This is a genomic window from Streptomyces sp. NPDC001920, from assembly GCF_053594495.1.
On record NZ_JBSFEP010000007.1, the window covers coordinates 166,894 to 222,175 of the forward strand.

Here is a 55,282-nt window from a genome sequence, read left to right on the forward strand (position 1 = left end):
CCATCGTCCTGGCCCTCGCCAAGCACCCGCTGGTCGCGCAGTACGACCTGTCGTCCCTGAAGTACGTCGTCAGCGCCGCCGCACCCCTGGACGCGGGGCTCGCGGCCGCCTGCTCCCAGCGCCTCGGCCTGCCACCGGTCGGACAGGCGTACGGCATGACGGAGCTGTCCCCCGGCACCCACGTCGTCCCGCTGGACGCCATGCGCGAAGCACCCGCGGGAACCGTCGGCAGGCTCATCGCCGGCACCGAGATGCGGATCGTCTCCCTGGACGACCCCGGCAAGGATCTCGGCGTCGGCGAGTCCGGTGAGATCCTCATCCGCGGCCCGCAGGTCATGAAGGGCTACCTCGGCCGACCCGACGCCACCGCCGCGATGATCGACGCCGACGGCTGGCTGCACACCGGCGACGTGGGGTACGTGGACGCGGACGGCTGGCTGTTCGTCGTGGACCGGGTGAAGGAGCTCATCAAGTACAAGGGCTTCCAGGTGGCCCCGGCCGAACTGGAGGCCCTCCTGCTCACCCACCCCGACATCGCGGACGCGGCGGTGGTCGGCACCTACGACGACGACGGCAACGAGGTCCCGCACGCCCACGTGGTGCGCCGGCCCACCGCGACCGGCCTGTCCGAAGGCGAGGTCAGGATGTATGTCGCCGAGCGCGTCGCCCCTTACAAGCGGGTCCGCCAGGTCACCTTCATCGACGCGGTCCCGCGGGCCGCGTCCGGCAAGATACTGCGCCGCGAACTGCGGGCGCTCAAGGAGAGCCCATGACGCTGATCGGCCGTACCCGCGCGCGTGCGGTGGAGACCCTCACCCTGGACTCCCCGCGCAACCGCAACGCTCTGTCGGCGGCCCTGGTGGACGAACTCGCCGGGGCGCTGGCGGACTGTGCCGAGGACGCCGAGGTACGCGCGATCGTCCTCACCCACACCGGCAGCACGTTCTGCGCGGGTGCCGACCTGCGCGACCCGCCGCCTGCGGAGGCGCTGGTGGCCCTGCTGCGGCAGATCGTGGCACTGCCCAAACCGGTCGTGGCCCGGGTCACCGGCCACGTACGCGCGGGCGGCCTCGGCCTGCTGGCCGCCTGCGACATATCGGCGGCGTCCGCCGAGGCCACCTTCGCCTTCACGGAGGTCCGCATCGGGGTCGCCCCCGCGGTGATCTCGCTGCCCCTGCTGCCCCGTACGGACGCCCGCGCCCTGGCCCGCTACTACCTCACCGGCGAACGCCTCGACGCGCGGGAAGCGGCCCGCATCGGCCTGCTGACCGCGGCGGGCGACGACGTCGACGCGACGCTCGCTCCCGTCCTGGACGGCCTGCGCCGGGCCGCGCCCCGGGCCCTGGCCGAGACGAAGGCGCTGCTCACGGCTAAGGTGCTGGAAACCTTCGACCGGGACGCGGCCGACCTGAGCGCGCTCTCGGCCCGGTTGTTCTCCTCAGCGCAGGCCCGCGAGGGGATGACGGCCTTCCTCGAAAGACGGGATCCGGAATGGGTGGTGTGAACACGGTCGGCGACCGCGCGGAGCGTACGGACCGCGTGCCCAAGCAGGACCGCAGCCGGGCCACCCGGCAACGGCTCCTGGAAGCCGCCGTGGCCTGCCTCGCCGAGCACGGCTGGGCGGGCTCCACGGTGTCCGTCGTCGCCGAACGCGCCGGTGTCTCCCGCGGCGCGGCGCAGCACCACTTCCCGACCCGCGAGGACCTCTTCACGGCGGCGGTCGAGTACGTGGCCGAGGAGCGCTCGACGGCCCTGCGCGCCCTGTTCCCCGAGGGCGTGGCCGAAGACCGCCGGGCGGTGGTGTCGGCGCTGGTCGACCTCTACACCGGCCCGCTGTTCCGCGCAGCCCTGCACCTGTGGGTGGCCGCCTCGAACGAGGAGCAGCTGGGGCCGAGGGTCACCGAGCTGGAGGCCCGCGTGGGCCGCGAGACCCACCGCATCGCCGTCGACCTCCTCGGCGCGGACGAGTCCCGGCCCGGCGTACGGGAGACGGTCCAGGGCCTGCTGGACATGGCCCGCGGCCTCGGCCTGGCCAACCTCCTCACCGACGACACGGCCCGCCGTGAGCGGGTGGTGACGCAGTGGGCGGTGCTGCTGGAGGAGGCGCTGGGCTGAGCCCGGTGTCGACGCGAGCGCGCAGGAAGGCACCGCGCCTCGCGGAGCGTGTCGTGGCCCGGCTGGTCGCGGAGGGCATCGTGCGCGCCGAGCTCCTGGACGGTCACCGCACGGTCTGCATGGGCGGCAAGCTCTGAAGCTCCGACCCGCGCACGGCCGACGGTCAGTCGTCCTCTTCGCCGTCGTCGTCCCGCCAGGTCTCGCGCTGCCGCTCCTGCTCCCGCAGCCGTTCGCGGTCCCGCTCCCCGGACCGCTGGTCGTCCTGCGGGGTGCTCGTCGCGGCGGCCGGGACCGGGGGCGTCGTCGGGGGCGGACCGGACGGCCGTGCGGAGGCGGAGGCGCTCGGACCGGGCGGGGCCTCGGACTTCGTGCCCTGTGACCCGGAGGTGTCGGGGGTGAACCACAGCATGCCGAGGATCATCGCGCTCACGAAGAGCAGCGCTCCGGCGGCCGTGACGAGGGTGCGCCGGGCCACGGGTACGGACCGGCCGCGGGATCGGGACCGGGCCCGGCCGGTGGCGGTCGCGCCCCGGCCGGACGGCAGCATGTAGGTGGTCGGGTTGCTGGTCTCCCCGACCTGCCGCGACCCGGGCGCGGACGCCATGGCGGCCGTTCTCCGCGGGGCCGTCGCGTTCGCGTCCGGCAGCGGCTCGGGACGGCCCCGCCAGGCGCCGCCGGCGAACCAGTCGGCCGCCTGCTGGGCGCCGGGCCTGTGCTCGGGCTCCTTGGCGAGCAGGCCGAGCAGGTAGTTCTCGAAGGCGGGCGGCAAGCCGGGCACGCCCAGCTCGCGGGGCGGCACGGGTACGGCGTCCAGGTGCTGGTGCAGGATGGCGACCGCGCTGTCGGCCTGGAACGGCGGGCGGCCCGTCAGCAGCTGGTAGAGGACGCAGCCCAGGGCGTACACGTCGGAGGCCGGGCCCGCCTGCTTGCCCAGCGCACGCTCGGGGGCCAGATACAGGCTGGTGCCGACGATCTGTCCGGTCGCGGTCAGCGCGGCACCGGGATCGTCCAGGAAGCGGGCGATCCCGAAGTCACCGATCTTGAGGGTGCCGTCCGCGTCCAGCAGCAGGTTCCCGGGCTTGATGTCCCGGTGGACGATCCCCTCCCGGTGCGCGGCGGCCAGTCCCGCGGCGGCCTGCGCGGCGACACGGGCCACGCGCTCCGCGGGCAGTGCCCCCGACTGCGCCAGCACCCGGGCGAGGCTGTCGCCGTCGACCAGCTCCATCACCAGAAACAGCCGGTTGTCGAACTCACCGAAGTCCCGGACGCCGACCACGTTCGGATGGTCGATGCGCGCCGCGGTCTGCGCCTCCATCCGGAACCGGGACGTGGCGGTGGGGTCGGAGTCCTGGGGCAGCAGGAGCTTGACGGCCACCTGCCGCGCGAGCGTCTCGTCGTACGCCCGCCAGACCTCCCCCATCCCACCGCGCCCGATCGACTCGTGCAGCCGGTAGCGACCCGCTATCAGCACCTGTTCTCATCCTCATGCCGTGGGACGTGACGATCGCCGCAGGCCGTAACTCGCCCCGTGGGCACGGGTGATGGCGGGATGCCGCAGCCGCCCCAGCATACGTGCGGAGCGGATCAGTCACGTTCCGTGTGCCGCTTCCGCGCGGTCACGGGCACCGGCTGGAGCTTGCGGCCGGGAACGGTGGCGGCCCGGCCGCCGCGGGGCGGCATCACGCGGAGCCGGTCGGCCCCGCGTGATGACCGGCCCGCCACAGCGCCGGGGGTCAGCGCGCGATGTCGGCGTAGCCCTCGACCTCGCGCGGGTCGCGCGGGCCGGGACCGATGTAGCGCGCGGACGGGCGGACGAGGCGGCCGGTGCGCTTCTGCTCCAGGACGTGGGCCGACCAGCCCGCCGTACGGGCACAGGTGAACATGGACGTGAACATGTGCGCCGGGACCTCGGCGAAGTCCAGGACGATGGCCGCCCAGAACTCCACGTTCGTGGCCAGGACCCGGTCGGGGCGGCGGGCGTGCAGCTCCGCCAGGGCGGCCTTCTCCAGGGCCTCGGCGACCTCGAAGCGCGGGGCGCCGAGCTCGCGGGCGGTGCGCCGCAGGACGCGGGCGCGCGGGTCCTCGGCGCGGTAGACGCGGTGTCCGAAGCCCATCAGGCGCTCGCCCTTGTCGAGGGTCCGCTTCACGTACGCCTCGGCGTCGCCGGTGCGTTCGATCTCCTCGATCATGTGCAGGACGCGGGACGGGGCGCCGCCGTGCAGCGGGCCGGACATGGCCCCCACGGCGCCGGAGAGGGCGGCGGCCACGTCGGCGCCGGTGGAGGCTATGACGCGGGCGGTGAAGGTGGAGGCGTTCATGCCGTGCTCGGCGGCGGACGTCCAGTAGGCGTCGACCGCGGCCACGTGCTTGGGGTCGGGCTCGCCGCGCCAGCGGATCATGAACCGCTCGACGACGGACTGGGCCTTGTCGATCTCGCGCTGCGGAACCATGGGCAGACCCTGGCCGCGCGCGGACTGGGCGACGTAGGACAGGGCCATCACCGCGGCGCGGGCGAGGTCCTCGCGGGCCTGCTCCTCGTCGATGTCCAGGAGCGGTTTCAGACCCCACACCGGTGCCAGCATGGCGAGGGCGGACTGCACGTCCACGCGGATGTCACCGGAGTGCACGGGGATCGGGAACGGCTCGGCGGGCGGCAGACCGGGACGGAAGGCCCCGTCGACGAGCAGCCCCCAGACGTTGCCGAACGAGACGTGACCGACCAGGTCCTCGATGTCGACGCCTCGGTACCGGAGCGCGCCGCCCTCCTTGTCCGGTTCGGCGATCTCCGTCTCGAACGCGACGACTCCTTCGAGTCCGGGTACGAAGTCGGACATCAGGCGGCTCCTCGTGAGGTGGGCGACAGATGGTCGTGGGGTGTGACGACCACATGTCGGTCGGCGGAGATGGCACGTGCCCCTGGTGGATCCACGGTCACGGACTCGGCGTCCGGGCTGGTCGGACACCGGGCCTCGACGGACTCGCGGTCCGGGGCGTATCCCTGTGATGCCCCGTGCGGCTGGCGGTCATCCAACCGCACCGGCACCAGCACGATAACCCCGAGTGTCATATTTGGGGAGACCTTGCGGCACTCAGTGCCAGCCAGTGACGAAGGACACCGCTCCGTGCGACGCCGGCCGCATACGGCAAGATGACCGGGTGACCGACCGAGACGCCGTCCCCCTCGACCCCGCCGCGATGCGCAAGCAGTACCGGGCCGAGGGCCTCGCCGAGAACGACCTCGCCGCCACCCCGGTGCAGCAGTTCGCGCGCTGGTTCAAGCAGGCCGCCTCGGAGGCGCACCTCTTCGAGCCGAACGCGATGATCGTCTCCACTGCCGACGCCGAGGGGCGTCCGAGCTCGCGCACGGTGCTGCTGAAGCAGTTCGACGAGCAGGGCTTCGTCTTCTACACCAACTACGACTCCCGCAAGGCCCGCGACCTCGCCGAGAACCCGTACGTCTCCCTGCTCTTCCCCTGGCACCCCATGGCCCGCCAGGTCATCGTCACGGGCGTGGCGCGGCGGACCGGCCGTGACGAGACGGCCGCCTACTTCCGCACCCGCCCGCACGGCTCCCAGCTCGGCGCCTGGGCCAGTCCGCAGTCCACCGTCATCCCGTCCCGGGCCGAACTGGACGCCTCCTACGCGGAGTTGGCCGCCCGCTATCCCGAGGGCGAGCAGGTGCCGGTGCCGCCGCACTGGGGCGGTTTCCGGGTGGCACCCCAGGAGGTGGAGTTCTGGCAGGGCCGCGAGAACCGGCTGCACGACCGGCTTCGGTACGTGGCGGAGCAGGACGGGAGCTGGCGGGTGGAGCGGCTCAGCCCCTGAGGCGCTCGGTCCTGGGGCGCTCAGCCCCTGGGGCGCTCGGTCCCTGAGGGGGCGTGCACGCAGACGACCCGCGAGCTCGGGTCCCTCCGTCGGTGACGGGGGAGCCGGCCGGACGTGCCGGCGAACTCGCGGGTCGGGTGACTGCTTGGGATTGGGCCGGCTGCACGTATCTGTCACGTGCTGGTCCGGCACCGCACTGGGTGGGGTGACGGGCCGCTAGCCCGCAGCCACCTCACGCGTCCGGTTTTCATACATCTGCCGAACCACCTCCCTTCTCGTGTGCTCCACACACTAGGAAGCGGTCGGCCCCCGATCAACCACTTTTTTTCCCCGCACCTGTCCGCGCAGGTCACCCGGCGTCCCGGGGAGGGCGGCGCGAGGTGTACACCCGCGCGGGACGTGGTACGTGGCGGGCGGTACAACGATTCCTTCAATCTTGGGGAACTTGGTGTGCGCTGCGTCACGTTCCAGTTAGATGATTGCTGGTGGGCGAACGGACGCGTCGTACGTGCGGACGCAGCTGGCAGGGGGTCCAGGTGAGTGCTTCCCGGCGTAGTGGGACCACCGACGAGCTGGGACCGGACGAACCCGAACGGGACGGTCCGGACGGTTCGGCGGCTGATACGGAGGGTTCGGCAGGCGGTTCGGATCTGCTGGCCGCGCTGCTGGACGGCATGGACGCGGCCTTGTGCGCCTTCGACGCGGACGGCGTCGTCACGCACTGGAACCGCGAGGCGGAGCGGATCCTCGGCTGGAGCGCGGCCGAGGCCGTGGGCCGGCACGGGTTCGCCGGGTGGGCGGTGCGCGAGGCCGACGCCGAGGAGGTCGAGGCCCGGCTGATGTCCGCCATGCAGGCCCCCGGGCGGCAGGTGCACGAGTTCGCCCTGCTGACCAAGGACGGCGGGCGGGTGCTCGTACGGACGCAGTCGGCGGCGGTACGGGGGCCGGAGGGCAAGCCCGCCGGGGTGTACTGCGCCTTCAGCGAGGTGCACGCGCAGATCGACCTGGAGCGGTCCATCGCGCTGAGCGAGGCGTTGTTCGAGGACGCGTCGTGGGCCGTGGTGCTCGTCGACGCTGACCTGCGGCCCGCCGTGGTGAACGCCCATGCGGCCCGGGCCCTGGGCATCGGGCGTACCTCCGTGCTCGGGCGGCCCCTCGGGGATCTGCTCGCCCAGGGGGTCGAGGAGCTGGAGAGCGCGCTCACGCACGTCCTCGCCGAGGGCGCCCCGCCCGCGCCCGCCGAGATCTGGGTCAGCGTGCGGACGCCGGAGGGCGAGCGGCGCCGGTGCTGGCGCTGCGGATTCGTACGGCTGGCCTCGCCGCTCGCGGAGGAGCCGGTACCGCTGGGGGTCGGCTGGCTCTTCCAGGACGTGACGGCGGCCAAGCAGGGCGAGCAGGAGGCGGCGCTGCTGCGGTTCCGGTCCAATCAGCTGCACCGGGCCGCGCGGGCCGCCGCCGAGTGCGAGGACCCCACGGAGGCGGCGACCGTCCATCTCGACTTCGCGCTGGCCGGGTTCGCCGATCACGCCCTCATCGACCGGGTCGTGGGGGGTGCCGTGACGGACCCGGACGCCGGCTCGGGTCCGGTACGGCTGGTGCGTGTCGCCGGGACGCCCTCCGGGGCACCCGGGCCGAGCCTCCCCGGCGGGGAGTCCGGGCTCCCGGTGCGGTACGCCGAGGGGCACCCGGCGCTGCAGTGCGTGACCCGGAGCGGGTCGGTACGGGCCGACGCGGGGGACGTTCCCGCGGAGCTGGCCCGCGAGTGGGCGGTGAGCCGGCAGTGGCCCGCGGACACGGTCCACGCGCTGTGCGCGGTGCTGCGCAGCCGGGGCCGGACGCTGGGGGTCGTCACGTTTCTGCGGGGGGCCGGACGGAGCGCGTTCGAGCGGGCCGACGCGGTGTACGCGGAGGACGTGGCGGTACGGATCGCCTCAGCACTGGATCTGGCGGGGACGCTGGGCGCGCAGTAGCGCATCGGGCAGCCGCGCCGTCGCCCCGCCGCCCGTGGTCACTGCCGGTAGTAGATGCGGTCGCCGTACTGCTCGAACACCCGGCGGTTCCAGTCGTGGCCGCCGTCGACGTTGCCCGAGCGCAGCAGCGGTGGCTCGATGCCGCGCCCGGCGAGGGAGCTCGCCGCCGTGGCCATCACCGCCTGGAGCAGGGCCGTGGTGACGACCGTGGACGCCGGGGCGAAGGGGGCGGGGATCGTGTCGAGGGTGAGTTCCGCGTCGCCGATCGCGATCTTCGAGTCGAGGACGACGTCGCAGTGGTCCTTGAGGTAGGTGCCCGAGACATGGCGGGAGGACGTCTCGGCGGCGTACGCCACCGAGGTCACGCCGATGACCCTGACGCCGAGGGCACGGGCGCGCATGGCCATCTCCACGGGGAGGGCGTTGCGGCCCGACAGGGAGATGACCACGAGGGCGTCGCCGTCCCGCAGGGGTGAGGTGTCCAGCACCGCGCTCGCGAGGCCGTCCACGCGTTCGAGGGCGGAGCCGAGGGTGGCGGGCATGACGTCGACGCCCACGACACCGGGGACGGCGAGCAGGTTCATCAGGGCGAGGCCGCCGGCCCGGTAGACGATGTCCTGGGCGGCGAGGGAGGAGTGACCGGCGCCGAAGGCGAAGAGCCGGCCTCCGGCGGCCACGGTGTCGGCGAGCAGGGTGCCGGCCGCCTCGATGTTCTCGGCCTCGTCGGCTCGGACCCGCTGGAGGAGGTCGATCGCGGCGTCGAAGAACTGGTCGGCCGGCGTGCTGTCGCTCATGCGGTGTCCTCCGGGGTGGCGGCGGTCGGTGGAGGTGCGTCGTGGATCACCGTGCGGTCTGGACCAGTGCGGTGTCAATACGGCCGGTACCGCGCCCCGGCGTGCCCTCCCGGACGATCCGCGGACCCCCGTACAACCCGCTGGTTGCGACGGCACGGCACGGTTGTCAGTGGTATCCGGCAGAATTGGGTCCAGGGCCAGCGCACGCGCCGTGGAGCTGTCTCGCTTCCGGCTGAGCTAATCGCAGAGCTAATCGAGGGGCACGTATGTCCGGACTGATCGACACCACGGAGATGTATCTCCGCACCATCCTCGAGCTTGAGGAGGAAGGTGTGGTCCCCATGCGCGCCCGGATCGCCGAGCGACTGGACCAGAGCGGGCCGACCGTGAGCCAGACGGTGGCGCGGATGGAGCGTGACGGGCTGGTCTCGGTGGCGTCCGACCGGCATCTGGAGCTCACCGACGAGGGACGGCGCCTGGCCACCCGCGTCATGCGCAAGCACCGCCTCGCCGAATGCCTGCTCGTCGATGTGATCGGGCTGGAGTGGGAGCAGGTCCACGCCGAGGCGTGCCGCTGGGAGCACGTGATGAGCGAGGCCGTGGAGCGGCGCGTGCTGGAGCTGCTGCGGCACCCGACCGAGTCGCCGTACGGCAACCCCATCCCCGGTCTTGAGGAGCTCGGTGAGAAGGACGGCGCCGACCCGTTCCTCGACGAGGGCATGGTCTCGCTGGCCGACCTGGACCCGGGTACCGAGGGCAAGACCGTCGTGGTGCGTCGTATCGGCGAGCCGATCCAGACCGACGCGCAACTGATGTACACGCTGCGCCGGGCGGGCGTGCAGCCGGGCTCGGTGGTGAGTGTCACCGAGTCGGCGGGCGGTGTCCTGGTGGGCAGCGGCGGCGAGGCGGCCGAGCTGGAGGCGGACGTCGCCTCCCATGTGTTCGTCGCCAAGCGCTGAGCCCACTGCCCCAACCGTGCCCCTGCTCCGCCCCCGCTGTCTCCTCGGCCGGCCCCTCTCGCTGGTAACTCCCGGTGGCGGAAAGGGAGTTGTGGCGCTGCGTCGAAGGCGTCGAATCCAAGATCCAGTGTGGTAAATCGCAGCGCTCGGACACTTCGCGTGCGAGGCTGTCGCGTGAGGCATATGACCTGAGGGCTCTTGGCGTGGTCGACGGTGATCGACCGGCCGGTGAGGGGGCGGGCGGATGTGCCGCGATCGTGGAGAGGGCCCCGGCGCCGTGTGGCGCCGGGGCCTGTCCTCCCCTGTGCTGACCCGGAGCCCCGAGCTCCCAGGGTCATTCCCCTCGGACCGTTTTCCCCGAGCGGTCCGCCTCCCGCTGAAGATCTCCCCTCGGCTGCGCCGATCAATCCTTGAGTGGGGTCACTCGAATGAGGGGTGTTGTCCGCCGAGACCCGATATTCGAATGAGAGTTCGATAGTCTGCGGGGGTGACGGGTCAGGCGGAACATGCGCTTCTGGAATGTGCGCATAAGATCACGTCGGACACACAGGACATGCACATCGCACGCGAGGGCATCCACAAGGCGAGCCGTGCAGGCGGCGCGCGGTGCCCCCGCGGGCGACGGCGGATATGGCAGGCAAGGCAGGCAGGACGCTGTCCACGGGACCGGCCGGCTCGATCCGGAGCGGTCGGTCCGAGCGGAGCTAGGGGGGTGCCAGGACGAATGGCGCGACGCATCGACGTGACGGGCACAGGCGGCGTACGTCTCGCGGCCTGGGAGTTCGGCGACCCTCCCAAGACGGACCCGGCCAAGGAGCCCCAAGGCACGCCGGGTGTCCTGTTACTGCACGGCTTGATGGGCCGCGCCTCGCACTGGACCTCCACCGCCCGCTGGCTCTCCGAGCGGCACCGTGCCGTGGCGCTCGACCAGCGGGGCCACGGCCGCAGCGACAAGCCGCCGCAGGCCGCCTTCACACGTGAGGCGTACGTCGAGGACGCCGAAGCCGCCCTGGAACAGCTCGGCCTCGCCCCGGCCGTGCTCATCGGCCACGCCATGGGCGCGCTGACCGCATGGCAGCTCGCCGCCAAGCGCCCCGACCTGGTGCGCGGCTTGATCATCTGCGACATGCGGGCCTCCGCGCTCGGTTCGGCCTCGCAGCGGGAGTGGGAGGACTGGTTCAAGGCCTGGCCGGTCCCCTTCGCCACGCTGGCCGACGTACGCAAGTGGTTCGGTGAGGACGACCCGTGGGTCGAGCGGCCGAATCCCGCGCGCGGTGAGTTCTACGCCGAGGTGATGCACGGGTGCGAGGACGGGTGGCGGCCGGTTTTCGAACCGGAGCAGATGCTCGCCTCCCGTGAGACATGGGTGTATGACGCGCACTGGGACGACCTGACGCAGGTCCAGTGCCCCGCACTCGTGGTGCGAGGACTGGACGGGGAGCTGGGGCGGGCCGAAGCCCAGGAGATGGTGCGGGTGCTGCCTCGGGGGGAGTACGCGGAGGTGGCCGACGCCGGTCATCTGGTGCACTACGACCAGCCGGAGAGGTGGCGGGCGGCGATCGAGCCGTTCCTGGACGCGGTACTGGGCGATCCCGCGCAGCTGTGAGCCGGGGCGCCGCCTGCCTGACGGCGCCGCCGGGACGCGCACCGCCTATCCCTTGCTCACCGCCGTCAGGATCTCCGGCAGCCGGGCCGCCGTCCGCGGAGCCGCCAGCCGGAGCCCCAGGACGGTGAGCGCCGCCCCGTACCCCGTTCCGCCCGGCAGCAGCAGCCATGTCCAGGCGTCCCCGCCGTCGCTGACGTGCAGCCAGATCGTCACCGCGATGACAGGGGCGCACAGCAGCGCGGCCGCGATCATGCCGCCGAAGATGGAGAGCCAGGCCAGCCCGGTCTGGCCGGGCGCGACGTTCTTGTAGCCCTCCTGCGGGATGGAGTACGGGAACCGGGCCGACGTCCAGGCGCCGGTCGCCAGCATCGCGCCGAGCAGGGCGAAGGACAGGCCCAGTGCCTCGGGGAGCGCGCCCCAGTCGTCGAGGAACGCCGTCGTCAGGACGGTGACCAGGGTGGCGTAGGGGAGGGTGAGCAGCAGCAGCGCCAGCGCCCGCCCGCGCAGCTCGACGTAGGCGTCCCGGCGGGACGAGATGGTCATCGCGACCATCCAGAACGCGGAGGTGTCCTGCCCGAACTGGTTGTACATCAGGATGCCGAGCATCCCGGCGGCGAAACAGGCGAAGTAGACCGAGCCGGTTCCCTGCAGGGCGTTGAACAGCGGCACGATCAGGCCGATCGCGAGCGAGGTCACCCAGGCCGCCTTGGTCTTCGGGTCGCGCCAGACGTAGCGCAGGCTGCGCTCCATGACGGTTCCCGTGCGGCCGGCCGGCAGGAAACGGGCCGGCCCCGTCGAGGTCCGCTCCCGTACGGCGGATTCGGTGACCACCTGGAGCGTGGAGCCGTCGGGCGAGGTCATCAGCCGGGTCAGGTGCCGCGACCACACGGCGATCAGCGCGGCCAACGCCACTGCGGTCAAGCCTAGTTGGAGGGCACCTGCGCCGTACGCGCCCTGGCTCACCGACTCCACCGCCGCGATCGCGGACGCGGGTGGCACCCAGCGCAGCACGTCCGCCGCCGGGTCGAGCTGGGCCAGCCCCGACGAACCGAGCCGCTGGGCACCGAAGTTGACGACCTGCGCCCCGATCGCGATGACCAGCCCGCTCAGCACCGCCAGGTCGCGCCCCTTCCGGCTGGTCAGTAACCGGAGGTTGGCCGCGGCGACGGCCCGCGCGAGCGCCACGCACACCAGCAGCGCCAGGGCCACACCGAGGACGGCGGTGACGTAGGCCGGACCACCGTGTGCGAGCGCGATCACCGAGCCCGCGAGCAGGCAGAGCGTGAACAGCGGGCCGATGCCCACCAGCGAGGCCACGAGCAGGGCACGCACCAGGGGCCGCGGCCGCAGCGGCAGCATCACCAGCCGCGTCGGATCGAGGGTCTCGTCCCCGCCGGGGAAGAACAGGGGCATCACGGCCCAGCCGAGTGCGAGCACCGCCACCAGCAGGACGACCAGCGAGTCGGCGTGCGCGGTGCCGCGCAGCATGATCAGCCCGAGGAGCTGGAGCGCGGCGAAGAGCAGGACGACGACGGCCGAGGCGACGTAGGCGGCCCGCCGGCCCGCGGACTGCCGCAGCCCGTTCCGGAGCAGCGACAGCTTCAGCCGTACGACGACCGCGGTGATGTCGGTGCTCATCGCGCCCCGCCGCCCAGCCAGTCGAGGTCGGTTCCGGCGACGCGTCCGTTCGCGCCGACCAGGGCGAGAAAGGCCTCCTGCAGGGTGGCCGCGTCACCACGCACCTCGGCGAGCGGCCCGTGGGCGCGGATGCGTCCGGCGGCCATCACGGCGACCCAGTCGCACAGCGACTCCACCAGTTCCATGACGTGGGAGGAGAAGACGACGGTCGCGCCCGAGGCCGTGTAGCGCTCCAGGACGCCCCGGATGGTCTGGGCGGAGACCGGGTCGACGCCCTCGAACGGCTCGTCCAGGAACAGCACTTCTGGATTGTGCAGCAGCGCGGACGCGAGCCCGATCTTCTTGCGCATACCGGTCGAGTAGTCGACGACGAGCTTGTGCTGGGCCCCCGCCAGGTCGAGCACGTCGAGCAGCTGGGTGGCCCGTTTGTCGACCTCGGCACCGGGAAGCCCGCGCAGTCGTCCCGAGTACGCGAGCAGTTCCCGCCCGGAGAGCCGCTCGAAGAGCCGAAGCCCCTCGGGCAGCACCCCGATGCGTGCCTTGACTTCGACGGGGTCCCGCCAGACGTCGTGCCCGACGACTTCGACGGTTCCCTGATCGGGCCGCAACAGCCCGGTCACCATGGAGAGAGTGGTGGTCTTCCCGGCTCCGTTGGGTCCTACGAGCCCGATGAACTTCCCGGCGGGCAGCTCCAGATCGATCCCGGCGACAGCAACCTGCTGCCCGAACCGCTTCCAGAGCCCACGCACGCTTACGGCCGACGTCATGGATGCCAACCTAGAGGGGCGGGGAACCGCCCGACCAGCCGCATGCGGCCCGCGGCCGCCGCCGATGATCAGCCGGGCGGGGAAGAGAACACGTTCGGCGAGGCGTTCCTAACGGTCCCTGCCGCAGGCGTACGCCAACGGCGAGATCAGCTCCTCCGCGTCCGGCAGCCACCGATTCGCCGGCGTCGGCCGACAGGCCCACTGCACGGCCCCCCGCGATCCGAACCGCGTGGGCGGCGCGGCCACATACGTCCCCTCGCCCAGGGTGACCAGGTCCAGCGAGGTCACCGACCAGCCGAGCTTGCGCACCAGTTCCGGCACCTTCACCGAGGCCCCCGGCAACACGAAGAAGTGCATCCGGCCGTCCGGCGTCAGCGTCACCGGCCCCAGCGTCAGCTCCATCCGCTCCATCCGGGCCAGGGCGAGGAACCCGGCCGTCTCCGGCACGGAGATCGCGTCGAAGGTCCGTCCCGTCGGCAGCAGGATCGAGGCGTTCGGCTGCTTCTGCCACATCCGCCGTGCGACCGTCGCGCTCCCCGTCGCCTGGGTCGCCCAGTCGGGGCGCGTGGGGTGCGCACCGGGCGCGGGGCACGTGATGTCGCCGCAGGAGCAGTGCTGCACCCCGTCGACGGCTTCCAGCCAGGTACCCGGGAACACGTCCCAGTGGCGCTCCTCGGCATAGCGAACGGCGGTCTCCAGCAGCGTTTCCCCGCGCTGCTTCGGAATCTGTGCGGCTTCGGTGGCCGGGATCGTCTCTTCCACGCTCAACACAACTCCCGCGCCCACCTGGAGTTACGGGCCCGTCGCGCGCGGGGGAGGAGCATGGGTTCCTCTCCTGGGGCGCATGGGTGCATGTGTGGGGGCGCGCGGGAGGATCCCCGGCCGCGGCTGGGTAACCCCATGTGGGGTCGGCTTCCGCCGTTACCCCGGCAATCCTCGCAAGCCTCGCATTTTCGGTATGCCGACGGGGCATTGATCTTCACGGCCGGTTCCTTTCGGTGCACCGCCGGTGCCCCGTTCTCGAATCCGGCACGTGGAAGAGACGACAACTCGGTGCGTGGGCAGGCACCGCAGCCACAGGGGGTACGCCATGGCCGCAAGGCCTCTCGTCGCGCGACAGCCGAACGAACGGCTGCAGGCGCTCATTCAGGAAGCGGGCTGCTCCAACGCAGGACTGGCCCGCCGGGTCAACATGTGCGGCGCGGAGCACGGCCTCGATCTGCGCTACGACAAGACCTCGGTCGCCCGTTGGCTGCGCGGACAGCAGCCGCGGGGGCGGGCGCCCGCGATCATCGCGGAGGCGCTCGGCCGCAAGCTCGGCCGTACGGTCACGATCGACGAGATCGGCATGGCCAACGGCAAGAACCTCGCGTCCGGCGTCGGTCTCCAGTTCTCGCCGACGGTACTGGGGGCCATCGAGCAGGTCTGCGAGCTGTGGCGCAGCGACGTCGGGCGCCGGGACTTCCTGTCCGGCTCGTCCGTCGCCGCGTCCGCGCTGGTGGAGCCGAGCCGCGACTGGCTGATCTCGTCGCCCGACTCGCAGGTGGCGCGCTCGGCGGGGCCGCGGGTGGGGCAGTCCGACGTGGCGGCGGTGCGGGCGATGACCCAGGCGCTCGTGGACCTGGACCACCAGTACGGCAGCGGGCATGTGCGGCCGGTCGTCGTGCACTACCTCAACAGTGTCGTCTCCGGGCTGCTGGCCGGGTCGTACCGGGAGGCGGTCGGCCGGGAACTCTTCGCCGCCGTGGCGCGGTTGACCGAACTCGCCGGGTACATGGCCGTCGACACCGGGCAGCCGGGTCTCGCGCAGCGGTACTACATCCAGGCGCTGCGGCTGGCGCAGGCGGCGGGCGACCGCGGATACGGCGGGTACGTGCTGGCCGCGTCCATGAGCCATCTCGCCGCGCAGCTCGGAAACCCGCGTGAGATCGCGCAGTTGGCAAGGGCGGCGCAGGAGGGGGCGCGGGGGCGCGTGACCCCGCGCGCGGAGTCGATGTTCCATGCGGCCGAGGCCCGCGGTCATGCCTTGATGGGCGACGTGCGGGCCACTCAGGTGGCGTCCGGGCGTGCGGTGAGTGCCCTGGAGGCGGCCGAGCCGGAGTCCGGGGACGACCCGGCGTGGATCGGGCACTTCGACGAGGCGTATCTCGCGGACGAGTTGGCGCACTGCCACCGCGATCTCGGCCAGGCCGAGGCGGCGGCGCGGTGCGCGCAGGAGTCGCTGGCCGGGCTTCCGCGGACGAAGGCACGACGCCGGGCCATCGGGTATGTGCTGCTCGCCACGGCGCAGGTGCAGCAGCGTGACATCGAACAGGCCTGCCACACCGGGTTGCAGGCCGTGGAGCTGCTGGAGACGCTGCGTTCCAATCGGGGCGCCGAGTACCTGGAGGACTTCCAGCAGCGGCTGGAGCCGTACCGGGACGAGCCGGTGGTAAGGGAGTTCGGGGCGCGCCTGGACCTCCAGGCCGCCGCGTGAAATCAGGGGGCACGGGGGCGTGAACGACAGGAAAACGAAGGCTCCGGCGTGAGGGGAGGGCGCACATAGCGAGTGGGGGACCTGGCTGTTACGCAGGTCACAGGGGCGCGGGTCAGGTCATCGGTCGCGTGGCACCCGGAACTCAGGACCCGGTAGCGTGAGCCGACGATTCCGAAGGTCCCCCATTCGTAGGAGTCCCGGTGACGCAGAGTGGACAGGGCGAGGAGCCCTCGGCGCGACCCGCGCGCGAAGGCATCGTGCTGCCCTCCGACGGTGGTGAGCCGCTGCTCCCGGGCGTGACGGGCGGGCAGCCCGGCCGGCCCGCACCGGGACAGGCCGCGCCGCCGACGGCGCCTCAGCCGGCGGCACCGCCCGGCGGCCAGGCCTGGGGCACCCCGTGGGGACCCGACCAGAACCAGAACCCGCCCGCCCCCGGCCAGGCCTGGGGGACGCCGCCCGGCCACGGCTGGGGCGGGCAGGAACAGCCTCACCAGCCGCAGTCGCAGCAGCAGGCCCCGTGGAACGCGGCGCCGGAGGCCCACACGGGCGCACCGGCGCATCCGCTGCCCTCTCAAAGCCCGTCGTACGGCGGGGGTCCGCAGGGTGCGCCGCCCAGCGCGCCTTCGTACGGCGCGGGTCCGCAGGGTGCGCCGTCGTACGGGCAGGGTGCCCCGGCCGGTTCGCCGATGCCCGCGCCGCAGCCGCCGTACGGGCAGGGCGGCCCGTCGGCGCCGTTGCCGCCCGCGGGTGGGCAGGGCTCCGGCGCTCCCGGCTACGGTGGCGCCAGCGCTCCGCTGCCGCCCGCCGCGGGAGGTTTCGACGAGGGCGCGACCCAGTACATACCGCCGGTCGGCGCCGCCCCCGCGGGTACGGACGACCAGGTCACGCGCTACATACCGCCCGTCGCCGCGTCCCCCGCGCCCGCCGCGGACGAGGGCGCCACGCAGTACCTCCCGCCGGTGGGGCCGGGGGCGCTGCCGCCCGAGGCGTCCGCGGAGAGCACGCAGGTCCTGCGGCGCGCCCGGCAAGGCGGCGGTGCCGCACCGCAGGGCGCTGCCGGGCCGATGCCGCCCGCGGGGTCCGACGCGGAGGCCACGCAGTACATCCCGCCCGTCCCCGGCGGGCCCGCGGGCGTCTCGCAGCGGCAGCCGCTCTCCGACTTCGACGGTCTCTTCCGCAGCGAGCCGGGCGGTGAGCCCCCGGCCGCGGCCACCCAGCAGCTGCCGAGCATCCAGCAGCCACCGCCGCACCGGCAGGGCCCGCCCGGCGCGGGGTACTTCCCGCCCGGCGCGCAGGGCGGGTACGGCCACGACGACGACCATGACGGCCGGGCCGGCCGCGGCGGCGGTCGCAAGGGATCCAAGGTGCCGCTCCTCGCCGGCGTCGGTGTGGGCATCGTGGCCCTCGGCATCGGCGCGGGCGCGCTGCTCGCAGGTGGGGACGGGGACGGCGGCAAGAGCGACAACCAACCCGTCTCCGCCACGGCGCCGACGACCGGCAGCGGCTCCTCCTCGCCGTCCGCCGACCCGGCCGAGGAGCAGGCGGTCGCCCTGGACAAGCTGCTGGCGGTCAGCGGCGACAGCCGTACCACGGTGATCAACGCGGTGGCCGCCGTGAAGTCCTGCCAGAACCTCCCGAAGGCCGCCAAGGACCTGCGGGACGCGGCCGGGCAGCGCAACAAGCTGGTCACCGACCTGGCCGCGCTCAAGGTCGACCAGCTCCCCGGCCACACCGAGCTGACCACCGCGCTGAACAAGGCGTGGCGGGCGTCGGCGTCCGCCGACAACCACTACGCGGCCTGGGCCGACCAGGTCGCCGGCAACAAGAAGCTGTGCCGCAGGGGCCAGGCCCGGGCCACCGACCAGACCCAGGCCGGCAACCGCGACAGCGGCACGGCCAGCCGGGAGAAGAAGACGGCCGCGCAGCTGTGGAACACGATCGCGAAGAAGTACGGCCTGACGGAGCGCCAGCCGACCCAGCTGTGAGCCCCGGCCGGGCGGTCAGCCCAGGTCGGCGTTCTGCAGGGTCTTCGTGACGTCGATGAAGTTCTTGCGGGCCGCCACCAGCCGGCCGTCCCGTACGACCTGGAGGGTCACCTCGCGGTTGACCAGACGGGGGTAGCCGACCGCGGCCAGGACGTCCTGGAACTTCCACTGCAGGGTCGGGGTGAGGCCTCCCGTGGAGACCTTCAGGCCGCCGTCCAGCGACCTTCGTACGGCGTCCGCGGTCACCTCGCCGTCGCCCAGCGACTCGACCGCCTTGCGGAACACGGTGTACGCGATCCACGTGGTCTGCACCCCGGCGTCCGCGGGGTCGATGCGGTTGTCGCCGAATGCCTCCCGGCTGATCACCTTCTTCATGGCGTCCCAGCGCGGGTCGCTCGCGACCGGGTACCAGCCGGTGATGTACGACCCCTCGTACGGGCCGGTCGCGCCGCCGTTGGCGTTGATCACGGTCTGGTCGACGCTGCCGAGGACGGTGGCGGTGCGCACGTCGGGGTGGTCCGCGCGGGCGCGCCGGAAGGAGTCCATGAAGGTGGTGGTGCGGTCGCCGAGGGCGGGCACCACGCAGCCCCGCCTGGTCGCGTCGGTGGCGGAGAAGTTCAGCGCCCGCGCCGCCTGGCTGCCGTACTCCGTGGCGTCCTCGTCGGCCAGCTGGTCGCTCGACCTGGTGTGGCCGCCCGCCCGCAGACCCGAGTCGAGCAGGGGCGGCAGCTCGTCGCCCGCGATGGTGTCGGGGCGCACCAGCATGACCGGGCCGCAGCTGCGGGCCAGTTCCCGGCCGAGGCCCGCCAGGAGGCTGGGCTGGCCGCCGTTGACGGGATAGGAGAGCGGGCTGGTGAACTCGGCGTTGGTGATGCCGTAGCCGCCTATGTAGGGGATGCCGGCGCCCTCCAGGGAGGGCAGGAAGGTGTCGGCGTACTGGCTGTAGGAGCCGACGACCGCGACGACGTTCTCCTTGACCGCGCGGTCCGCGCACTTCGCCGCGCCCAAGCTGTCGTTGTGCTCGTTGCAGGTGAGGACCCTCAGCTTGCGGCCGCCGATGCCGCCTCGGGCGTTGACCCAGCGGGCGTACGCCTGGGCGAAGGCGGGCATGCCGGGCTTGTTGGTGGCCTTGGTCTCCTGCGGGGCCCAGGTCATAACGGTGATCGGAGTGTCCCCGGCGCCCCCCGTGGCACCGGGGACGACCCCGCATCCGACCGTCAGCGACGCACAGGCCACCAGTGTCGCCGCCGAGCGGGTCACCGCTCTGCGGGTCTTGGTGATCACGGGAAGGTAGGGGCTGCGGGTGCGTCGCCTGCCGGTCATGGACACGCACGATTCCGCCACACAACGAACCCTGGCGTGACCCATGGTGAGCGGACGGTGACCGGAAGGTGAATTGCGGGGGCCGGTGACGGTCGTGTGAAGAGGATCGTACGATCGATGACTGTGCAAGGTTCGGATAGCTCTTCCCGTCGCAGCCGTCGCTCATCCACCATGGGCGGCATGCCACTCAACGACATGCCGTGGTGGCGCTGGCGCAGCAATGTGCGCTCCGCGCTGCACATGCTCTCCGACCCGATGTTCCAGCGGGACGTCTGGCTGGCCGGTGTCGACGGGTACGGCGACGTCACCGACGCCGTGTACCGCCTGGTCGAGGACACCTGGCTGGACAACTGGTCCGCCGAGAAGTACGTCGGCACGATCTTCCGGGACTCGCAGGAGGCGGCGCTCGTGGACACGGCCGTGCTGCGGGTGCTGCGGATCATGCACCAGGTCGGCCCGGACGCGCCGGTCTCGGCGTACCTGGAGCACCAGGGGTGGCCGGAGGCGGTGCGGGCGGCACGGGACGCGCATGTCCGGATGGCCATGGCCGACGGCGAGGACCCGGAGGCCCCGCCGCGCACCCTTGAGGTGCTGCGGATCATGACGCGGTCCGCGTAGCGGCTCCGGAGGTCCGGATCGCGCGGTCCGCGTGCCGGGACGCCTGCCCACCGGGGGCCTCGGATATGGGACCCTGTGCTGCATGAACGAGCAGTCCACCCGAGCCGCGGTCCCCGCCGACCAGTACGTCCTCACCCTGTCCTGCCCCGACAAGCAGGGCATCGTGCACGCCGTGTCGAGCTACCTCTTCATGACCGGCTGCAACATCGAGGACAGTCAGCAGTTCGGCGACCACGACACGGGACTGTTCTTCATGCGCGTCCACTTCTCGGCGGATGCGCCGGTGACGGTGGACAAGCTGCGGGCGAGCTTCACGGCGATCGGTGACTCCTTCCACATGGACTGGCAGATCAACCGGGCCGAGGACAAGATGCGGGTCCTGCTGATGGTCAGCAGGTTCGGGCACTGCCTGAACGACCTGCTGTTCCGCGCGCGGATCGGCGCGCTGCCGGTGGAGATCGCCGCCGTGGTGTCCAACCACACCGACTTCGCCGAGCTCGTGGGGTCGTACGACATCCCCTTCCACCACATTCCGGTGACCAAGGACAACAAGCCCGAGGCCGAGGCGCAGCTGCTGGAGATCGTGCGCGAGGAGGGCGTGGAGCTGGTCGTGCTGGCCCGCTACATGCAGGTCCTCTCGGACGACCTGTGCAAGCAGCTGAGCGGGCGGATCATCAACATCCACCACTCCTTCCTGCCGAGCTTCAAGGGCGCGAAGCCGTATCACCAGGCGCATGCGCGGGGTGTGAAGCTGATCGGGGCGACCGCGCACTATGTGACGGCCGACCTCGACGAGGGCCCGATCATCGAGCAGGAGGTCGAGCGGGTCGGGCACGGCGTCACACCGGACCAACTGGTCGCGATCGGGCGCGACGTGGAGTGCCAGGCGCTGGCGCGGGCGGTGAAGTGGCATGCCGAGCGGAGGATCCTGCTGAACGGCCGGCGGACGGTCGTCTTCGCCTGAGGCTCGGGTCCACCTGGCGTCGGGCGGCTGCGGGTACCGGGGCGCGGGAATCCCGCGACCGGCCACCACCCCCTCAGCCGCCCACGAACCCGCCGGCCCGTCTACATCCGGCTCAGGCTCGCCGCGGCGAGCAGCACATCCCGGATGGCCTCACGATCCCCCACCTGCCCGGCCGCGGCCTCCGCGGGAGACACATGGCCCGCGGCCAGGCGGCAGAACTCACCGCCGTCCAGGGCGATATGGGCCACCTCGTGCTCCGCTGAGCCGACCGCCGCCGGGGAGTCCAGGGGGATCAGCCACTCTCCGCCGCCCGAGCCCTCGATCTCCAGGCGCAGGCTGCGGCCCGGTTCGCCGGCCGGCACGAGACGGCGGTGCGGGCCGGGCGGCGGCGGTGCCGCGAGGCCCGCGCGGCGGCGGGCCGCGAGCACCGTGGGGAGCATGCGGGCCGCCAGGTCCACCAGGGAGTGCAGGTCGCGGCCGGACGGCGGCTCGTACGGGTAGTCCACCGCCTCGGCGATGTCCTCCGCGTGCACCCAGCACTCGAAGGCCCGGTCCAGCATCGCGTCCCGCAGCGGCAGTTCGAAGTCGCCGTAGGACACGGACAGTCCGCCCGCGCCGCCGCCCGTGAAGGACGCCGTGCGGACCAGGGCGTGGGACTGCTCGCGCCACGGCGCCCGGACGGCGCGGGTCGGCGGGTAGTGCGAGGCCCGCCAGTACGCCTCCGTGCGCCCGGCCGGCGTCGGCCGGTCGGCGGCCAGTTCACCCAGCGGGTCGTCCAGGCCCAGCGCGACCGCCACCAGCCCGTCGACCGTCAGCAGATGCGCGATGACGCCGGCGACGGTCGTACGACGGCTCGTCGGCTCGTCACCCCGGAACCACCGCAGCCGCACCGGCGCGTGCCACTCGGCGTCCCCGAAGTCCTGCAGCAGGGCGTCGAGGCGGGCCGTCTCGGCGTCGTACGGCGTCGCCCACTCCGGCACCGGGATGCGGGGCGGGCGCCGCTCCAGGCAGCCCTGCAGGACGCGGGTGCGCAAGGCGGGGTCCAGGTCGAGGCTCTCGGCGGGGTGCAGCAGCCCGACGGCCTCGCGCAGCCGACGCGCCTCGTCGGCGCAGAGACCGCAGGTGCCGAGGTGCTCTTCCACGGCCGCCGTCTCCTGCGGTGAGCAGGCGGCCAGCGCCCACGCGCCGAGCAGCGACTTCAGGACCCGGTGCTCCAGGACGGGCGGCGTCGGTCCGCCGACGCCGGCCGGGTCGGTCAGGGGGTGCCCGGTGTCCTCGACGGAGGCCCGCGGGAGCGGTGTGCGGGGCGGCCGCTCCGGGTCCGGCCCGGGAGCGGGGTGCCGGTCGTCGCCGTCGCCGCTGTTCGTGCCGTCCGTTCCCGCGGCGTCCGCGCAGCCCTGCTCCTCCTCGTCCTCGGCCGGGGAGGAGCAGGTCGGTGACGGGCCGGGGAAGGAGTCCTCGCGCGGCTGGGGGCCGGCCTCCTCCTCCGGGCCCTCGTGCTCGTCGTACGCCTCGAAGCGCCTCGCCTCGTTCACACCGCACCCCCGTATCCCGGCGGTACCCCGGGTGGCGCCCCGGCGTCGTGGGCCGTGGAGAGCAGTTGCAGGCCCAGGCGCAGACGCCGGCGGGCCTCGTCCTCGGTGACGCCGAGGTCGGCCGCGGTCTGGCGGTAGTCACGGCGCTGGAAGTAGGCCAGCTCCAGGGCGGCGCGCAGCGGGACGGGCATGGACTGGACGATGTAGTCGGCGCGGGCGGCCACCGAGGCGTGCCGCACCTTGCGCTCCAGTTCCTCGGGGGAGCCGTGGCCGGCCCTGGCCAGGGCGGCGGTCTCGGTGGCGCGCAGCCGCTGCACGGCGAGGCGGTGGGTCAGCGCCGCGACCCAGCTGCGCAGCGGGCCCTGCTTGGGGTCGTAGCTGTCCGGGTGCTCCCAGACATGGGCGAAGACGTCGCGGGTGAGGTGGTCGGCGGCACGCTCGTCGCCCAGCACGGTGTGGGCGAGGCCGTGGACGAGGGAGGCGAACCGGTCGTACAGCTCGCCGAGGGCGGCCGCCTCGCCGCGGGCGAGTCGCTGCTGCATCTTGCGGTCCCAGCGGGGCGGTGCGTCCTTCTTCGCCATACGGCCCCCCTCCAGAGCCTGGGAACAGGCTCTCACCGGTCCGTTCCTGTCCAGCGTGCGTCCACCGTCTTCCCGAATGTAGTCGGCACGTCCGACAGCGCACGCCCCTTTGTGGCAATGTGCGCCCCTTGAAGGCTCATCGCTGGTGACGCACCTCGCACTCGTGATAGAGGGGCCCGCGCAGGCGTGAGGCAAGACCTCGCACCTCGCCCGGTTACCCGTGCACCGTCCGATCAGACTCGATCGAACAGGATCGAATGCGATTGAAACAAGCCTCTTCTGATCGGTGACCGTTTTCTGGGTGGTGTTTCAGGGAACAGCCGCTGGGCAGCCGCGCTGCAAGGAAGCGTAGGAGTCGCTTCCGGTTCGGCGGGTCCGGCGAGCGAGGGGCGTGGTGGTGACGGTGAAAGTGACCGGCGGTGAGCGGGGCGACTGGGCCGTGCTCCAGGTGTCGGGCGAGCTGGACCTGGTGACGTCACCGGCGTTGCGTCAGCACATCCATGACGCGGTGGCCGAGGGACGGCACAGCCTCGTCCTCGACCTGTCCGAGGTCATGTTCTGCGACTCCAGCGGCGTCGGCGTGCTGATCGCCGCCCGCCGCCTCATCCGCTCCTGTCAGGGCAGCCTGCGGCTGATACTCCCGGCGCAGGGCGCGGTGGACGGGTCGCACGTCAACCGGGTGCTGGGGGCGCTGGGAGTACGCCGGCTGTTCGACGTGTACCCGGACGTCACGGCGGCGGTCGCGGACGACGCCGGGCCGCTGTCGGCCTGAACAGCCGGGACTTCCCCCGAAGTACCACATCGTTGTCGCAAAATTCCCTCGGTCTTGGCACAACCGTCGCTTTCCCGCGCCCGGACGGCTCCCGGCGTCGTACGCTCCGTGCCGGAAGCACCCCACGTGACGTAAGGCGGCCCGATAAGACATGGTCAGCAGCGAGTACGAGCGCAGGATCGCCGCCCGGTTCGCCACCTTCGACCAGGACGGCAACGGTTCCATCGACCGGGAGGACTTCAGTGCGGCGGCCAAGGCGCTGCTCGCGGAGTTCGGCATCGCCGCCCGGTCCGACAAGGGTCAGGCGCTGTACGGCGGCGCCGAGGCGTTCTGGCAGGGCATGGCCGGGATCGCGGACCGCGACGGCGATCAGCGCATCACCCGCGAGGAGTTCGTCAACAGCGCGGTCAAGCGGCTGCGTGACAACCCCGACCGGTTCGCCGAGATCGCCCGCCCCTTCCTGCACGCCGCCCTCGACCTGGCCGACTCCGATGGCGACGGGGCCGCCACCGTGACCGACACCGCGCGCGTGCTCGTCTGCCTCGGCGTGCCGCGGGAGGCCGCCGAGGCGGCCGCCGCCACGCTCGACGCGGACGGCGACGGCAGGGTGGCCGAGAGCGAGATCGTGACCGCGTTCGCCCGCTACTTCACGGTCCCCGAGTAGCGTTCCCTGAGCTGGTACTTGAGGACCTTGCGCAGGGTCTCGTTGCGCGGAAGGGCGTCCACCACCTCCAGCTGTTCCGGCAGCTTGTGCGTGGACAGCCCTTCCGCGCGCAGATACGACGTCAGCGCCTGCAGGGTCAGCTGCGGAGCGCCCGCCGGCTGCTCCACGACCGCGCAGACCCGCTCCCCGCGCTCCGCGTCCGGCAGCCCGACGACGGCGACGTCCCCCACCGCGGGATGCCGGTGCAGCAGGTCCTCGATCTCCTTGGCCGAGATGTTCTCGCCCTTGCGGATGATCACGTCCTTGAGCCGTCCGGTCAGCACCAGATGCCCATCGTCCGTGAGGTGGCCGAGGTCGCCGGTGCGCAGGAACCCCTCCTCGTCGAAGGCGGCCGCCGTCTGCGCCGGGTCCAGATAGCCCTGGCACACCGCCTCCCCGCGCAGCCGCACCTCCCCGTCCACGATCCGGATCTCCATCTTCGGCGGCGGCCGTCCCTCGGTCGTCGCCAGGTTCTCCGCCGTGTCGTCCGGGTCCCCCATCGTGATCATGGGCACCTCGGTCATGCCGTACCCGTGGGTGAGCCGCACCCCCATCTCGCGGACCACGGCATGGTAGAGCTCCGGCGGCTTGGGCGCGCCGCCGCCCGCCAGCAGCCGCAGCGACGGGACGACCTTGCCGCCCGACGGCTGCCTGCGCTGCTCGTTCAGGAACATCGAGTAGAACGCCGTCGACCCGCCGGCGATCGTCACGCCGTGCCTGCGGTACTCCACGAGCGCCTCCGGCAGCGCGAACTGCTCGAACATCACCGCCGGGAAGCCGTACAGCAGGAGCATCACCATGTAGTCCGGGCCGCCTATGTGCGCGTAGGGGAAGGCGATCGACCCGATGTCGTCGGCCGTGGGACGCAGGGCGTGCGCCAGGCAGGAGCCGCCCGCGATCAGGGACCGGTCGGTGTGCAGCACGCCCTTGGGGTCGGACGTCGTCCCCGAGGTCCAGTAGATCCAGCGGACGCAGGTGCCGTCGGCGGGTGGCGCGGGCAGGGCGGACGGGTCGCCGTCGGGCAGGGCGTCGTATGCCTCGAAGATCCCCTTGGCGCCCAGCCGCCGCGCCATCTCCACGTGGTCGAAGCCCCGCCACTCGCCGGGTACCGCGAAGAACTCCGCCTTCGACTCGCGCAGTGCGAAGCCGACTTCGCGGTCCCGGTAGAACGGGATGACCGGTGACTGCACGGCGCCCAGGCGGGCGAGTGCGAAGGAGAGCAGGGCCGTCTCGATGCGGGTGGGCAGCTGCCAGGCGACCACCGTGCCGGGGCGTACGCCCATGTCGTACAGGCCGGCCGCCACGCGCTCGGCACGCGCGCGCAGCTCGCCGAACGACAGCGAGCGGGTGTCCTGGAGGAGGACCGGGCGGTCGGGGGTGCGGTCGGCGCGGCGGACCAGAAGCTCCCAGAGGGTGCGCGAGGAACTCAGTGCGTGAGCGGTGTCGTTCATGACGGCCCCCTGGCTCAGCTGACGGTCAGTCAGATCGTGGGCAGAGCGTAGGGCTCGCCGCCTTGCCGGTCCAGGGGTACGGGACTTAGCCTTCCCGCAGGAGTCAGACCTGACGGTCCATCAGATAGGGGGGTCGTGTGGACCTCGCCTGCACCTCGGAGGAGGAGGAGTTCCGGGCCCGGCTGCGGGAGTGGCTGAGCCGGGTCCTGCCCACCCTCCCGCCGAAGCCCTCCCCGGACGACTGGCCGGGGCGCCGCGCCTACGACCTCGGCTGGCAGCGCAGGCTGTACGACGCCGGGTACGCCGACGTCCACTGGGACGCCTCCCCGACCGTGCGGCTGATCTTCCTGGAGGAGACCGAGAAGGCGGGCGCGCCCTATGTGGGGGCGGGCTTCGTCGGGCTGCTGCACGCGGGGCCGACCATCGCCGCCGAGGGCACCGCGCAGCAGCGGGCGCGCTGGCTGCCGCCGATCCTGCGCGGGGACGAGGTCTGGTGCCAGGGCTTCAGCGAACCGGACGCCGGAAGCGACCTGGCGGCGCTGCGCACACGCGCGCGCAGGGACGGCGACCACTATGTGGTCAGCGGATCCAAGATCTGGACCTCGCACGCCGAAGTGGCCGACTGGTGCGAGCTGCTGGTGCGTACCGACCCCGACGCGCCCAAGCACCGCGGGATCAGCTGGCTGGCCATGCCCATGGACGCGCCGGGCGTCACCGTACGGCCGCTGCGGACCCTCGCCGGGTCCGCCGAGTTCGCCGAGGTGTTCCTCGACGAGGTGCGGGTGCCGGTCGCCAACCGGGTCGGGGACGAGAACGACGGCTGGCGCGTGACGATGGTGACCCTGTCCTTCGAGCGTGGCACGGCCTTCGTGGGCGAGGTCGTCGCCTGCCGCCGGGTGCTGCGCGAACTCGCCGTCGAGGCGCGCAAGAGCGGGCGCTGGGACGATCCCGGGCTGCGCTTGAGGCTCGGACGGTTGAACGCCGAGTTCCGGGCGCTGTGGCGGCTGACGCAGTGGAACGTGAGCGAGGCCGAGCTGACGGGCGGAGTGCCGGGCGTCGGGGGTTCGGTTTTCAAACTGAGGTATTCGCACGCCCGCCAGGAGCTCTACGACGCCGCGGCCGACGTTCTGGGACCGGACTGCCTGGACCTCGACCGGCCGTGGACGCTCGACCGGCTGTCCTCGCTCTCGTACACCATCGCCGCCGGGACCTCGCAGATCCAGCGGAACATCGTGGCCGAGCGGATCCTCAAGCTGCCGAAAGGAAGGTGACGCATGCGTTTCCAGCCGACCGACGACCAGCGGGCTCTGCGGGACGCGGTCCGGGGGCTGCTGGCGCGGCGCTTCGGCGGGGAGGCGCTGCGGGCCGCCGTCGACGAGCCCGGCCGCCTGGACCGGGCGCTGTGGCGGGAGCTCGGCGCCGCGGGCTTCTTCGCGCTGCGGCGGCCCGAGTCCGAGGGCGGGGTGGGACTCGGGCTGCCCGAGGCCGTGTTGGTGTTCGAGGAGGCGGGGCGGACACTGCTGCCCGGCCCCCTGGTGGCCACGCACCTCGCCGCGGGCGAGGTGCCCGGGGCGGCCCGCGGGGAGGCGGTCGTGACGGCGGCCGGCGGCGGTCTGGTGGAGTGGCTCGCCGAGGCGGACGTCGTGCGCGGGGACGTGAGGGGAGCCGTACCGCTGCGGTCGGTCGACCCGCTGACCCCCCTGCATCGCGTTCCCGCGGCCTGCGGCGTGGATCCCTTGGCCGTCCTGCTCACCGCGGCCGAACAACTGGGCAGCGCCACACGCGCGTGCGAGCTGGCCGTGCAACACGCCCGGGTGCGTGAGCAGTTCGGGCGGCCGATCGGCGCCTTCCAGGCGGTGCAGCACCTGTGCGCCGAGATGCTCGTGCGGACGGAGACGGCCCGCGCGGCCGTCTACGCGGCGGCGGTCACCGCCCACCCGGCCGACATCGACACCGCCCGGCTGCTCGCCGACGAGGCCGCCGTGCGCGGCGCCCGCGACTGCCTCCAGGTCCACGGCGGCATGGGATTCACCTGGGAGTTCGAGGTCCATCTGCATCTCAAGCGGGCATGGGTGCGCACCCGTCGTGCGGGGAGTGTCACGGAGAGTGAGGAGCGGCTGGCCGCTGAACTTCTCGCCGAATCGCCCTGACGCTTCCTGGTCTGCGCTCTCGCCGGTCCCGCCGATGTGGATGTCGCGGATTGTGGCATACCGGAATTACAGAGCGTTGATATCGGGTTGTGTCCTACGCGTGACTCGTCACGGCCTGGAGTCGGCCGTCCGCTCCGGTACCTTGTGTGAGATGCGAGTGGTTCCGAGCGCGAGCCGTGCCGGTGTCGCCCTTGAGGTGGCTCCGGATCCGGCGGTGCGCGCCGTCACTCACGGGGCGAGAGGGCTTTCTGTCTCCGCCTGTTCGACTCCCCGCAGCGAGCGTCGCACAGTATGGCGCACGGGTAATCCTTCGCGCTGGAATATGCCCGAAGCGCTTGTTGGGGTGACTGTACGTCAACCATGCTGTCAGCCAAGGGATTCACTTTCCGTGACCCTGGCTTTGGCCATTGTTCTGGCCATGAAAAGAATGGCTAGGATCGTGGCCCTCGTGAGGCGCGGGGCTATGTGTCCGCCGGTTCGGATGGTGTGAGCGGTGCAGGTGCTTCAAGTGCAGCTGGAGATCCGGCCCGACCCCGCTGAGGTCGGGCGAGCCCGGCGGTGGGCCCGCTCGCGGCTCGCCGGGTCCGGGATAGGGGTCGACGAGCCGCTCGCCGAGACCCTCATCCTGCTCGTCTCCGAACTCGTCACCAACGCCGTGGTGCACACCGGTTGCCCGGCCGTGCTGCGGCTGTCCCTGTCGGGCGCCACCCAGGAGTCGGCCACCGTACGGCTTGAGGTCGCCGACCGCAGCGACCGTGCGCCGGTGCCCCGGTGTGTCGACAGCGACGCGACGGGCGGCCGGGGCCTCGCGCTCGTCGACGGCCTCGCGGACCGGTGGGGCTGGTGCACCGAGGGTGCCGGCAAGCGGATCTGGTGCGAACTGGACCGGGCCGCCGAGGTGAACGGCTCCGCCTGCGGCGGCGGCGTGTCCGCCTGTGAGGGGCTCGCGTACGAGGCGGTCTGACGGGCGCACGGGCGTGCGGAATCCGTCGGGCCCGGATGCACGGATGCAGAAGGCGTTGCCCTGTCAGCTCGGGCTGGCATGGGTGCGCCCGGGCATGCTTCCGTGCGCGGCGAGGGAAACCGGGACGTAAGCGGCAAATCCCCGAGTGGGTGTTGACGTCGAGTGTCCGGTTGATCACGCTTGTGGTCAGCGATTCGCCGCGAGGGGACGACGAGGGCTTCGGTGACGGAGGCCCTTGTCGAGTGTGGGTCGTGATTCGGCGTCGGTCTTCTGGGGGGCAGAGGGGCCGGGGCGGGTACGCCGGAGTCGGATGGCGGCGCGCGGTGCCGTGCTCGGGGCGGATGGGGCACCTCCCGGCTCGGGTGAAGCCGAGTGGGAAGCCGCGCCGCCAGCCGACCTCTTCATGACGTCATGGTGCGCCCCTGGGCGCGAGACCGGGTGCGCCGGGATCGGATGCGCGTCAGAGCACGGCCACGGGGGCCACGGGGGTCCCGGTCGCGCCGACGAACGGTTCGGGCATCGCCGACAGCAGGAACGTGTAGCGACCCTCTTGTCCACAGGCTGTGGACAACTCTTCGAGGTTCCAGTTCTGGCCCTGGAGCATTCCCATCTCCACCAGGTCGAGGGCGTGCACGGCAAGCCACAGATCCTCGGTCTCGGGCGGAAAGATCTCGAACGTGAGCGTGTCGTTCGCCACCGCCGCCACGTCGCGCGCGTGGAACCACTCCGGCGTACGGACCGACAGTCCGGGTGAGGGGTAGCCGTACGCGTGCCGGTCGCCGGCGAGGTAGACCTGGATCTGCCCCGTCCGCACGAGCACGATGTCACCGGCTCGCACACGCGTCCCCGCGAGTTCCTCGGCCGCCTCCAGGTCCTGCGGTGTGACCGCGTACCCCCCGTCGAGACGCGGGACGCCGCGCGCGCGTGCCACGTCCAGCAGTACCCCGCGCGAGACGATGTGCCGTGCCTTGTCGATGCCGCTGAACTCGGCGCCGCCGTGCGCCGTGACGGTGTTCGCGGGGCGGCCGTTGTAGAGCCGGCCCGAGTGCGAGACATGGGTGAGCGCGTCCCAGTGGGTGGCGGCCTGCAGCCCCATGGTCACGATGTCGTCGCTGCACGCGACGGTCCCCGGACCGAAGAGCTCCTGGTTGATCTGCACCATGGAGTGCAGCGGGTTGACGCGCCCCGGGATCACACCGGTCTGGACGCCGTCCTGGCGCAGGGGGAGGGCGAGGGGGACGCGGCGGCCGGTGCGGACGCAGGCCGCCGCCTCGCGGACGACCTCCTCGGTGATCAGGTTGAGCGTGCCGATCTCGTCGTCCGCCCCCCAACGGCCCCAGTTGTTCACGCGCTTGGCGATCTCGTGGAACGCGTCCGGCAGTGACATGAGTCCTCCCCGGGGCTTGTCTCCGCGTATCTGACGGGTCGTAGAATCGAATCGAATCTAACGGACCGTCAGAAACCGCGGGAAGGGGCCGGAGCGTGGGGAACCTCTTGGCAGGCAAGGTCGTCGCCGTGACCGGCGCCGGGCGGGGGATCGGACGGGCGGTGGCGCTGGCGGCCGCCGCCGCGGGAGCGCGCGTCGTCGTCAACGACTACGGAGTGTCCGTGGACGGGGCCGCGCCCACCAGCGAGGTCGCCCAAGGCGTGGCCAAGGAGATCGAGGCCGCGGGCGGGGAGGCGGTCGCCGTGGCCGACGACGTGTCCACGATGGCGGGCGGGCAGCGGGTCGTGGACGCGGCACTGACGTCGTACGGGCGGATCGACGGGGTCGTGTGCGTCGCCGGGATCCTGCGCGAGCGGATGCTGTTCAACATGACCGAGGAGGAATGGGACCCGGTCGTGGCCACCCATCTGAAAGGCACCTTCACGGTCTTCAGGGCCGCCTCCTCGGTGATGCGTGAGCAGCGGGCCGGGACGTTGATCGGATTCACCAGCGGCAACCACCAGGGGTCGGTGTCGCAGGCCAACTACAGCGCGGCGAAGGGCGGGGTCATCTCGCTGGTGCGCAGCGCCGCGCTGGGCCTGAACAAGTACGGGGTGACCGCGAACGCGGTCGCGCCGGTGGCCCGTACGCGGATGTCGGCGAACGTGCCGATGGAGCTGACCGAGATGGGCGAGCCGGAGGACGTGGCCGCCCTCGTGGTCTACCTGCTCTCGGACGCCGCTCGGGAGCACGGCGTGACGGGCCAGGTGTACACGGTCGCCGGACCGAAGATCGCGGTGTGGGCGCAACCGAGGGAGCTGCGGGCCGCCTACGCCTTCGGCGGGTGGACCCCGCAGAAGGTCGCGGAGTTGCTGCCGGGGTCCGTGGGCGTGGACCCGATGCCGATGCTGGAGCGGGTGGAGGCGATGGAGAAGGCGGCGCGGGAGGGGGCGCGGCCCAACGCCTGAGATTCCGGGGGGTGTCCGGCGGCCGCGGAGGCGCCCGCCCACGCGGTGGAGCCGCACCCTGTCACGGCCCCGCGCCCCGGGAGAGGCGAAGCACCCGGCGCCTGGAAGGAGACGTCAGTGGACTTTGGACTTGCCGTCGAGGACGAGGACTTCCGCTTCGAGGCGCGGGAGTGGCTCTCCGCGCACATCGGGGGCGCGCAGGACCGTCGTACCTGGGAACGGACCCTCGGGAAAGCAGGCTGGATCGGGCTCGGCTGGGGCGAGGGCGGGTACGGAAACCGCACCGCCACCCTGACCCAGCAGGTCGCCTGGGCCGAGGAGTACGCACGGTCGGGCGCTCCGCCGCGCTCCGGGCACATCGGGGAGAAGCTGCTGGCCCCGACGCTGCTCGCCCATGGGACGGACGAGCAGAAGACCCGGTTCCTGCCGCCGGTCGCGGGCGGCGAGGAGCTGTGGTGCCAGGGGTACAGCGAGCCCGGGGCGGGTTCGGACCTCGCCGGGATCCGTACGAAGGCCGAACGGGCCTCGGACGGGACGTACCGGGTCAGTGGGCAGAAGATCTGGACCTCCCTGGCCCACGAGGCGGACTGGTGCTTCGTGCTGGCCCGCACGGATCCGGACTCCCGGCGCCATCACGGCCTCAGCTTCCTGCTCGTCCCCATGGACCAGCCGGGGCGTGTCGAGGTGCGGCCCATCCGGCAGATGACCGGTACCAGTGACTTCAACGAGGTCTTCTTCGACGGGGCGCACGCGCGCGCGGAGCACGTCGTCGGGGGTGAGGGCGCCGGGTGGAAGGTCGCGATGAGTCTGCTCGGATTCGAGCGGGGGGTGTCGACGCTGGCGCAGCAGGTGGGGTTCGCCCAGGAGCTGGCGCGGATCGTGCGGGCCGCCGTCGAGTCGGGCGCGGCCGGGGATCCCGTCGTGCGGGCGCGGCTGGTGCGGCAGTGGGCCGAACTGCGGGTGATGCGGTGGAACGCGCTGCGGACGCTGGGCAGTCCGGGTGACCTGGGTGCGCCCAGTGCGGCCAAGCTGCTGTGGGGCGGCTGGCATCAGCGGCTCGGGGAGCTGGCGCTGCTGGTGCGGGGCGCGGCGGGCTCGGTCGGGCCGGTGGAGTGGTCGCCCTCGGCGCCGTACGAACTCGACGAGGCGCAGCACCTGTTCCTGTTCTCCCGGGCCGACACCATCTACGGCGGCTCGGACCAGGTTCAGCGCACGATCATCGCCGAGCGGGTGCTCGGACTGCCGAGGGAACCCAAGGGAGTGGTGTGATGCGCGGCGTGGTGTTCGACGGGACGCGGGTCGAGGTTGTCTCCGACCTGGAGGTGCGGGATCCGGGGCCGGGTGAGGTGCTGGTCGCGATCTCGGCCGCGGGGCTCTGCCACAGCGACCTGTCCGTGGTGGACGGCACCATACCCTTCCCGGTTCCTGTGGTGCTGGGACATGAGGGTGCCGGGGTGGTGGAGGCCGTGGGTGTGGGCGTCACCCATGTGGTGCCCGGCGACCATGTGGCCCTGTCCACGCTCGCCAACTGCGGTACCTGCGCGGAGTGCGACAGGGGCCGGCCGACCATGTGCCGGCAGGCGATCGGGCGGCCCGGGCAGCCGTTCACCCGAGGAGGGCGGCCCCTCTTCCAGTTCGCCTCCAACTCCGCGTTCGCCGAGCGGACCGTGGTCAGGGCGGTGCAGGTGGTGCGCATCCCCAAGGACATCCCCCTGCCGTCCGCCGCGCTCATCGGGTGCGGGGTGCTGACCGGGGTGGGCGCCGTGCTGAACCGGGCGAAGGTGGACCGGGGCGACAGCGTGCTCGTGATCGGGACCGGCGGTATCGGCCTCAACGTCCTGCAGGGCGCGCGGATCGCGGGGGCGCTGCGGATCGTCGCCGTCGACGCGAACCCGGCCAAGGAGGCGGTGGCGCGGCAGTTCGGGGCGACCGACTTCCTGACCTCGACGGAGGGGGTGCGGGAACTGCTGCCGACGGGGGCGGACCATGCCTTCGAGTGCGTGGGGCGCGTGGAACTGGTCCGGCGGGCGGTCGAGCTGCTCGACCGGCACGGGCAGGCGGTTCTGCTCGGGGTGCCGCCGGCCGGGGCCGAGGCGTCCTTCGCGGTGTCGTCGATGTACCTGGACAAGTCGATCCTGGGCTGCCGGTACGGCTCGTCGCGGCCGCAGCGGGACATCGCGCTGTATGCCGAGCTGTACCGGGCGGGGCGGCTGATGCTGGACGAACTGGTGACGCAGACCTACCCGGTTGAGGAATTCGAGCGGGCGGCGGCGGACGCGGAGGCGGGGAAGGTGGCGCGCGGGGTGCTCACCTTCTGAGCCCGGGATCCCGCTCGGCCCGGGATCCCGCTCGGCCCGGGATCCCGCTCGGCCCGGGATCCCGCTCGGCCCGGTGCCCGGCTGCGGTGGCGCTCTCCGGGCCTCTCCACGCGGTTTTCCACAGGCCCGGAAAACCGCTGCCGTGTTGTCGGTGGCGACGCCTACCGTCGTTCCATGACCTACCGAGACGTCGCCTCCAAGCAGGTCCTGATCTGGGCCTGCACCGCCGTCGCCTCGCGCGTGCCGGTCGCCATGACGCCGTTGGCCCTGGTGTTCCTCGTGCGCGAGCGGCCCGGCGGCTACACGCTGGGGGCCGCTCTCGCGGCGGCTTATGTGCTCGGTGAGATCATCTGCGCCCCGGTCCTCGGGATGCGGACGGACCCGGCTCGTGGCCGGCGCCATCTGACCCTCGGACTCGCGGGCGGGACGGCGGGCTTCGCCGGGCTGGGGGCGCTGGCCGGTGCCCACCCTCTCGTCCTGGGCGCGCTGGCGTTCCTGGCCGGTGCGGCACCGGCCGGAGTCGCCGGAGGACAGCGGGCGTTGCTGACCTCGCTGGTCCCGGAGCGGGCCGTGGCACAGGCGCTGTCCGTCGAGTCGATGCTGATGTCGGGTGTGTGGGCCGTCTCCCCGGTCGCGGTCGCCGGCCTCGCCCTCGGGGTGGCTCCCCGGGCGCCGCTGTTCCTCGTGGCCGTTTCCATGGCGCTGGGGATCGCGGGCCACTGGCTGCTGCCCGCCGGCTGGTCGACGGGCGAGCGGGAACAGGCGGGACGAGCCAGGCTCCGCGTTCTGCTTCGCGCCTGGCCGGTGTACGTCACGGGGGCGGCCGGTCTCACCCTGCTCGGTTTGGCCGAACTCACCCTGCCCGCCCTGCTGGAACAGCGCGGCATCGGCGTGGTGTGGTCCGGCCCGATGCTGGCCGGCATGGCCACGGGCGCGGCACTCGGCGCGTTCCTGTACGGCCTGCGGGCGTGGCCTGGGCGGCTGCGGGTGCGCAGTGCGGTGCTGATCTGCGGTATGTCGGTCTTCGTGGTGCTGGCCGCGCTGATACCGGGGGCGGCGGGGATCGCGGTCGCCCTCGTCGTGGCGGGACTGCTCCAGTCGGGCGCGCTGATCACCCGCAACCTGTCCCTGCGCGAGGCCCTGCCGCCGGGGGCACTGGCCGCCGGCTACTCCGTGATGTACGCGGCCGCGGGCGCCGGTTATGCGGCGACGGGTTCCCTCGCCGGCGGGCTGCTCCAGGTGGTGGCGCCGTCCACGGCCATCCAGGCCGGTGTGGTGCTGACCCTGCTGCTGACGGCGCTCGGCTGGTGGGGCGAGGCCCGCCGGGAGGACTCACATGCGGCCGGTGACCTGGTTGTCGGGCTCGCCGGCGCGGAAGGTGCGCCGGTAGCTGGTGGGGGTGACACCGAGAGCCGTCTGTAGGTGCTGGCGCATCGACTGAGCGGTGCCGAAGCCGGCGTCCCGGGCGACCTGGTCCACGGACAGGTCGGTGGACTCCAGCAGGTACCGGGCCCGCTCCACCCGCTGCTGGGTGAGCCACTGGCCGGGGCTGACGCCGACCTCCTCGCGGAAGCGGCGGGTGAAGGTGCGTACGGACATGGCCTCCTGCTCGGCCATGTCGCGCAACTGGATCGGTTCGTGCAGGCGGCCGAGGGCCCAGGCGCGTGCCGTGGTCGTGGACGCCTGCTGCGGGTCGGGTACCGGTCGGTGGATGTACTGGGCCTGGCCGCCGTCCCGGTGCGGCGGTACGACCGTGCGGCGGGCGACGTCGTTGGCGATCGCCGTGCCGTGGTCACGGCGCACCATGTGCAGGCACAGGTCGATCCCGGCGGCGACACCGGCCGAGGTCAGCACGTCACCGTCGTCGATGAACAGGACGTCCGCGTCGACCTCGATCGTCGGGAACAGTCGCTGGAAGCGCTCGGCGTCCGCCCAGTGCGTGGTGGCCGGGCGGCCGGCGAGGAGGCCCGCGGCGGCGAGTACGTACACGCCGGTGCAGATGGAGGCGAGGCGGGTGCCGGGGCGGATGTGGGCGAGCGCGGCGGCCAGTTCGTCGGTGAGCACGCCCTCCTCGAAGACCGGGCCGAGTTCGTACGACGCCGGGACGATCACGGTGTCGGCGGTGGCGAGGGCCTCCGGGCCGTTGGCGACGTCGATGGCGAAGTCGGCGTCCGTGCGGACCGGGCCGGGCGGTCGGACCGAGCAGGTGACGACCTCGTACAGATGCCGTCCCGCGGCGTCCTTGGGGCGGCCGAAGATCCGGTGCGGGATGCCCAGCTCGAAGGGGAGCAGGCCGTCCAGCGCGAGGACGGCCACGCGGTGCGGGCGGAACTCCGGTTCACGGCGACGCATGGCCCGATCCTAACGAATGCTGTCCTTCGGGCCAATGGATCGAGGGGAGCGCAGGCCCGAAGCTCGTTGTCGTGACGCAGACAACCGAAGCCACCGCCGTCGACCCGTCCCCGCCGAGCCCACGGCGCGGCCGCATCCACCGCGCCTGGTTCGTCGCCGCCGTCGCCTTCGTGACGATCCTCGGCGCCGCCGCCTTCCGCTCCCTGCCGGGGCTGCTGATCGATCCGCTGCATGGGGAGTTCGGCTGGTCGCGTGGCACGATCGCCGCCGCGGTCTCCGTCAACCTCGCCCTGTACGGCCTCACCGCCCCGTTCGCCGCCGCGTTGATGGACCGCTTCGGCATCCGCCGGGTGGTCGCGGTCGCGCTGGTGCTGATCGCGCTCGGCTCGGGTCTGACGGTGTGGATGACGGCCGCCTGGCAACTGCTGCTGTGCTGGGGCCTGCTGGTGGGTCTCGGCACCGGTTCGATGGCGCTGGCCTTCGCGGCCACGGTCACCAACCGCTGGTTCACCGAACGGCGCGGCCTGGTCACCGGCATCCTCACCGCCGCCTCGGCCTCCGGGCAGTTGGTCTTCCTGCCCGTGATGGCCCTCATGGTCGACGCGGGTGACTGGCGGCCGGCCGCGGTCACGGTCGCGCTCGCCGCCCTGGCCGTCGTCCCCTTCGTCTGGCTGCTGCTGCGCGACCACCCGGCCGACGTGGGTCTGCGGCCGTACGGCGCGACGGAGTTCGTGCCCAAGCCGGCGCCGGTACCGGGGGCCGCCCGCAGGGCGGTGAGGGTGCTCTTCTCGGCGGCCCGTACCGGTCCCTTCTGGCTGCTCGCCGGCACCTTCGCCATCTGCGGGGCCTCCACCAACGGCCTCATCCAGACGCACTTCGTGCCCGCCGCCCACGACCACGGCATGCCGGTCCCGGCCGCCGCCTCGCTGCTCGCCGTCATCGGCGTGTTCGACGTCCTCGGCACCATCGCCTCCGGCTGGCTCACCGACCGCTTCGAGCCGCGCCGCCTGCTCGCGGTCTACTACGCCCTGCGCGGGATCTCGCTGCTCTTCCTGCCGATGCTGCTCTTCCCGACGATCCACCTGCCGATGATCTTCTTCATCGTCTTCTACGGCCTCGACTGGGTCGCCACCGTCCCGCCCACCATCGCCCTGTGCCGGGAGCAGTACGGCGACGACAGCGCGATCGTCTTCGGCTGGGTCCTCGCCTCCCACCAGGTCGGCGCCGCGCTGGTGGCCTTCCTCGGCGGGGTCGCGCGGGACGTCTTCGGGTCGTACGACATCGTGTGGTGGGCGTCGGGGGCGCTGTGCGCGGCGGCCGCGCTGATGGCACTGGTGATCCGCCGGCCGGCGGCCCGGGCGGCGCGGTCGGTCCAAGGGGCGTAGCGCTGCTCGGGGACCGAGGGCTGCCGGTCGGCGCCCCGTGGGCTCAGAGGAACCGCCCCTTGTGGAACAGCAGCGGCGCCTCGTCCCCGTCGCTCGCCCCCAGGGCGTCCACCCGGCCCACCACGATCAGATGGTCGCCGCCGGTGTGCACGGCGTGGATCGCGCAGTCGATCCACGCGAGTGCGCCCGCCAGGCGCGGCGCGCCGGACACCGGAGCCGTGTCGTGGGCGACGCCCGCGAACTTGTCCGCTCCGCTCACCGCGAAGGCGCGGCACAGTTCGGCCTGGCCGGCGCTCAGGACGTTCACGCAGAAGCCGCCCGCGCGCGCGATGCGCGGCCACGTCGTCGACGTACGGCCGACCATGAAGGCGACCAGGGGCGGGTCGAGGGAGAGGGAGGAGAAGGACTGGCAGGCGAAACCGGCGGGGGAGCCGGTGTCATCGGCCGAGCGTGCCGTGATCACCGTGACGCCGGTCGCGAAGTGCCCCAGCACGCGCCGGAACTCGGTTCGGTCCAGCGGCTCGCGTTCGTCGTCGCGCACGCACCGCAGATCGGGCCGCGGCAGCGCCTCGACGGGGCCGCGGCGAGGGCCGGACCTGAGGTAGCGGACGGCGGCTTCGGCCGTGCCTGCTTGTCCCATCACATCGTCCATTGAATCTGACGTGCAGTCAGATGTGAAGGCCCGCGGCGTCATCGGGGCACCGTCCGGCGGTCCTCCGCCGTACGCCCGCCGCCCCTCAGACGCTGGAAGGCGCCTCGTGCCTGCGCCAGGCCCGCGAGGACGTATCCGGCCGCGACCACCCAGCCCAGCGGCCCGAGGCCGGCGAAGGCGACCCAGCTCGCGAGGCCGGTGAGGGCGAGGGCCGACGCGGCGAGGCAGGAGGCGCAGACGCGGGCGGGGACCGCGCCCCGTGACGCGGTCTTGAGGGCGGTGCCGTAGGAGATCCAGCCGCTCAGGGCGAACAGGGCGGCCACCGCGTACGCCAGCAGCTCCGGCAGGCCCCGGGAGCCGGGAGCCCGCGCGGCGACGACCAGTGCGGCCGTGGCGAGCAGTTGCACCGCACCGTTGAGGGAGCAGATGATCCGCCCGGCCACGGGCGGGCGCGGCAACGACTGGCCGAACCACACCGCCAGGGTCAGGAAACCGCACGTGAACGCCACCGTGTTCAGCAGTCCGGACCAGGTGGCCGCGGGCAGGGACAGCGCGGTGGCGACGGCCGCCACCAGGGACAGGGACGCGAACGCACCGTACGGCCGGGCGACCGCGCCGGCCGGGAAGCTCCGCACCCCGCGGGCGGTGAAGACGGCCCAGCCGGCCAGGGCGGCGAGCGCCGGGGCGGCCTGCAGGGGCAGGGTGGTCCCGAGGGTCGCGTGCCCGATTCCCAGGGCGCAGGCCAGCAGGTACACGGCGGCTCCGAGCGCCCTCGTCGTACGCGGGCCCCGCTCCGAGAAGCGGGCCTGGGAAGGGGTGTCGAGGCTGACGCGGTCCGCGGCCCAGCGGTCGTCCGTGTCCCCTTTGTCGAAGGCCGTGGACGCCTCCTTGCGCCGCGCGGCCAGGGCTTTGAGCCGCTCCTCCTTCTCCGCCTCCTTGCGGTGGGTCTGCGTGGGGACCGATCCGCCCCAGGTGTTCGAAGCGGGCCGCGAGCCCGCGCTCTGCCGTTCCGGCGCGGTCGTCGCCGGCGTACCGGTGTCGAAGAGGTGGGTGAGGTACCCCAGGGCGACGAACGCCACCGCGAGCGCGGTCAGCCACGCCGAGTACGACACGTCGGGCAGCTCCGTGAGGATCATGCCGCCGATGCCCACGGGTACGGGCGACGCCGCGTTGGCGCGCGACTGGAGCCACCACACGAGGGCCGCCACCCCGAGCAGCGGCACCACCGCGGCCAGGGTGAACACCCAGGCGCTGGTCCGTGCCCGCAGACGCCCGCCGGACCCGAACGCGCAGGCGCCGAAGAGGACCAGCGCGGCGCCGATCCCGCCCTCGACCTCCGCCCAGGCCCACGCCTCGGCCTTCGCGTCCCGCTCGTTGTCGGCGACGATCTCCTCGTACGTGCCGGACTCGCCGGCCCCGTTGCCGAACACCATGCAGGAGTCGCCGGGGCGCATGAACTGGCCGTCACAGACGGGTGTGCCGGTGTACTCGGCGTCCGCGGCCTCATGTCCCGCCTGGAGGGCCAGGACGACGAACAGCCAGCCCACGGCCCACAGGAGGGCCCCGGCGGCGATGGCGACGCCTCGGTTGACCGGGGCGCGCCGCTTGACGGGCAGGGGCCGGGTCGCGGGCCCGGGCCGGGTCATGACGGGACCTCCGCCCTGTCGCCGCGGCTCGACGGACGTCGAGCACAGGGCTGAGCGATGCTCGAAGGGGTGCGCTTCATGGCGTCCTCGGCCTTTCGGAGGGGGATCCCGCGTCGCGCGCCCAGCGTGGCATGCCGTGCTCCCGGCATCCTTGCGCAATCCCCGACCCTTCACGCGAACTCCATGTGTAGGCAGGGGAGTTCGGCGGTCAGCGGCCCCGGTACCGTGGCGCGCGGCGCTCCACGAAGCTCCGTACGCCTTCCCTCGCGTCCTGCGTCGTCATGTTGATCTCCTGCGCGGCGGCCTCCGCGGCGAAGGCGGCGGCGCGGTCGGTGTCGAGCGAGGCGTTGACGAGCTGCTTGGTCAGGGCGAGGGCGCGGGTCGGGCCGGTGGCGAGGCGTGCGGCCCAGGCGCGGGCCGTCCTGTCCAGGTCCGCGTCCGGCAGGACCCGGTTGACCAGGCCCAGCCGCTCGGCGTCGGACGCGGCGAGGGCGTCGCCGAAGAACATCAGCTCCTTCGCGCGCTGCGGGCCTATGAGGCGGGGCAGGAGGTGGGCGCCGCCGCCGTCGGGGACGAGGCCGCGGCGTGCGAACACCTCGATGAACGTGGCCGATTCGGCGGCCAGTACGAGGTCGCAGGCGAACGCGAGATGCGCGCCGAGCCCCGCCGCGGTGCCGTTCACCGCCGCGATCACCGGCTTCTCGCAGTCCAGGACGGCGGCGACGAGCCGCTGGGCGCCCAGGCGGATCGTACGGGCGACGTCGCCGGGGACCCGTTCCCCGGTGGCCGCCCCGCCGCGCAGATCGGCTCCGGCGCAGAAACCGCGGCCCGTCCCGGTCAGTACGACGGCCCGCACGTCCGGGTCGGCGGAGGCGTCGGCGAGCAGCCGGATGACGCGCTCGCGCTGGTCGGGGGTGAGGGCGTTGAGGGCTTCGGGGCGGTTGAGCGTGATCCGGCAGACCTGGTCGTCCACGGCGTGCAGCACCCAGGACGTGTCGGGGTCGTCGGGCACGCGCGCGGGACGGGGCAGGCCCCTGTCGTCGTCGGCACTCATGTCAGCGGCACACCACCAACGCGTCGAGCGCCACCGCGCCCTGCCCCCGAGGCAGCACCATCAGCGGATTGATGTCGAGTTCCGCGAGGTCGCCCTCCAGTTCCAGAGCCATGCGCTGCACCCGCAGGACGACTTCGACGAGCGCGTCCAGATCCGCCGGGGGGCGCCCCCGGACCCCGTCGAGCAGGGCCCGCCCGCGCAGCTCGGCGAGCATGTCCCGCGCCTGCTCCTCGCCGAAGGGCGGTACCCGTACGGCGGTGTCGCGCAGTACCTCGACCAGGACCCCGCCGAGCCCGACCGTCACCGTCGGCCCGAAGAGGGCGTCGTGTGTGGCGCCGACGACCATCTCGACGCCCCGCTCGACCATCTGGCAGACCAGCACACCGTCCAGGGCGAGGTCCTCGTAGCGGGCGATGTCGGTCAACTCCCGGTAGGTGTCCCGGACCTGGCTGGCGGAGGTCAGCCCGATCCTGACCAGGCCGAGTTCGGTCTTGTGGGCGATCGCGCCGGACGCCTTCATCACCACGGGGTAGCCGATCAGGGCCGCCGCCCGTACGGCCGCCGCCGCGCTGGTCACCAGTTGCTCGCGCGGGACCCTGATGCCGTACGCCCTCAGCAGCTGCTTGGCCGCGTGCTCGCTCAGCTGCTGTCCCGGCCGCATCAGCTCGCGCGTCTTGCGGAAGGAGGGGGACGGGGTGCGGGGTGCCCGGTCGAAGGGGGAGCGGTAGCCGGAGACGAAACGGTGGTGGTCGAGGTAGGCGCGCACCGCGGTGATGCAGTTCGCCACCGTGCGGAAGGTCGCCACGCGCGAGGAGCCGAGCAGGACCTCGCGGTAGGCCGGTTCGGTGCCGACCGGCGACCCCCACACCACGCACACCAGCTTCTCCGTCCGCTCCGCCGCGTCCACCAGGTCCTGGACGAGCCGGTCGCTGAGCGGCGGGAAGGGGCCGGTCACCGGGCAGATCAGCACCCCGACCTCGGGGTCGTCGAGAATCGCGTCGATGATCTTCCGGCCACGCCGGTCGCCGACCGGATGGCCGCCGTTGTCGACGGGGTTGGCCACGCTCAGGTACTCGGGTATCCACTGGTGCAGCTCGGCCTGCCTGGCCTCGGACAGCACCGGCAGCCGCAGCCCCGCCTCGCTCGCCAGGTCGGCGAAGTGGGCGCCCGTGCCGCCCGAGATCGAGTAGACGACGACGCCGTCGGCGCGGGGCGGCCGTGCGCGGGCCAACAGGGTCGCCGTGTCCTGGAGTTCGTCCAGGCCGTCGACCCGGATCACCCCGTACTGCCGCATCGCGGCGTCGACGACCGCGTCGGCGCCGGTCAGCTTGCCGGTGTGCGAGGCGGCCGTGCGGGCGCCGGTCTCGGTGCGGCCCACCTTGACCGCGACGACGGGCACCTTGCGGCGGGCGGCGCGGTCGGCGGCCAGCAGGAAGGAGCGGCCGTCCTTGAGGCCCTCGACGTAGCAGGCGATCGCGCCGACCTCGGGCCGCTCGGCGAAGTAGGAGACGAAGTCCGCCGTCTCCAGGTCGGCCTCGTTGCCGGTGGGCGCCCAGTGGGTCAGCCGGACGCCGAGCTCCTGGAGGGCGAAGACGGGACGTCCCTGGTGCCCGGACTGGGTGATCAGGGCGATCCCTGGGCCGTCCAGGTCGTCGCGGAACCGCTCGAAGGCGTTGAGGTTGGTGTTGGGGCCCAGCAGCCGCATCCGGGAGCGTGCGACGGCGGCGGTGAGCCGCTCCTGGGCGGCGGCGCCCTCCTCGCCGGTCTCCGCGAACCCGGAGGCGAAGACGACCGCGAACTTCACCTTGGTCTTGGCCAGTTGCTCGATCACCGGCAGGGGGTCGGCGACCAGCAGCACGGCGAGGTCGACGTCCTCGGGCAGGTCGGCGACACAGGGGGAGCAGGGAAGGCCGAAGACGGACGGGCGGCTGGGGTGCACCGGGTGGAGCCGGGCGCCGACCCGCTCGGACCAGGCGAGCAGCTGCCGGGTGATCACGGTGTTGGGCCGGCCCTCGGCGTCGGAGGCGCCGATCACGGCGACCGACTCCGGCCGGAAGAAACGGTCCAGGTCGGGCACGTCGGAGTACAGCGGACGGCCGCTGACGTCGAGATCGTCGACCTCGGCGGGCCGGCCGTGGACGGCGGGCCCGGGCTGCTCGCCGCAGGCGATGACCCGGGTCCGGCGGGAGTCGGTGGTGAGGGTGCCGTGGGTTGATCCAAGCATCGGTCCGCCCGCTCCTGTGTGACAGTGATTAACTGACGCAGTGTCAGATTAAATGAACTGACGCCTAGTCAGGAACGGCTGTGCACGCAAAGTTGGCCGGGCCCTGCGCCGCGGTGCCGCTCAGAGCACCGCCAGCACCTCCTTCGCCACCCGCTCGCCCGAGCGCACCGCCCCGTCCATGAAGCCCATCCAGTAGGTGGAGGTCTCCGTCCCGGCCCAGTGGATGCCGCCGACGGGCGCGCGCAGGGCGGGGCCGTACCGGGTCAGGACGCCGGGCGCGGCGATGGAGACGGGGCCGCCGCGGGTGTAGGGCTCGTTGTTCCAGCGTTGCAGGACGAAGGAGGTGGGGGAGGCCGCTTTCTCGCCGAAGTACGTCGTGTAGTCCTTCAGCACGGCCGCCCTGACCTCCGCCTCGCTCGCCGCGTCGAGCTTGCGCGCCTCGTCGGCCTCGATGAAGCCCATCAGGGCACCGAAGGAGGCGTCGGGCGGGGAGTTGTCGAAAGTGGAGCTGATCACGCCGGTGTCGCTGACCACCTGGCCGTTGAGGCCGTCGGCCCGCCAGAAGGGGGTGTCGTAGATCGCGATCGCCTTGCCGACCGAGGCCATCGGCAGGCGTTGGGTGAGCTGGTCGCGGGCGGCCGGAAGGACGGGGTCGTAGGTGATGCGGGCGGCGATCGGCGGGGGCACGGCGACGACGACCCGCCGGGCGGTGACGGTGATGCCGTCGGCCCTCACCGCGTACGTGGAGCCGGACCGGGTGATCGTGCGGACCGGGGCGTTCAGCACCACCCGGTCGCCGAGCCGGGCGGCGAGCCTGGCCGGCACCAGCTGGGAACCGCCGACGAAGCGCAGTTCCTGGGCGCCGTTGGCGGTCTCGGTGAGGCGTTCCAGGGTGCCGGGGTGGGAGGCGTCGCCGGCGGCGGCGATGTAGAAGAGGACGAACAGGAAGGACAGTTCCCGGGGCTCGGCCGAGAAGATCGACGTGCAGGCCACGTCGAAGAGGAACTTGGCCGACGGGACGACGGCGTTGGCGCGCAGCCAGGTCTCGAAGGTCTGCCGGTCCCATTCGTCGGCCTTCGCCGCGGTCCAGGGCGCGTCGACCGGGATCTGCTTGGCCAGGTCGTTCAGCTTGGCCTGCACGATCGCGGCGTTCGCGAGCCCGGCGGCGTCGACGGGCGGGACGGCGCCGAGCAGGCCGTCGGTGGCGTAAGGGGTCTTCCTGCCGTCCTTGTGGAGGAGGTTGTGGCCCGTGTTGTACGTCGTGAACGTCTGCACGCCGAGTGAGTCGGCGAGCGCCTTGACGCGGTCCTGGGTGGGGCCGATGAACTCGCCGCCGCCCTCGGTGACACCGCCGTTCGCCAGGTTCAGCCCCACGACCCGGCCGCCCACGCGGTCGCGGGCCTCCAGGACGGTGACCGACCTGCCGGCGGCCACCAGGTCGCGGGCCGCGGTGAGGCCGGCCAGCCCGGCGCCGACGATCGCGACGTCCACGTCGCGCGACACGGCCGCCGAGGCCGCACCGGCGGCGGTCGTGGTGAGGGCCGAGGCGCCCGCTGCCGCCGCGGCGCCCCCGAGCAGGGAGCGCCGGGAGAGGCGGGGGGCTCGGGAGAGCCGGGGGGTCCGAGGGGCCGGGCTTTCGGATTGCTGTCCTTCACGTGCCACGTACGTCCTCCGTCGTGCGAGAGGGGAGTGGAGCCGAAAAGTTGAACAGGGCTCACATTCTGGCTCCGTACCGGGGCGCGGTACAGCCCTCCCGCCACTTCTGACGCGGAAGTAACGACGGGACCACGTAGGGGAGTTGAGCGGCTCTACGTCACCGGCAGCCGCGAGACGCGCAGGGCGGTGTCCCGGGAGACGGACTTGGCGATCTTCGTCGCGTCGATCGCCATCTCCCTGAGGTTGCCGCTGATCGGGTTGGTGAAGCCGGTGAAGTAGAGGCCGGGCGCGTTCGCCGGGGTGCGGCCGCCCCGGGCGGTCGGCCTGCCGCGCGGGTCGAGGACGCCGAGGTGCCCGACGAGGTTCTCCAGGGCCCGGACGTACCCGGTGGCGGCGATGACGGCGTCCGGCGAGACACGGCTGCCGTCGGCGAGGACCACCTTGTCGCCCTCGAAGCCGTCGACGGCGGCCACGATCTCCACCCGGCCCTTGCGCACCGCGTCGACGAGACCGACGTCCAGGACCGGGACGGCGCCTTCCTCGACCCGGCTGTACAGGCCGGTGTCGGGGCGCGGCAGCCCCTGAGCCGACAGGTCGGGCACACTGAGCCTGGCCAGGGGCCTGGCGAGCCGGTCCACGAGCCCGACCGGCAGCCGCCGTACGAGGATGCTGGTGAACTGGGCGGCCCACCCGGCGGTGGAGCGGCGCACGATGTGCGGAGTGGTGCGCACCGCCAGCCGTACCCGCGAGGCCCCGCCCTCCACCAGGTCCACGGCGATCTCGGCGCCGGTGTTGCCGACGCCGACGACCAGGACGTCGCGGCCGGTGTAGGGCGCCGGGTTGCGGTACGCGCGGGCATGCAGGAACTCGCCGCTGTAGGTGTCCCGTCCGGGCCAGTCCGGGATGCGCGGCGTGTGGTTGTGGCCGGTGGCCACGACGACCGCGGCGCCGGTCAGTTCGCGGCCGCCGGTGGCGCGCAGCAGCCAGCCGGAGCCGTCCGGGGCGGGCTCGACGCGGGAGACCTCGACGCCGGTGACGATCTCCAGGTCGTGGTGCTCGGCGTACTTCTCCAGGTAGCGCACGACGTCGTCCCGGGACACCCAGCGTCCGAAGCGGCGCGGTATCGGAAGCCCCGGCAGGCCCGACAGCCGGCGGGTGGTGTGCAGGTGCAGCCGGTCGTAGTGGCCCCGCCAGGAGGCGCCTATGCGGTCCGACTTCTCCAGCACGACGGCACGCAGCCCCTGGGCGCGCAGGGTGTGTGCGACGGAGAGTCCGCCTGGGCCGCCGCCGATGACGTAGACGGGATGGTCCGTGTGGTTCGGGGACGCTGTGGAGTCGGCCATGGTCGGGAGCGTAATCACACTGCCGGTTGATGGGTCTCGGTCAAGACCGGAATTGGTTGCGGATCGATCACGGTCGTAGGAGTTGCGGGTGGGGCCTGTGACGTAGGTCGCCTGGTTGTGGCGCGACGGTGGATGTGGCGCGGGTCCCGGCAGGACGTGACGAGGGGGGAAGCGGAGCGGGAAGCGGAGGGCTCGTCCTCAGTCTCCGGGGGCGCAGGCCCGGGCGATCGAGAGGCTGTTCTCGAAGAGGTGGTGGCGCGTGATCCGGCCGTCCTCGACGGTGAGGCGCAGTGCGAACGGCCCTTCGAAGGACTTCCCCGTCGCGCGCACGGTCCCCGAGAGGTATCCCGTCAGAACGGCGTCGGTGCCGTCGACGAGGAAGGCGTCCACGCGGGCCCGGGCGTCCTCGGGGACCGTGTACCGCATCAGATCGGTGAACTGGGCGGCGCATTCGGCGCCGGTGGAGCGCGGGCGGATCCAGGGCACCCCGGGATTCTCCGCCAGCACCCAGTCCACCTCCTCGGCGAAGAGCTCGACCAGCCGCCCGGTGTCCCCGGCCAGCCGGGCGGCCAGGAACTCCAGTACGACGGCTCGGGTGGCCTCGGTGACCGGGCAGGCGGCGGTGTCCGGACGTTCGCGCACGGCTGCGGACTCGGCGGTCATGGCTCTCTCCTCGCGACTGGGGACGGGCTGCGGCGGGAGGTCCCGCCGGTGTTCCCGATCCTGCCGGGGGAGGGCGTGGCGGTCGATTACGCCGGAGGTAAGGAGCGGCGCACCAGGCCGTCCCCCTGGCATCCTCTGCCTTGAGGAGGGGGTATGGCACTGGGTCGCGGGGGCGCACGGCGCATCGTCGTCGACGGCACGGTCTGCCGCTGGCGCGTGCGACGCCGGCCGACCTGCTCCCAGGGGCTGTGCTGGGCCCCGTGCAGCTTCGCGGTGGAGCGCGCGGATGCCGCCGGTGCGGTCCTCGTGGTCCTCACCGATCGGCCCCGTGCCGACAACTGGATCGGACGGGAGGCGCGGCCCGTGGTGCCGTCCGATGTGGCCCGTGCGGTCGAGCGGGCCCTGCGGGAGGGCTGGGCCCCGACGGCACCGGGCTCCCCGTTCCTCCTCGATCTGTCCGGCGGCTTCGAGGCGTCGCCCTGAGGGAGTACGGGCGGCGCCCCGCTTCCGGAGGCCGGGCGGGGCCGCCTTCGCCCGCCGGGCCGCGCCGTTCGGGCCTGCGCCGCGCGGGCGTTGTCGGGCACCCGGATCTGACGTACCGTCAGATCCATGGACGCGATCTGGCTCACGGGTGCGCAATGGCTGGCCGTGCTCCGCATAGGCCTCGGGCTGTGGTGGCTGGAGAGCTGGCGGCACAAGGACAAGAAGAGCTGGTTCGAGGGCGGCGGGATCAGGTGGGCGGCGGACGTGGCGGCCAAGCACCGCTGGAACGCCGTACGTTCAGGCTTCCAGGCCGTCGTGGCGCCCCGGCCGCGGACCATGGCGTACATCGTCCTGTACGCGGAACTCGCCCTCGGGCTCGGGCTCGTCCTCGGGTTCCTGACCCCGCTCGCCCTCGTCGGCGCCCTGCTGCTCAACGGCCTCTACTTCGCCCTGATGATCCACGACTGGGCCGAGCAGGGCCAGAACTCGATGATGGCGCTGATCTCACTGGTCGCGCTGTTCGGGATGTCGTGGCAGTCGTGGTCGGTGGACAGTGCGCTGGGGCTGTTCTGATGCGCCACGACGTCCCCGAACCCGACGCGTTCACGCGGCCGTACTGGGACGCGGCGGCGGACGGGCGGCTGCTGGTGCGGGCCTGCCGGGCGTGCGGACGCTGCCACCACTACCCGCGCGAGTTCTGCCCCCACTGCTGGAGCGAGGACGTGAGCTGGCGGCCCGCGAGCGGCCGGGCCACCCTCTACACCTGGTCCGTCGTCCACCGCAACGACCTGCCGCCGTTCGGGGAGCGGACGCCGTACGTCGCCGCGGTCGTCGACCTCGCCGAGGGGCCACGGATGATGACGGAGGTGGTGGAGTGCGCTGACCCCGGGCGGCTGTACGCCGGGATGGACCTTCAGGTCGCCTTCCGGGGCGGGGCCCCGGTGTTCCGCCCCGCGAAGTGACCCGCACGGGCTCGAAGCCGCCCTCGCGGGTGCACCGCCTCGAACACGACCACGCCGTCGGCCACGACTCCTCGCGTACCGGGACATGCGTCCGCACCCGCGACCGGCGACGGCCCCGGACGTCAACCCGCGGGCCCACGCGGCGTGAACACGGCGCCCCTCGACGCCCGCCTGGGAGTGGGCTCTTGTGTCGGGTTCGTATCCACGGCGGAAAACCGTGCACAACTGCCCCCCGAGCGCGGGATCATGAGCTATGCGCCCGGACCACTGGTACTGCACCGAGGACCTCACCGGCTTTCTCGCCCACGCCGGTGGCTTCCTGCGCTCACGCCCCGATCTGCACACAGTCGCCCTGACGGTCACCGAGTCACTGCGCACGAACGGGCTTCGCGCGTACGGCGACGAGGCACCCGTCTTCGGTGTGCTGGAGCTGGACGGGCAGGTGCGGGCCGCCTACTTCCGCACCCCGCCCTACCGGCTGAACGTCACCCCCCTCACCCCCGAGGAAGCCGACGCCCTGGCCGCCCACCTGGTCGCCCTGGGCCACTCGGTGCCCGGTGTCATCGCCGCGCACGAGACCGCCGAGGCCTTCGTCGCCGCCTGGCGGCGGCACGCGGGCGTACGGGCCGCGGTCAGCCAGCGTCAACGCCTGTACCGGCTGGGCAACCTGACCCTTCCGCGGCCCGCCCCGGCGGGCCGGGCACGGGTCGCCGGCCCGCACGACCGGGAGCTGCTGGCGCGCTGGTACGCCGAGTTCGTCGAGGAGGCGGGGCACCACGCCGCCCGTGACGCCGAGGCGTGGGCCGACTCACGGATCGCCTACGGAGGCGTCACCCTCTGGGAGGCCGAGGACGGCACCCCCCTCTCCATGGCCGGCGTGACCCCGGTCGTCGCCGGCCAGGTCCGCGTCGCCCCGGTCTACACCCCGGCCCCACTGCGCGGGCGCGGGTACGCGGGCGCGGTCACCGCGCAGGTCAGCCGGGCCGTGCTCGCCTCCGGGGCGCGTGAGGTGCTGCTCTTCACGGACCTGGCCAACCGCACGAGCAACGGCCTCTACCAGCGCATCGGGTACCGGGCGGTGGTCGACTTCGCGGCGTACGACTTCCGGCGGAACCGCACCTGCTGACGGGCGCGGGCCCTCAGGGCCAGAGCAGTTCCCTGGCCCAGCCGTCCGGCGTACGGCGATAGACGAGCCGTACGTGGCGGCGCTGCGCGTCGCCCTGGAAGAACTCCACCTCCTCGGGCCGCAGGCGGTAGAGGGTCCAGGACGGGACCGGGGCGTCCGGTTCTTGCCGGGCCCGTTCCCAGGCCGCCTGAGACTCCCGCGCCAGCTCCTCCAGCGAGGACAGGACCTCGCTCTGGCGGCCGGTCAGGGCCGCCGCCAGCGCCCCGGTCGAGCGGGCGTGCAGGTCGGCCTGGGACTCGGTGGACGGGGCGGCCGTCACCGCGCCCCGCACCCGCACCTGGCGGCCCTGCGCCGCCCAGTAGAAGCCGAGGGCCGCGTGCGGACGGGCGGCGAGCTGACGGCCCTTGCGGCTGCCCGCATGGGTCGCGAAGGACCAGCCGGACGCGTCGGCGCCGTGCAGCATCACGGTCCGTACGTCCGGCAGGCCCTCCTCGTCCACCGTGGCGAGGGACATCGTGTGGGGCTCCACCTGGCCCGCCTCGACCGCCTGCGCGAACCAGTCCGTGAAGAGGGCGAGCGGGTCGGCGGGCGCGGCGCCCGGGTCGAAGGAGGGCAGGTCGACGTCCCAGACCCGCAGCGACCTCAGCAGCTCATGAAGATCCGTTGCCATGCCCCGATTGTGGCCTGCGGCTCCGGCTCACACCTGACCGAGGTCGGACGACACCCAGCGTTCGGGCCGCATGTGCAGGACGACCTGCTCGCCGTGGTCCTTCCAGGCGGACTCGACATAGCCGTCGACCTTCTCGGCCGGAAGGTAGCGGGCCGAGATCTCCCGGAGCTGGTCGAGGGTGGCGGGTGCCGTCTTCACGACCGGCCCCTCCACCGACACGTACCGGATGGTGGGTTCCAGCCGGTCGGCCATCAGGGAGAAGCGGCCGGCCTCCTGGATCAGCCGGTTCTTGCGCGAGTCGAGGCCGGTCATGATCCACACGTCGCCGCCGGGGGCGTACTGGTACCAGATCGGCACGGTCAGCGGGGCGCGCCCCGCGCCCGAGTGGACCGCCAGCGCGGCGACATGCGGTTCGGCGAGGAACTGTTCACGCTCTTCCCGGGTCAGGGCCATTGCTGAATCCTCTCGGTCGTCGTCTCACTCCCTGCCCAGTACCAACGTCCCCGACGAGCAGAACCATCCCCCGGTCGCCGAAGCGACTGCGAGTCGCGGCAGACTCCCTCCGCCGCGCCGGACTTGACGCTCACCGCACTCACCCCGCAGCTGCCGCACCGCCTCCACCACGAGGAACAGCCCCCGCATCCCCGGGTGTTGGGCGGACAGCCCGCCGCCGTCCGTGTTCACCGGCAGCTCCCCGCCTCGCACCAGCAGCCGTCCCTTCTCCACGAAGGCCCCGCCCTCGCCCTTCCCGCAGAAGCCGAGGTCCTCCAACGTCACCAGGGTCATGTAGGTGAAGGCGTCGTAGATCTCCGCGAAGTCGATCTCCTGGGGCCGCACGCCGGCGCGTTCGAAGGCGAGCCGTCCGCTCACCGCCGCCGGGCCCGTCGTGAAGTCGGGCCACTCGGACATGGCGGAGTGTGAGACGTGCTCGCCCGTGCCGAGGATCCACACCGGTGCCGTACGGCAGTCCCGTACGACATCCTCGGCGGCCAGCAGCACCGCCGCCCCGCCGTCGGAGCGGAGGCAGCAGTGCAGCTTGGTGAAGGGGTCCGCGATCACCGGACCCGACAGCACGTCGTCCACGGTGATCGGGTCACGGAACATGGCCTGCGGGTTCAGGGCCGCGTTCGCCCTGGCCTGGACGGCGACCTGCGCCAACTGCTCGATCGTGGTGCCGTGTTCGATCATGTGGCGGCGGGCGGCCATGGCGTACTTGGCGATCAGGGTGTGGCCGTAGGGGGCCTCGAACTGCGCGGGGCCCCGGGAGCCGAAGGAGAGGTTCCCCGTGCGCCGGCCGGCCCTGACGTCCGCGCGGGCCGTCGAGCCGTAGACCAGGAGCACGGCCCGCGCGTGCCCGCCCGCTATCGCGTCCGCCGCGTGGGCCGCCATCACCTCCCAGGTGGAGCCGCCGACGGAGGTGGAGTCGACCCAGGTGGGGCGCAGGCCCAGGTACTCGGCCACCTCGACGGGGGCGAGGGCGCCCAGGCCGGCGGAGGCGAAGCCGTCCACCACCGCGCGGTCCAGCCCGGCGTCGGCGAGGGCGCGGCGGGCCGCCTGGGCGTGCAGGGCGTACGGGGTCGTCTCGTCCAGGCGGCCGCAGTCGGAGAGGGACACCCCGACGACGGCGACTTTCCGGCTCCGGGCGGTCATACGAGGCCTCCAACCCCTGGGCATCTCGCTGCGGCCCTCCTAATATGACGGCCCGTCAGATACGGAGGGAAGAGCCATGGACGCCCGCTTCACCCCCGAACAGGACGAGATCCGCCGTACCCTCCGCGAGCTGCTGCACAGCCGCTGCGGCCCCCGCGAGCTGCGCGCGGCCCTCGGCACCCCGGCCGGGCACGACCCCGCCCTGTGGGCGGACCTCGCCGGCCGGCTCTGCCTGCCCGGACTCGCCCTCCCCGAGGCGTACGGCGGTGTCGGCTGCTCGGCGACCGAACTCGCCCTCGCCTGCGAGGAGACGGGGCGCGTCCTGGCACCCTCCCCGCTGCTGGCCACCGCCGCGCTCGTCGCGCCGCTGATCGCCGCCCTCGGCACCGAGGCCCAGCGCGCCCGGCTGCTGCCCCGCCTCTGCGGCGGCTCGCTCACGGCTGCCCTCGCCGTCCCCGGCACCGCGCTCGCCACCGCCCTCGCCCTCACCGGCGCCAACGGCGGCGACTGGGCCGGTGGCGGGCGCGCCGGAGGCGTGCAGGCACGCCGGACGGAGGGCGGCTGGCGGCTGTACGGGCAGGTCGACCAGGTGCTGGACGGGCACAGCGCCGGGCTGCTGGTGGTCGCCGCGCACGCCGGGGGGTTCGTCCGCTCCCGCACCCTGCTGTTCCTGGTGCCGGGGGACGCGGCCGGCGTCGTGCGGATGCGGCAGACCGCGCTGGACGCGACGCGACCGCAAGGGCGGCTGCAACTGCGGGACGTGCAGGCGGAACCGCTGGGGGAGGAGAGCGCGGAGGTGCTGGGCGCCCTCGCCGGCACCGGGGAGCGGGCCGCCGCCGTCCTGGCCTGTGAAGCCGTGGGGGCCGCCGACCGGGCGCTGGAGCGGACCGTGGAGTACGTCGGGCAGCGGGAGCAGTTCGGCCGGCTGATCGGGTCCTTCCAGGCGGTGAAGCACCGGCTCGCGGACGTGTACGTGGCGGTCCAGGCGGCGCGCTCGGCCGCGTACTACGCGGCGTGGGCGACGGCCCACGGGGAGCGGGTCGGCGCCCTCGCCCTCGCACAGGCCCTGGAGGCACTGCGGATCGCCTCCGCCGAGGGGATCCAGTTGCACGGCGGCATCGGTTTCACCTGGGAGCACGAGGCGCACCTGTACTTCAAGCGGGCCGCGGGCGACGAGCTCCTCTTCGGGCCGGTGCACCGGCTGCGGGCGCACGCCGCCGAGACGGCCCGGCTCTTCACGGTCTCCGAGGCGCGGGAGGTGGCGGTGTGATCGGCGTGCGCCTGGTGCAGAAGGTGTCCTCGACGCGGGGCTTCGCCAAGGTCGCCCCGCATGTCGTCCCCGCGCTCGACCGTGCCGTGCACCGGCTCACCCGCGGCAAGGTGCTGCTCAGCGCTCAGCTGCTGCCCGGGGTGATCCTCACCTCGACCGGCGCCCGCAGCGGTCTGCCCCGCCGTACGCCGCTCGCCTGCATGCCCGAGGACGACGGCCGCTCCTGGATCCTCGTCGGCTCCAACTTCGGCCGCCCCGGCCACCCGGCCTGGACCCACAACCTCCTGGCCCACCCCGAGGCCGAGGTCAGCTGGAAGGGCCGGGACGTCCCGGTCACGGCCCGGCTGCTGGAGGGGGACGAGCGGGCGGCGGCGTGGCGGGCGGTGCTGGGGTTCTGGCCGCCGTACGCCTCGTACCAGGCGCGGGTGGAACGGGAGATACGGCTGTTCAGGATCGTCCGTCGTGCTCGGTGACCGGGATCACAGCGTCGCCAGGCGCTGCACGAGCAGGAAAGCGCCGATCCCCAGCATCGCCGCCCCCGACGTGCGGGTGACCGCCCGCGCCGCCGCCGGGCGGGCGCCGAGGACCGCGCGGGCCCCGAGGCCCACGGCCAGGTAGACGGCGGCGCAGCACACCATGTGGAGCAGGCCGAGTACGGCGGTCTGGGCGGGGACCGGCAGGTGGTCGCCCTTCGTCACCAGGAACTGCGGCAGCACCGAGAGGTAGAGCAGCAGCCCCTTGGGGTTCAGGCCGCTGATCGTCGCACCCCGCAGAAAGGCGCGGGCCGGGCTCGCGGCGACCGGCTCCTCGGCGGCCCCCGGCGTGCCCGGTCGGCGCAGTACGCCCCATCCCAGCCACACCAGGTAGCCGGCGCCGGCCGCCGTCAGCGCGGTCAGCAGCCCCGGCTCGCCCGCCACCAGCACCGCCAGGCCGGCCGCGGCGAGGGCCGTGTGCAGCGCGTACCCCGTGACCAGGCCCGCCACCGCCGTCGACGGCGAGCGGTCGCGCAGTCCTGCGGAGATCGCGTACGCCCAGTCGGCGCCCGGAACGCAGACGAGCAGCAGGTCGATGGCGAGGAAGGAGAGGAGCAGTCCGGAGTCCATGGTGGCGACATTAGGCGTGAATGGCTCGAAAGTGTTGTCGAAGTTTGCGGGTAGCGGGCCTCTTCGGGGGAAGATCTGCCCTATGGACGACGTGGACAGAAAGATTCTTGCCGAGCTCCAGCAGGATGGGCGGCTGACCGTGACCGAGCTGGCCGCGCGGGTGCGGCTCAGCGTCTCGCCGTGCCACCGGCGGCTGCGGGAGCTGGAGCGGGCCGGCGCCATCAGCGGATACCGGGCCGTGGTGGACCCGGCCGCCATCGGCCTGAACTTCGAGGCGCTGGTCTTCGTCTCCATGCGGCAGGAGGACCGGGACACCGTGGCCGAGTTCGAGCGGGCGCTCGGCGATGTGCAGGAGGTGCTGGAGGCGCAGCGGTTGTTCGGCGAGCCGGACTACCTGCTGCGGGTCGTCGCCGCCGACCTCGCCTCCTACCAGCGGCTGTACGACGAGCGGTTGGCCACGCTGCCGGGGGTGCAGCGGCTGACGTCGACGCTGGTGATGAAGCACGTGGTCAAGGACCGGCCGCTGCCCGGCTGAGCGGCCGGTCCCCGAAAGCGCGGCGGGCGGTGGTCCACCTGTGTGTGAACCACCGCCCGCGAGACAGGACTTCGTGATCCGGGGAGCGGCTGCCGGCCTCCCGGTGCTACTTGGTCGGCTTCTTGCCGGTCACGCCCAGATGCACCAGGAGCGCCAGGTTGGGCTTGAGTTCAGCCTGCTTGACGCCCCACGTCTGGAAGCCCTTCTGGTGCGAGGCCACCGCCGCGAGCATCGCGACGATCGACCCGGCGACCGCGGCCGGGTTGACGTCCTTGTCGACCCTGCCCTTGGCCTGCAACTGCGCGACGGCGTCCGCGAGGGAGTTGTTGACGGAGTTCAGGATCTTCATGCGGATCTTGTAGAAACGCTTGTCGCCCTCGGACGCGCCGAGGTCGACGACCCTGAGGATCGCGTCGTTCTTGCGCCAGAACTCCAGGAAGCCGTCCACGAGTTCCTGCGCGGTCTGCCAGCCGGCCTTGCCGACCCAGCTGCGGCCCTCCACGAGCTCGGTCAACCCGGCTCCCTCGGCGGCCATTTGCTCGGCGATCTCCAGGACGGCGCCCTCGACGTCCGGGAAGTACTGGTAGAAGGTCGCGGGCG

At 72.8% G+C, this 55,282-nt stretch carries 53 protein-coding genes (2 of these 53 running past the window's edge); 29 read left to right on the forward strand and 24 right to left on the reverse strand.

The window, feature by feature from the left end:
* The 4 genes in view from ACWCPI_RS14115 to ACWCPI_RS14130 are tightly spaced (at most 5 nt apart) and all read left to right on the forward strand, a layout consistent with a single transcriptional unit that may run on beyond the window.
* On the forward strand, positions 1–773 hold the 3' portion of the coding sequence (locus ACWCPI_RS14115; RefSeq protein WP_451038360.1) for a 4-coumarate--CoA ligase family protein. Its footprint begins 805 nt before the window's first position; the window shows 773 of its 1,578 coding nt (coding positions 806–1,578); its start codon lies off the left edge, out of view; the stop codon is at positions 771–773.
* Positions 770–1,504 (forward strand): enoyl-CoA hydratase family protein, encoded by a 735-nt coding sequence (locus tag ACWCPI_RS14120; RefSeq protein WP_451038361.1) that lies wholly within the window; start codon positions 770–772, stop codon positions 1,502–1,504. Before ACWCPI_RS14115 ends, ACWCPI_RS14120 begins: the two co-directional genes overlap by 4 nt.
* Positions 1,492–2,115, forward strand: a complete 624-nt coding sequence (locus tag ACWCPI_RS14125) for a TetR/AcrR family transcriptional regulator (protein ID WP_451038362.1) — start codon at positions 1,492–1,494, stop codon at positions 2,113–2,115. Before ACWCPI_RS14120 ends, ACWCPI_RS14125 begins: the two co-directional genes overlap by 13 nt.
* Positions 2,116–2,120: 5 nt before the next feature.
* A complete protein-coding gene (locus ACWCPI_RS14130; protein WP_451038363.1) occupies positions 2,121–2,252 on the forward strand; it encodes a hypothetical protein in 132 nt (43 codons plus the stop codon).
* Positions 2,253–2,278: 26 nt separating this feature from the next.
* Here the strand turns inward: ACWCPI_RS14130 and ACWCPI_RS14135 are convergent, their stop codons facing one another.
* Together ACWCPI_RS14135 and ACWCPI_RS14140 are read right to left on the reverse strand one after the other, a co-directional pair.
* On the reverse strand, positions 2,279–3,586 hold the full coding sequence (locus tag ACWCPI_RS14135; RefSeq protein WP_451038364.1) for a protein kinase domain-containing protein: 1,308 nt from the start codon (positions 3,584–3,586) through the stop codon (positions 2,279–2,281).
* A 262-nt stretch (positions 3,587–3,848) separates the two neighbouring features.
* Entirely contained in the window at positions 3,849–4,949 is a 1,101-nt protein-coding gene (locus tag ACWCPI_RS14140) for a citrate synthase 2 (RefSeq protein WP_451038365.1), read from the reverse strand.
* A gap of 322 nt (positions 4,950–5,271) precedes the next feature.
* Between ACWCPI_RS14140 and pdxH the strand changes: the two genes are divergently transcribed.
* Together pdxH and ACWCPI_RS14150 are read left to right on the forward strand one after the other, a co-directional pair.
* Positions 5,272–5,940, forward strand: coding sequence for a pyridoxamine 5'-phosphate oxidase (gene pdxH, locus ACWCPI_RS14145; protein ID WP_451038366.1), 669 nt, complete (start codon positions 5,272–5,274; stop codon positions 5,938–5,940).
* Between the two features lie 536 nt (positions 5,941–6,476).
* Positions 6,477–7,910 carry a PAS domain-containing protein gene (locus ACWCPI_RS14150; RefSeq protein WP_451038367.1) on the forward strand — a complete coding sequence of 478 codons (1,434 nt, stop codon included), beginning with the start codon at positions 6,477–6,479 and terminating at the stop codon, positions 7,908–7,910.
* A 38-nt stretch (positions 7,911–7,948) separates the two neighbouring features.
* Here ACWCPI_RS14150 and ACWCPI_RS14155 read toward each other — a convergent pair whose 3' ends face one another.
* Positions 7,949–8,704 carry an SIS domain-containing protein gene (locus tag ACWCPI_RS14155; RefSeq protein WP_451038368.1) on the reverse strand — a complete coding sequence of 252 codons (756 nt, stop codon included), beginning with the start codon at positions 8,702–8,704 and terminating at the stop codon, positions 7,949–7,951.
* Between the two features lie 266 nt (positions 8,705–8,970).
* Here ACWCPI_RS14155 and ACWCPI_RS14160 point away from each other — a divergent pair, with 266 nt between their 5' ends.
* Both ACWCPI_RS14160 and ACWCPI_RS14165 read left to right on the forward strand, forming a co-directional pair.
* Positions 8,971–9,663 (forward strand): metal-dependent transcriptional regulator, encoded by a 693-nt coding sequence (locus ACWCPI_RS14160; RefSeq protein ID WP_019753883.1) that lies wholly within the window; start codon positions 8,971–8,973, stop codon positions 9,661–9,663.
* A gap of 724 nt (positions 9,664–10,387) precedes the next feature.
* Positions 10,388–11,269 (forward strand): alpha/beta fold hydrolase, encoded by an 882-nt coding sequence (locus ACWCPI_RS14165; RefSeq protein ID WP_451038369.1) that lies wholly within the window; start codon positions 10,388–10,390, stop codon positions 11,267–11,269.
* A gap of 45 nt (positions 11,270–11,314) precedes the next feature.
* Here ACWCPI_RS14165 and ACWCPI_RS14170 read toward each other — a convergent pair whose 3' ends face one another.
* The 3 genes from ACWCPI_RS14170 to ACWCPI_RS14180 all read right to left on the reverse strand — a co-directional run bounded on the left by ACWCPI_RS14170 (position 11,315) and on the right by ACWCPI_RS14180 (position 14,445).
* Positions 11,315–12,907: a transporter gene (locus ACWCPI_RS14170; RefSeq protein ID WP_451038370.1), complete on the reverse strand. Its 1,593-nt coding sequence runs from the start codon at positions 12,905–12,907 to the stop codon at positions 11,315–11,317.
* Positions 12,904–13,674 (reverse strand): ABC transporter ATP-binding protein, encoded by a 771-nt coding sequence (locus ACWCPI_RS14175; protein WP_451038371.1) that lies wholly within the window; start codon positions 13,672–13,674, stop codon positions 12,904–12,906. The genes ACWCPI_RS14170 and ACWCPI_RS14175 overlap by 4 nt, the downstream gene beginning before the upstream one ends.
* A 108-nt stretch (positions 13,675–13,782) precedes the next feature.
* Entirely contained in the window at positions 13,783–14,445 is a 663-nt protein-coding gene (locus ACWCPI_RS14180) for a bifunctional DNA primase/polymerase (protein WP_388807516.1), read from the reverse strand.
* A 319-nt stretch (positions 14,446–14,764) separates the two neighbouring features.
* On the opposite strand from ACWCPI_RS14180, the gene ACWCPI_RS14185 reads away from it, so the two are divergent.
* Positions 14,765–16,150 carry a transcriptional regulator gene (locus ACWCPI_RS14185; protein WP_451038372.1) on the forward strand — a complete coding sequence of 462 codons (1,386 nt, stop codon included), beginning with the start codon at positions 14,765–14,767 and terminating at the stop codon, positions 16,148–16,150.
* A 200-nt stretch (positions 16,151–16,350) separates the two neighbouring features.
* Complete coding sequence (locus tag ACWCPI_RS14190) at positions 16,351–18,135, forward strand: hypothetical protein (RefSeq protein ID WP_451038373.1); 1,785 nt, start codon at positions 16,351–16,353, stop codon at positions 18,133–18,135.
* A 15-nt stretch (positions 18,136–18,150) separates the two neighbouring features.
* Here ACWCPI_RS14190 and ACWCPI_RS14195 read toward each other — a convergent pair whose 3' ends face one another.
* Positions 18,151–19,458, reverse strand: coding sequence for an ABC transporter substrate-binding protein (locus ACWCPI_RS14195; protein WP_451038374.1), 1,308 nt, complete (start codon positions 19,456–19,458; stop codon positions 18,151–18,153).
* 117 nt (positions 19,459–19,575) lie between these two features.
* Here ACWCPI_RS14195 and ACWCPI_RS14200 point away from each other — a divergent pair, with 117 nt between their 5' ends.
* Together ACWCPI_RS14200 and purU are read left to right on the forward strand one after the other, a co-directional pair.
* Positions 19,576–20,076 (forward strand): SCO4402 family protein, encoded by a 501-nt coding sequence (locus ACWCPI_RS14200; protein WP_451038375.1) that lies wholly within the window; start codon positions 19,576–19,578, stop codon positions 20,074–20,076.
* An 82-nt stretch (positions 20,077–20,158) separates the two neighbouring features.
* Entirely contained in the window at positions 20,159–21,040 is an 882-nt protein-coding gene (gene purU, locus ACWCPI_RS14205) for a formyltetrahydrofolate deformylase (RefSeq protein WP_451038376.1), read from the forward strand.
* Between the two features lie 101 nt (positions 21,041–21,141).
* On the opposite strand, the gene ACWCPI_RS14210 is transcribed toward purU, so the two are convergent.
* Positions 21,142–22,575, reverse strand: coding sequence for an MDMPI N domain containing protein (locus ACWCPI_RS14210; RefSeq protein WP_451038377.1), 1,434 nt, complete (start codon positions 22,573–22,575; stop codon positions 21,142–21,144).
* A complete protein-coding gene (locus tag ACWCPI_RS14215; RefSeq protein ID WP_451038378.1) occupies positions 22,572–23,156 on the reverse strand; it encodes a sigma-70 family RNA polymerase sigma factor in 585 nt (194 codons plus the stop codon). Before ACWCPI_RS14215 ends, ACWCPI_RS14210 begins: the two co-directional genes overlap by 4 nt.
* A gap of 391 nt (positions 23,157–23,547) precedes the next feature.
* Between ACWCPI_RS14215 and ACWCPI_RS14220 the strand changes: the two genes are divergently transcribed.
* Together ACWCPI_RS14220 and ACWCPI_RS14225 are read left to right on the forward strand one after the other, a co-directional pair.
* A complete protein-coding gene (locus tag ACWCPI_RS14220; RefSeq protein WP_451038379.1) occupies positions 23,548–23,928 on the forward strand; it encodes an STAS domain-containing protein in 381 nt (126 codons plus the stop codon).
* A gap of 151 nt (positions 23,929–24,079) precedes the next feature.
* On the forward strand, positions 24,080–24,592 hold the full coding sequence (locus ACWCPI_RS14225) for an EF-hand domain-containing protein (RefSeq protein ID WP_451038380.1): 513 nt from the start codon (positions 24,080–24,082) through the stop codon (positions 24,590–24,592).
* Here ACWCPI_RS14225 and ACWCPI_RS14230 read toward each other — a convergent pair.
* Positions 24,571–26,082, reverse strand: coding sequence for a class I adenylate-forming enzyme family protein (locus tag ACWCPI_RS14230; protein ID WP_451038381.1), 1,512 nt, complete (start codon positions 26,080–26,082; stop codon positions 24,571–24,573). The genes ACWCPI_RS14225 and ACWCPI_RS14230 overlap by 22 nt on opposite strands.
* 137 nt (positions 26,083–26,219) lie before the next feature.
* Between ACWCPI_RS14230 and ACWCPI_RS14235 the strand changes: the two genes are divergently transcribed.
* The 3 genes from ACWCPI_RS14235 to ACWCPI_RS14245 all read left to right on the forward strand — a co-directional run bounded on the left by ACWCPI_RS14235 (position 26,220) and on the right by ACWCPI_RS14245 (position 29,196).
* Positions 26,220–27,353, forward strand: a complete 1,134-nt coding sequence (locus ACWCPI_RS14235; protein ID WP_451038382.1) for an acyl-CoA dehydrogenase family protein — start codon at positions 26,220–26,222, stop codon at positions 27,351–27,353.
* Between the two features lie 3 nt (positions 27,354–27,356).
* Entirely contained in the window at positions 27,357–28,232 is an 876-nt protein-coding gene (locus ACWCPI_RS14240) for an acyl-CoA dehydrogenase family protein (protein ID WP_451038383.1), read from the forward strand.
* A gap of 508 nt (positions 28,233–28,740) precedes the next feature.
* A complete protein-coding gene (locus ACWCPI_RS14245; protein ID WP_451038527.1) occupies positions 28,741–29,196 on the forward strand; it encodes an ATP-binding protein in 456 nt (151 codons plus the stop codon).
* 460 nt (positions 29,197–29,656) lie between these two features.
* On the opposite strand, the gene ACWCPI_RS14250 is transcribed toward ACWCPI_RS14245, so the two are convergent.
* Positions 29,657–30,583, reverse strand: a complete 927-nt coding sequence (locus ACWCPI_RS14250; RefSeq protein ID WP_451038384.1) for a cyclase family protein — start codon at positions 30,581–30,583, stop codon at positions 29,657–29,659.
* Between the two features lie 95 nt (positions 30,584–30,678).
* Here ACWCPI_RS14250 and ACWCPI_RS14255 point away from each other — a divergent pair, with 95 nt between their 5' ends.
* The 4 genes from ACWCPI_RS14255 to ACWCPI_RS14270 all read left to right on the forward strand — a co-directional run bounded on the left by ACWCPI_RS14255 (position 30,679) and on the right by ACWCPI_RS14270 (position 35,330).
* Positions 30,679–31,590 carry an SDR family oxidoreductase gene (locus ACWCPI_RS14255; protein WP_451038385.1) on the forward strand — a complete coding sequence of 304 codons (912 nt, stop codon included), beginning with the start codon at positions 30,679–30,681 and terminating at the stop codon, positions 31,588–31,590.
* Between the two features lie 117 nt (positions 31,591–31,707).
* Positions 31,708–32,859, forward strand: coding sequence for an acyl-CoA dehydrogenase family protein (locus ACWCPI_RS14260; RefSeq protein ID WP_451038386.1), 1,152 nt, complete (start codon positions 31,708–31,710; stop codon positions 32,857–32,859).
* Positions 32,859–33,908 (forward strand): alcohol dehydrogenase catalytic domain-containing protein, encoded by a 1,050-nt coding sequence (locus ACWCPI_RS14265; protein WP_451038387.1) that lies wholly within the window; start codon positions 32,859–32,861, stop codon positions 33,906–33,908. The genes ACWCPI_RS14260 and ACWCPI_RS14265 overlap by 1 nt, the downstream gene beginning before the upstream one ends.
* A gap of 174 nt (positions 33,909–34,082) precedes the next feature.
* Positions 34,083–35,330 (forward strand): MFS transporter, encoded by a 1,248-nt coding sequence (locus ACWCPI_RS14270; protein ID WP_451038388.1) that lies wholly within the window; start codon positions 34,083–34,085, stop codon positions 35,328–35,330.
* Here the strand turns inward: ACWCPI_RS14270 and ACWCPI_RS14275 are convergent.
* Entirely contained in the window at positions 35,241–36,260 is a 1,020-nt protein-coding gene (locus tag ACWCPI_RS14275) for a GlxA family transcriptional regulator (RefSeq protein WP_451038389.1), read from the reverse strand. The genes ACWCPI_RS14270 and ACWCPI_RS14275 overlap by 90 nt on opposite strands.
* A gap of 71 nt (positions 36,261–36,331) precedes the next feature.
* Here ACWCPI_RS14275 and ACWCPI_RS14280 point away from each other — a divergent pair, with 71 nt between their 5' ends.
* Complete coding sequence (locus ACWCPI_RS14280; protein ID WP_451038390.1) at positions 36,332–37,645, forward strand: MFS transporter; 1,314 nt, start codon at positions 36,332–36,334, stop codon at positions 37,643–37,645.
* Between the two features lie 43 nt (positions 37,646–37,688).
* On the opposite strand, the gene ACWCPI_RS14285 is transcribed toward ACWCPI_RS14280, so the two are convergent.
* The 7 genes from ACWCPI_RS14285 to ACWCPI_RS14315 all read right to left on the reverse strand — a co-directional run bounded on the left by ACWCPI_RS14285 (position 37,689) and on the right by ACWCPI_RS14315 (position 46,883).
* The gene (locus ACWCPI_RS14285; RefSeq protein WP_451038391.1) at positions 37,689–38,285 is read right to left on the reverse strand and encodes a flavin reductase family protein; all 597 of its coding nucleotides are present in this window, start codon (positions 38,283–38,285) and stop codon (positions 37,689–37,691) included.
* 50 nt (positions 38,286–38,335) lie between these two features.
* The gene (locus tag ACWCPI_RS14290) at positions 38,336–39,943 is read right to left on the reverse strand and encodes a hypothetical protein (protein WP_451038392.1); all 1,608 of its coding nucleotides are present in this window, start codon (positions 39,941–39,943) and stop codon (positions 38,336–38,338) included.
* 208 nt (positions 39,944–40,151) lie between these two features.
* The gene (locus ACWCPI_RS14295; protein WP_451038393.1) at positions 40,152–40,997 is read right to left on the reverse strand and encodes an enoyl-CoA hydratase/isomerase family protein; all 846 of its coding nucleotides are present in this window, start codon (positions 40,995–40,997) and stop codon (positions 40,152–40,154) included.
* A 1-nt stretch (position 40,998) separates the two neighbouring features.
* Positions 40,999–43,221 carry an acetate--CoA ligase family protein gene (locus ACWCPI_RS14300; RefSeq protein ID WP_451038394.1) on the reverse strand — a complete coding sequence of 741 codons (2,223 nt, stop codon included), beginning with the start codon at positions 43,219–43,221 and terminating at the stop codon, positions 40,999–41,001.
* A gap of 120 nt (positions 43,222–43,341) precedes the next feature.
* Entirely contained in the window at positions 43,342–44,883 is a 1,542-nt protein-coding gene (locus ACWCPI_RS14305; RefSeq protein ID WP_451038395.1) for a flavin monoamine oxidase family protein, read from the reverse strand.
* 146 nt (positions 44,884–45,029) lie between these two features.
* Entirely contained in the window at positions 45,030–46,220 is a 1,191-nt protein-coding gene (locus ACWCPI_RS14310; protein ID WP_451038396.1) for a flavin-containing monooxygenase, read from the reverse strand.
* 198 nt (positions 46,221–46,418) lie between these two features.
* Positions 46,419–46,883, reverse strand: coding sequence for a nuclear transport factor 2 family protein (locus ACWCPI_RS14315; protein WP_451038397.1), 465 nt, complete (start codon positions 46,881–46,883; stop codon positions 46,419–46,421).
* A 153-nt stretch (positions 46,884–47,036) separates the two neighbouring features.
* Here ACWCPI_RS14315 and ACWCPI_RS14320 point away from each other — a divergent pair, with 153 nt between their 5' ends.
* From ACWCPI_RS14320 to ACWCPI_RS14335, 4 genes are all read left to right on the forward strand, one after another.
* On the forward strand, positions 47,037–47,366 hold the full coding sequence (locus tag ACWCPI_RS14320) for a hypothetical protein (RefSeq protein WP_451038398.1): 330 nt from the start codon (positions 47,037–47,039) through the stop codon (positions 47,364–47,366).
* Positions 47,367–47,492: 126 nt separating this feature from the next.
* On the forward strand, positions 47,493–47,939 hold the full coding sequence (locus ACWCPI_RS14325) for a DoxX family protein (protein ID WP_451038399.1): 447 nt from the start codon (positions 47,493–47,495) through the stop codon (positions 47,937–47,939).
* The gene (locus ACWCPI_RS14330; protein WP_451038400.1) at positions 47,939–48,328 is read left to right on the forward strand and encodes a Zn-ribbon domain-containing OB-fold protein; all 390 of its coding nucleotides are present in this window, start codon (positions 47,939–47,941) and stop codon (positions 48,326–48,328) included. The genes ACWCPI_RS14325 and ACWCPI_RS14330 overlap by 1 nt, the downstream gene beginning before the upstream one ends.
* A 253-nt stretch (positions 48,329–48,581) precedes the next feature.
* Positions 48,582–49,454: a GNAT family N-acetyltransferase gene (locus ACWCPI_RS14335; protein WP_451038401.1), complete on the forward strand. Its 873-nt coding sequence runs from the start codon at positions 48,582–48,584 to the stop codon at positions 49,452–49,454.
* A gap of 13 nt (positions 49,455–49,467) precedes the next feature.
* On the opposite strand, the gene ACWCPI_RS14340 is transcribed toward ACWCPI_RS14335, so the two are convergent.
* From ACWCPI_RS14340 to ACWCPI_RS14350, 3 genes are read right to left on the reverse strand one after another with little or no spacing between them, the layout of a single operon-like run.
* Entirely contained in the window at positions 49,468–50,124 is a 657-nt protein-coding gene (locus ACWCPI_RS14340; protein ID WP_451038402.1) for a pyridoxine/pyridoxamine 5'-phosphate oxidase, read from the reverse strand.
* 27 nt (positions 50,125–50,151) lie between these two features.
* A complete protein-coding gene (locus tag ACWCPI_RS14345) occupies positions 50,152–50,577 on the reverse strand; it encodes a pyridoxamine 5'-phosphate oxidase family protein (protein ID WP_451038403.1) in 426 nt (141 codons plus the stop codon).
* Positions 50,578–50,601: 24 nt separating this feature from the next.
* Positions 50,602–51,774: a thiolase C-terminal domain-containing protein gene (locus ACWCPI_RS14350; RefSeq protein WP_451038404.1), complete on the reverse strand. Its 1,173-nt coding sequence runs from the start codon at positions 51,772–51,774 to the stop codon at positions 50,602–50,604.
* Between the two features lie 76 nt (positions 51,775–51,850).
* Between ACWCPI_RS14350 and ACWCPI_RS14355 the strand changes: the two genes are divergently transcribed.
* Entirely contained in the window at positions 51,851–53,044 is a 1,194-nt protein-coding gene (locus ACWCPI_RS14355; protein ID WP_451038405.1) for an acyl-CoA dehydrogenase family protein, read from the forward strand.
* Entirely contained in the window at positions 53,041–53,517 is a 477-nt protein-coding gene (locus ACWCPI_RS14360) for a nitroreductase family deazaflavin-dependent oxidoreductase (RefSeq protein ID WP_451038406.1), read from the forward strand. Before ACWCPI_RS14355 ends, ACWCPI_RS14360 begins: the two co-directional genes overlap by 4 nt.
* Positions 53,518–53,523: 6 nt before the next feature.
* Here the strand turns inward: ACWCPI_RS14360 and ACWCPI_RS14365 are convergent, their stop codons facing one another.
* The gene (locus ACWCPI_RS14365; RefSeq protein ID WP_451038407.1) at positions 53,524–54,147 is read right to left on the reverse strand and encodes a LysE family translocator; all 624 of its coding nucleotides are present in this window, start codon (positions 54,145–54,147) and stop codon (positions 53,524–53,526) included.
* An 82-nt stretch (positions 54,148–54,229) separates the two neighbouring features.
* Between ACWCPI_RS14365 and ACWCPI_RS14370 the strand changes: the two genes are divergently transcribed.
* The gene (locus ACWCPI_RS14370; RefSeq protein WP_451038408.1) at positions 54,230–54,682 is read left to right on the forward strand and encodes an Lrp/AsnC family transcriptional regulator; all 453 of its coding nucleotides are present in this window, start codon (positions 54,230–54,232) and stop codon (positions 54,680–54,682) included.
* 106 nt (positions 54,683–54,788) lie between these two features.
* Here ACWCPI_RS14370 and ACWCPI_RS14375 read toward each other — a convergent pair whose 3' ends face one another.
* On the reverse strand, positions 54,789–55,282 hold the 3' portion of the coding sequence (locus ACWCPI_RS14375) for a TetR family transcriptional regulator (protein ID WP_451038528.1). It continues 142 nt past the right edge of the window; the window shows 494 of its 636 coding nt (coding positions 143–636); its start codon lies off the right edge, out of view; it ends in the stop codon at positions 54,789–54,791.

Excerpts from the sequence above, each read along its gene's own strand:
- ACWCPI_RS14165 (WP_451038369.1), top strand. The coding sequence starts at position 10,388 with ATGGCGCGACGCATCGACGTGACGGGCACAGGCGGCGTACGTCTCGCG.
- ACWCPI_RS14295 (WP_451038393.1), bottom strand. The coding sequence starts at position 40,997 with ATGAGTGCCGACGACGACAGGGGCCTGCCCCGTCCCGCGCGCGTGCCC.
- ACWCPI_RS14175 (WP_451038371.1), bottom strand. The coding sequence starts at position 13,674 with ATGACGTCGGCCGTAAGCGTGCGTGGGCTCTGGAAGCGGTTCGGGCAG.
- ACWCPI_RS14170 (WP_451038370.1), bottom strand. The coding sequence starts at position 12,907 with ATGAGCACCGACATCACCGCGGTCGTCGTACGGCTGAAGCTGTCGCTG.
- ACWCPI_RS14155 (WP_451038368.1), bottom strand. The coding sequence starts at position 8,704 with ATGAGCGACAGCACGCCGGCCGACCAGTTCTTCGACGCCGCGATCGAC.
- ACWCPI_RS14325 (WP_451038399.1), top strand. The coding sequence starts at position 47,493 with ATGGACGCGATCTGGCTCACGGGTGCGCAATGGCTGGCCGTGCTCCGC.
- ACWCPI_RS14335 (WP_451038401.1), top strand. The coding sequence starts at position 48,582 with ATGCGCCCGGACCACTGGTACTGCACCGAGGACCTCACCGGCTTTCTC.
- ACWCPI_RS14160 (WP_019753883.1), top strand. The coding sequence starts at position 8,971 with ATGTCCGGACTGATCGACACCACGGAGATGTATCTCCGCACCATCCTC.
- ACWCPI_RS14365 (WP_451038407.1), bottom strand. The coding sequence starts at position 54,147 with ATGGACTCCGGACTGCTCCTCTCCTTCCTCGCCATCGACCTGCTGCTC.
- ACWCPI_RS14195 (WP_451038374.1), bottom strand. The coding sequence starts at position 19,458 with ATGACCGGCAGGCGACGCACCCGCAGCCCCTACCTTCCCGTGATCACC.
- ACWCPI_RS14140 (WP_451038365.1), bottom strand. The coding sequence starts at position 4,949 with ATGTCCGACTTCGTACCCGGACTCGAAGGAGTCGTCGCGTTCGAGACG.
- ACWCPI_RS14350 (WP_451038404.1), bottom strand. The coding sequence starts at position 51,774 with ATGACCGCCCGGAGCCGGAAAGTCGCCGTCGTCGGGGTGTCCCTCTCC.
- ACWCPI_RS14330 (WP_451038400.1), top strand. The coding sequence starts at position 47,939 with ATGCGCCACGACGTCCCCGAACCCGACGCGTTCACGCGGCCGTACTGG.
- ACWCPI_RS14285 (WP_451038391.1), bottom strand. The coding sequence starts at position 38,285 with ATGGGACAAGCAGGCACGGCCGAAGCCGCCGTCCGCTACCTCAGGTCC.
- ACWCPI_RS14345 (WP_451038403.1), bottom strand. The coding sequence starts at position 50,577 with ATGGCCCTGACCCGGGAAGAGCGTGAACAGTTCCTCGCCGAACCGCAT.
- ACWCPI_RS14315 (WP_451038397.1), bottom strand. The coding sequence starts at position 46,883 with ATGACCGCCGAGTCCGCAGCCGTGCGCGAACGTCCGGACACCGCCGCC.
- ACWCPI_RS14340 (WP_451038402.1), bottom strand. The coding sequence starts at position 50,124 with ATGGCAACGGATCTTCATGAGCTGCTGAGGTCGCTGCGGGTCTGGGAC.
- ACWCPI_RS14230 (WP_451038381.1), bottom strand. The coding sequence starts at position 26,082 with ATGAACGACACCGCTCACGCACTGAGTTCCTCGCGCACCCTCTGGGAG.
- ACWCPI_RS14240 (WP_451038383.1), top strand. The coding sequence starts at position 27,357 with ATGCGTTTCCAGCCGACCGACGACCAGCGGGCTCTGCGGGACGCGGTC.
- ACWCPI_RS14200 (WP_451038375.1), top strand. The coding sequence starts at position 19,576 with ATGACTGTGCAAGGTTCGGATAGCTCTTCCCGTCGCAGCCGTCGCTCA.
- ACWCPI_RS14185 (WP_451038372.1), top strand. The coding sequence starts at position 14,765 with ATGGCCGCAAGGCCTCTCGTCGCGCGACAGCCGAACGAACGGCTGCAG.
- ACWCPI_RS14225 (WP_451038380.1), top strand. The coding sequence starts at position 24,080 with ATGGTCAGCAGCGAGTACGAGCGCAGGATCGCCGCCCGGTTCGCCACC.
- purU (WP_451038376.1), top strand. The coding sequence starts at position 20,159 with ATGAACGAGCAGTCCACCCGAGCCGCGGTCCCCGCCGACCAGTACGTC.
- ACWCPI_RS14275 (WP_451038389.1), bottom strand. The coding sequence starts at position 36,260 with ATGCGTCGCCGTGAACCGGAGTTCCGCCCGCACCGCGTGGCCGTCCTC.
- ACWCPI_RS14250 (WP_451038384.1), bottom strand. The coding sequence starts at position 30,583 with ATGTCACTGCCGGACGCGTTCCACGAGATCGCCAAGCGCGTGAACAAC.
- ACWCPI_RS14265 (WP_451038387.1), top strand. The coding sequence starts at position 32,859 with ATGCGCGGCGTGGTGTTCGACGGGACGCGGGTCGAGGTTGTCTCCGAC.
- ACWCPI_RS14310 (WP_451038396.1), bottom strand. The coding sequence starts at position 46,220 with ATGGCCGACTCCACAGCGTCCCCGAACCACACGGACCATCCCGTCTAC.
- ACWCPI_RS14300 (WP_451038394.1), bottom strand. The coding sequence starts at position 43,221 with ATGCTTGGATCAACCCACGGCACCCTCACCACCGACTCCCGCCGGACC.
- ACWCPI_RS14125 (WP_451038362.1), top strand. The coding sequence starts at position 1,492 with ATGGGTGGTGTGAACACGGTCGGCGACCGCGCGGAGCGTACGGACCGC.
- ACWCPI_RS14215 (WP_451038378.1), bottom strand. The coding sequence starts at position 23,156 with ATGGCGAAGAAGGACGCACCGCCCCGCTGGGACCGCAAGATGCAGCAG.
- ACWCPI_RS14270 (WP_451038388.1), top strand. The coding sequence starts at position 34,083 with ATGACCTACCGAGACGTCGCCTCCAAGCAGGTCCTGATCTGGGCCTGC.
- ACWCPI_RS14355 (WP_451038405.1), top strand. The coding sequence starts at position 51,851 with ATGGACGCCCGCTTCACCCCCGAACAGGACGAGATCCGCCGTACCCTC.
- ACWCPI_RS14370 (WP_451038408.1), top strand. The coding sequence starts at position 54,230 with ATGGACGACGTGGACAGAAAGATTCTTGCCGAGCTCCAGCAGGATGGG.
- ACWCPI_RS14320 (WP_451038398.1), top strand. The coding sequence starts at position 47,037 with ATGGCACTGGGTCGCGGGGGCGCACGGCGCATCGTCGTCGACGGCACG.
- ACWCPI_RS14290 (WP_451038392.1), bottom strand. The coding sequence starts at position 39,943 with ATGACCCGGCCCGGGCCCGCGACCCGGCCCCTGCCCGTCAAGCGGCGC.
- ACWCPI_RS14120 (WP_451038361.1), top strand. The coding sequence starts at position 770 with ATGACGCTGATCGGCCGTACCCGCGCGCGTGCGGTGGAGACCCTCACC.